The organism is Limibacillus halophilus (assembly GCF_014191775.1).
Lineage (GTDB): Bacteria > Pseudomonadota > Alphaproteobacteria > Kiloniellales > CECT-8803 > Limibacillus > Limibacillus halophilus.
This window is the reverse complement of record NZ_JACHXA010000011.1, coordinates 57,672-113,649: the sequence shown is the minus strand read 5'-3', so window position 1 is coordinate 113,649 and position 55,978 is coordinate 57,672. Positions and strand designations below refer to the sequence as shown.

Annotated in this window: 55 protein-coding genes and 3 tRNA genes (2 of these 58 only partly in view); 40 read left to right on the top strand and 18 right to left on the bottom strand. The window is 59.7% G+C overall.

Annotation, left to right across the window (positions count from 1 at the left end; genetic code table 11):
* Positions 1-274, top strand: partial view of an adenine phosphoribosyltransferase gene (locus FHR98_RS16015; protein ID WP_183417743.1) — the 3' portion only. Its footprint begins 242 nt before the window's first position; the window shows 274 of its 516 coding nt (coding positions 243-516); the start codon falls outside the window, past its left edge; it ends in the stop codon at positions 272-274.
* 153 nt (positions 275-427) lie between these two features.
* On the opposite strand, the gene FHR98_RS16010 is transcribed toward FHR98_RS16015, so the two are convergent.
* The 4 genes from FHR98_RS16010 to hflK form a co-directional block, all read right to left on the bottom strand.
* A complete protein-coding gene (locus FHR98_RS16010) occupies positions 428-1,891 on the bottom strand; it encodes a DegQ family serine endoprotease (protein ID WP_183417742.1) in 1,464 nt (487 codons plus the stop codon).
* 173 nt (positions 1,892-2,064) lie between these two features.
* On the bottom strand, positions 2,065-2,253 hold the full coding sequence (locus FHR98_RS16005; RefSeq protein ID WP_183417741.1) for a DUF2065 domain-containing protein: 189 nt from the start codon (positions 2,251-2,253) through the stop codon (positions 2,065-2,067).
* Positions 2,254-2,296: 43 nt separating this feature from the next.
* A complete protein-coding gene (hflC, locus tag FHR98_RS16000) occupies positions 2,297-3,184 on the bottom strand; it encodes a protease modulator HflC (RefSeq protein ID WP_183417740.1) in 888 nt (295 codons plus the stop codon).
* Between the two features lie 19 nt (positions 3,185-3,203).
* Positions 3,204-4,343 carry an FtsH protease activity modulator HflK gene (gene hflK, locus FHR98_RS15995; protein ID WP_183417739.1) on the bottom strand — a complete coding sequence of 380 codons (1,140 nt, stop codon included), beginning with the start codon at positions 4,341-4,343 and terminating at the stop codon, positions 3,204-3,206.
* 161 nt (positions 4,344-4,504) lie between these two features.
* Here hflK and apbC point away from each other — a divergent pair, with 161 nt between their 5' ends.
* Positions 4,505-5,680 carry an iron-sulfur cluster carrier protein ApbC gene (gene apbC / locus FHR98_RS15990; protein WP_183417759.1) on the top strand — a complete coding sequence of 392 codons (1,176 nt, stop codon included), beginning with the start codon at positions 4,505-4,507 and terminating at the stop codon, positions 5,678-5,680.
* Between the two features lie 27 nt (positions 5,681-5,707).
* Here the strand turns inward: apbC and FHR98_RS15985 are convergent, their stop codons facing one another.
* The gene (locus tag FHR98_RS15985; RefSeq protein ID WP_437126642.1) at positions 5,708-6,727 is read right to left on the bottom strand and encodes a polyprenyl synthetase family protein; all 1,020 of its coding nucleotides are present in this window, start codon (positions 6,725-6,727) and stop codon (positions 5,708-5,710) included.
* 138 nt (positions 6,728-6,865) lie between these two features.
* Here FHR98_RS15985 and FHR98_RS15980 point away from each other — a divergent pair, with 138 nt between their 5' ends.
* The 7 genes from FHR98_RS15980 (at position 6,866) to FHR98_RS15950 (ending at position 14,702) form a co-directional block, all read left to right on the top strand.
* A complete protein-coding gene (locus FHR98_RS15980; protein ID WP_183417738.1) occupies positions 6,866-7,084 on the top strand; it encodes a putative signal transducing protein in 219 nt (72 codons plus the stop codon).
* On the top strand, positions 7,081-7,857 hold the full coding sequence (locus FHR98_RS15975) for a tRNA1(Val) (adenine(37)-N6)-methyltransferase (protein ID WP_183417737.1): 777 nt from the start codon (positions 7,081-7,083) through the stop codon (positions 7,855-7,857). The genes FHR98_RS15980 and FHR98_RS15975 overlap by 4 nt, the downstream gene beginning before the upstream one ends.
* Positions 7,858-7,891: 34 nt before the next feature.
* Entirely contained in the window at positions 7,892-8,266 is a 375-nt protein-coding gene (locus FHR98_RS15970) for a hypothetical protein (protein ID WP_183417736.1), read from the top strand.
* Between the two features lie 84 nt (positions 8,267-8,350).
* A complete protein-coding gene (locus FHR98_RS15965) occupies positions 8,351-9,292 on the top strand; it encodes a glycine--tRNA ligase subunit alpha (RefSeq protein WP_183417735.1) in 942 nt (313 codons plus the stop codon).
* The gene (gene glyS, locus FHR98_RS15960) at positions 9,285-11,369 is read left to right on the top strand and encodes a glycine--tRNA ligase subunit beta (protein WP_183417734.1); all 2,085 of its coding nucleotides are present in this window, start codon (positions 9,285-9,287) and stop codon (positions 11,367-11,369) included. The genes FHR98_RS15965 and glyS overlap by 8 nt, the downstream gene beginning before the upstream one ends.
* A gap of 10 nt (positions 11,370-11,379) precedes the next feature.
* Positions 11,380-14,055: a pyruvate, phosphate dikinase gene (gene ppdK / locus FHR98_RS15955; RefSeq protein ID WP_183417733.1), complete on the top strand. Its 2,676-nt coding sequence runs from the start codon at positions 11,380-11,382 to the stop codon at positions 14,053-14,055.
* A gap of 26 nt (positions 14,056-14,081) precedes the next feature.
* The gene (locus FHR98_RS15950) at positions 14,082-14,702 is read left to right on the top strand and encodes a flavin reductase family protein (protein ID WP_183417732.1); all 621 of its coding nucleotides are present in this window, start codon (positions 14,082-14,084) and stop codon (positions 14,700-14,702) included.
* Positions 14,703-14,728: 26 nt separating this feature from the next.
* Here FHR98_RS15950 and FHR98_RS15945 read toward each other — a convergent pair whose 3' ends face one another.
* Positions 14,729-15,088 carry a hypothetical protein gene (locus FHR98_RS15945; protein ID WP_183417731.1) on the bottom strand — a complete coding sequence of 120 codons (360 nt, stop codon included), beginning with the start codon at positions 15,086-15,088 and terminating at the stop codon, positions 14,729-14,731.
* Between the two features lie 106 nt (positions 15,089-15,194).
* Positions 15,195-15,270, bottom strand: a tRNA-Thr gene (locus FHR98_RS15940).
* A 170-nt stretch (positions 15,271-15,440) separates the two neighbouring features.
* Here FHR98_RS15940 and meaB point away from each other — a divergent pair.
* Positions 15,441-16,367 carry a methylmalonyl Co-A mutase-associated GTPase MeaB gene (gene meaB, locus FHR98_RS15935; RefSeq protein ID WP_183417730.1) on the top strand — a complete coding sequence of 309 codons (927 nt, stop codon included), beginning with the start codon at positions 15,441-15,443 and terminating at the stop codon, positions 16,365-16,367.
* Positions 16,368-16,383: 16 nt separating this feature from the next.
* On the opposite strand, the gene FHR98_RS15930 is transcribed toward meaB, so the two are convergent.
* From FHR98_RS15930 to ccmI, 3 genes are all read right to left on the bottom strand, one after another.
* Entirely contained in the window at positions 16,384-16,719 is a 336-nt protein-coding gene (locus FHR98_RS15930) for a hypothetical protein (RefSeq protein WP_183417729.1), read from the bottom strand.
* Between the two features lie 67 nt (positions 16,720-16,786).
* The gene (ygfZ, locus tag FHR98_RS15925) at positions 16,787-17,689 is read right to left on the bottom strand and encodes a CAF17-like 4Fe-4S cluster assembly/insertion protein YgfZ (protein ID WP_183417728.1); all 903 of its coding nucleotides are present in this window, start codon (positions 17,687-17,689) and stop codon (positions 16,787-16,789) included.
* A gap of 46 nt (positions 17,690-17,735) precedes the next feature.
* Positions 17,736-19,106, bottom strand: coding sequence for a c-type cytochrome biogenesis protein CcmI (ccmI, locus tag FHR98_RS15920; protein ID WP_183417727.1), 1,371 nt, complete (start codon positions 19,104-19,106; stop codon positions 17,736-17,738).
* A 166-nt stretch (positions 19,107-19,272) separates the two neighbouring features.
* Here ccmI and FHR98_RS15915 point away from each other — a divergent pair, with 166 nt between their 5' ends.
* From FHR98_RS15915 to FHR98_RS15880, 8 genes are all read left to right on the top strand, one after another.
* On the top strand, positions 19,273-20,601 hold the full coding sequence (locus tag FHR98_RS15915; protein ID WP_183417726.1) for a dihydroorotase: 1,329 nt from the start codon (positions 19,273-19,275) through the stop codon (positions 20,599-20,601).
* 16 nt (positions 20,602-20,617) lie between these two features.
* Positions 20,618-20,968: a DUF6614 family protein gene (locus tag FHR98_RS15910; RefSeq protein ID WP_183417725.1), complete on the top strand. Its 351-nt coding sequence runs from the start codon at positions 20,618-20,620 to the stop codon at positions 20,966-20,968.
* 121 nt (positions 20,969-21,089) lie between these two features.
* Complete coding sequence (locus FHR98_RS15905) at positions 21,090-22,256, top strand: acetyl-CoA acetyltransferase (protein ID WP_183417724.1); 1,167 nt, start codon at positions 21,090-21,092, stop codon at positions 22,254-22,256.
* 154 nt (positions 22,257-22,410) lie between these two features.
* Positions 22,411-23,097, top strand: coding sequence for a PAQR family membrane homeostasis protein TrhA (gene trhA, locus FHR98_RS15900; RefSeq protein ID WP_183417723.1), 687 nt, complete (start codon positions 22,411-22,413; stop codon positions 23,095-23,097).
* A 98-nt stretch (positions 23,098-23,195) separates the two neighbouring features.
* Positions 23,196-23,678, top strand: a complete 483-nt coding sequence (locus FHR98_RS15895; RefSeq protein WP_183417722.1) for an SxtJ family membrane protein — start codon at positions 23,196-23,198, stop codon at positions 23,676-23,678.
* Between the two features lie 15 nt (positions 23,679-23,693).
* The gene (locus FHR98_RS15890; protein ID WP_183417721.1) at positions 23,694-23,843 is read left to right on the top strand and encodes a DUF5989 family protein; all 150 of its coding nucleotides are present in this window, start codon (positions 23,694-23,696) and stop codon (positions 23,841-23,843) included.
* Positions 23,844-23,848: 5 nt separating this feature from the next.
* Positions 23,849-25,684, top strand: a complete 1,836-nt coding sequence (locus tag FHR98_RS15885) for a carbamoyltransferase family protein (RefSeq protein ID WP_183417720.1) — start codon at positions 23,849-23,851, stop codon at positions 25,682-25,684.
* Positions 25,685-25,704: 20 nt separating this feature from the next.
* Positions 25,705-26,460 carry a hypothetical protein gene (locus FHR98_RS15880; RefSeq protein WP_183417719.1) on the top strand — a complete coding sequence of 252 codons (756 nt, stop codon included), beginning with the start codon at positions 25,705-25,707 and terminating at the stop codon, positions 26,458-26,460.
* Between the two features lie 23 nt (positions 26,461-26,483).
* Here FHR98_RS15880 and FHR98_RS15875 read toward each other — a convergent pair whose 3' ends face one another.
* Together FHR98_RS15875 and FHR98_RS15870 are read right to left on the bottom strand one after the other, a co-directional pair.
* Positions 26,484-27,581 carry an SGNH/GDSL hydrolase family protein gene (locus FHR98_RS15875; RefSeq protein WP_183417718.1) on the bottom strand — a complete coding sequence of 366 codons (1,098 nt, stop codon included), beginning with the start codon at positions 27,579-27,581 and terminating at the stop codon, positions 26,484-26,486.
* Positions 27,582-27,704: 123 nt separating this feature from the next.
* Complete coding sequence (locus FHR98_RS15870; RefSeq protein WP_183417717.1) at positions 27,705-28,289, bottom strand: DUF4410 domain-containing protein; 585 nt, start codon at positions 28,287-28,289, stop codon at positions 27,705-27,707.
* A 175-nt stretch (positions 28,290-28,464) separates the two neighbouring features.
* Between FHR98_RS15870 and FHR98_RS15865 the strand changes: the two genes are divergently transcribed.
* Positions 28,465-28,989, top strand: coding sequence for a YtoQ family protein (locus FHR98_RS15865; RefSeq protein ID WP_246377938.1), 525 nt, complete (start codon positions 28,465-28,467; stop codon positions 28,987-28,989).
* A gap of 86 nt (positions 28,990-29,075) precedes the next feature.
* Here FHR98_RS15865 and FHR98_RS15860 read toward each other — a convergent pair.
* Positions 29,076-29,150, bottom strand: a tRNA-Thr gene (locus tag FHR98_RS15860).
* A 117-nt stretch (positions 29,151-29,267) separates the two neighbouring features.
* On the opposite strand from FHR98_RS15860, the gene FHR98_RS15855 reads away from it, so the two are divergent.
* From FHR98_RS15855 to FHR98_RS15790, 14 genes are all read left to right on the top strand, one after another.
* A complete protein-coding gene (locus FHR98_RS15855; protein ID WP_183417716.1) occupies positions 29,268-29,465 on the top strand; it encodes a hypothetical protein in 198 nt (65 codons plus the stop codon).
* Between the two features lie 372 nt (positions 29,466-29,837).
* Positions 29,838-30,392: a dCTP deaminase gene (gene dcd, locus FHR98_RS15850; RefSeq protein WP_183417715.1), complete on the top strand. Its 555-nt coding sequence runs from the start codon at positions 29,838-29,840 to the stop codon at positions 30,390-30,392.
* Between the two features lie 84 nt (positions 30,393-30,476).
* Positions 30,477-31,769: a UDP-N-acetylglucosamine 1-carboxyvinyltransferase gene (gene murA / locus FHR98_RS15845; RefSeq protein WP_183417714.1), complete on the top strand. Its 1,293-nt coding sequence runs from the start codon at positions 30,477-30,479 to the stop codon at positions 31,767-31,769.
* A 24-nt stretch (positions 31,770-31,793) separates the two neighbouring features.
* Positions 31,794-32,366 carry a DUF2948 family protein gene (locus tag FHR98_RS15840; protein WP_183417713.1) on the top strand — a complete coding sequence of 191 codons (573 nt, stop codon included), beginning with the start codon at positions 31,794-31,796 and terminating at the stop codon, positions 32,364-32,366.
* 49 nt (positions 32,367-32,415) lie between these two features.
* Positions 32,416-33,087 (top strand): ATP phosphoribosyltransferase, encoded by a 672-nt coding sequence (gene hisG, locus FHR98_RS15835; RefSeq protein ID WP_183417712.1) that lies wholly within the window; start codon positions 32,416-32,418, stop codon positions 33,085-33,087.
* Positions 33,077-34,384, top strand: a complete 1,308-nt coding sequence (gene hisD, locus FHR98_RS15830) for a histidinol dehydrogenase (protein ID WP_183417711.1) — start codon at positions 33,077-33,079, stop codon at positions 34,382-34,384. Before hisG ends, hisD begins: the two co-directional genes overlap by 11 nt.
* Before the next feature lie 9 nt (positions 34,385-34,393).
* On the top strand, positions 34,394-34,870 hold the full coding sequence (locus FHR98_RS15825; protein WP_183417710.1) for a UPF0262 family protein: 477 nt from the start codon (positions 34,394-34,396) through the stop codon (positions 34,868-34,870).
* Positions 34,871-34,874: 4 nt separating this feature from the next.
* Positions 34,875-35,321 (top strand): arsenate reductase ArsC, encoded by a 447-nt coding sequence (locus FHR98_RS15820; RefSeq protein WP_183417709.1) that lies wholly within the window; start codon positions 34,875-34,877, stop codon positions 35,319-35,321.
* 160 nt (positions 35,322-35,481) lie between these two features.
* Positions 35,482-35,700, top strand: coding sequence for a translation initiation factor IF-1 (infA, locus tag FHR98_RS15815; RefSeq protein WP_183417708.1), 219 nt, complete (start codon positions 35,482-35,484; stop codon positions 35,698-35,700).
* A 15-nt stretch (positions 35,701-35,715) separates the two neighbouring features.
* Complete coding sequence (locus FHR98_RS15810) at positions 35,716-36,306, top strand: Maf family protein (protein ID WP_183417707.1); 591 nt, start codon at positions 35,716-35,718, stop codon at positions 36,304-36,306.
* Positions 36,303-37,469, top strand: coding sequence for a ribonuclease E/G (locus FHR98_RS15805; RefSeq protein ID WP_183417706.1), 1,167 nt, complete (start codon positions 36,303-36,305; stop codon positions 37,467-37,469). The genes FHR98_RS15810 and FHR98_RS15805 overlap by 4 nt, the downstream gene beginning before the upstream one ends.
* On the top strand, positions 37,466-37,711 hold the full coding sequence (locus tag FHR98_RS15800) for a DNA gyrase inhibitor YacG (protein ID WP_183417705.1): 246 nt from the start codon (positions 37,466-37,468) through the stop codon (positions 37,709-37,711). Before FHR98_RS15805 ends, FHR98_RS15800 begins: the two co-directional genes overlap by 4 nt.
* Positions 37,708-38,646 (top strand): S1C family serine protease, encoded by a 939-nt coding sequence (locus tag FHR98_RS15795; protein WP_183417704.1) that lies wholly within the window; start codon positions 37,708-37,710, stop codon positions 38,644-38,646. Before FHR98_RS15800 ends, FHR98_RS15795 begins: the two co-directional genes overlap by 4 nt.
* A 128-nt stretch (positions 38,647-38,774) precedes the next feature.
* Positions 38,775-38,850: transfer RNA gene (locus tag FHR98_RS15790), tRNA-Phe, on the top strand.
* Between the two features lie 84 nt (positions 38,851-38,934).
* Here FHR98_RS15790 and FHR98_RS15785 read toward each other — a convergent pair.
* Positions 38,935-39,921: an ornithine cyclodeaminase family protein gene (locus FHR98_RS15785; RefSeq protein WP_183417703.1), complete on the bottom strand. Its 987-nt coding sequence runs from the start codon at positions 39,919-39,921 to the stop codon at positions 38,935-38,937.
* A 514-nt stretch (positions 39,922-40,435) separates the two neighbouring features.
* On the opposite strand from FHR98_RS15785, the gene FHR98_RS15780 reads away from it, so the two are divergent.
* The 3 genes from FHR98_RS15780 to FHR98_RS15770 are packed head-to-tail and all read left to right on the top strand — an operon-like array spanning position 40,436 to position 43,645.
* Positions 40,436-41,359, top strand: coding sequence for a GGDEF domain-containing protein (locus FHR98_RS15780; protein WP_183417702.1), 924 nt, complete (start codon positions 40,436-40,438; stop codon positions 41,357-41,359).
* Complete coding sequence (locus FHR98_RS15775; RefSeq protein ID WP_183417701.1) at positions 41,356-43,218, top strand: ATP-binding protein; 1,863 nt, start codon at positions 41,356-41,358, stop codon at positions 43,216-43,218. Before FHR98_RS15780 ends, FHR98_RS15775 begins: the two co-directional genes overlap by 4 nt.
* Positions 43,211-43,645 carry a response regulator gene (locus FHR98_RS15770; RefSeq protein WP_183417700.1) on the top strand — a complete coding sequence of 145 codons (435 nt, stop codon included), beginning with the start codon at positions 43,211-43,213 and terminating at the stop codon, positions 43,643-43,645. The genes FHR98_RS15775 and FHR98_RS15770 overlap by 8 nt, the downstream gene beginning before the upstream one ends.
* Before the next feature lie 7 nt (positions 43,646-43,652).
* On the opposite strand, the gene FHR98_RS15765 is transcribed toward FHR98_RS15770, so the two are convergent.
* Both FHR98_RS15765 and FHR98_RS15760 read right to left on the bottom strand, forming a co-directional pair.
* Positions 43,653-45,218, bottom strand: a complete 1,566-nt coding sequence (locus FHR98_RS15765; RefSeq protein WP_183417699.1) for a phospholipid carrier-dependent glycosyltransferase — start codon at positions 45,216-45,218, stop codon at positions 43,653-43,655.
* Entirely contained in the window at positions 45,215-46,306 is a 1,092-nt protein-coding gene (locus FHR98_RS15760; RefSeq protein ID WP_183417698.1) for a lysylphosphatidylglycerol synthase transmembrane domain-containing protein, read from the bottom strand. Before FHR98_RS15760 ends, FHR98_RS15765 begins: the two co-directional genes overlap by 4 nt.
* Positions 46,307-46,488: 182 nt before the next feature.
* On the opposite strand from FHR98_RS15760, the gene FHR98_RS15755 reads away from it, so the two are divergent.
* Positions 46,489-48,099 (top strand): bifunctional glycosyltransferase/class I SAM-dependent methyltransferase, encoded by a 1,611-nt coding sequence (locus FHR98_RS15755; RefSeq protein ID WP_183417697.1) that lies wholly within the window; start codon positions 46,489-46,491, stop codon positions 48,097-48,099.
* A gap of 18 nt (positions 48,100-48,117) precedes the next feature.
* On the opposite strand, the gene FHR98_RS15750 is transcribed toward FHR98_RS15755, so the two are convergent.
* Positions 48,118-51,897, bottom strand: a complete 3,780-nt coding sequence (locus FHR98_RS15750) for a cadherin-like domain-containing protein (protein WP_183417696.1) — start codon at positions 51,895-51,897, stop codon at positions 48,118-48,120.
* Positions 51,898-52,103: 206 nt separating this feature from the next.
* Here FHR98_RS15750 and FHR98_RS15745 point away from each other — a divergent pair, with 206 nt between their 5' ends.
* From FHR98_RS15745 to FHR98_RS15740, 3 genes are all read left to right on the top strand, one after another.
* Positions 52,104-52,862, top strand: a complete 759-nt coding sequence (locus FHR98_RS15745) for a potassium channel family protein (RefSeq protein WP_183417695.1) — start codon at positions 52,104-52,106, stop codon at positions 52,860-52,862.
* Between the two features lie 340 nt (positions 52,863-53,202).
* On the top strand, positions 53,203-53,328 hold the full coding sequence (locus FHR98_RS16760; RefSeq protein WP_281369966.1) for a hypothetical protein: 126 nt from the start codon (positions 53,203-53,205) through the stop codon (positions 53,326-53,328).
* A gap of 454 nt (positions 53,329-53,782) precedes the next feature.
* Positions 53,783-55,396, top strand: a complete 1,614-nt coding sequence (locus FHR98_RS15740; RefSeq protein WP_183417694.1) for a BCCT family transporter — start codon at positions 53,783-53,785, stop codon at positions 55,394-55,396.
* Positions 55,397-55,495: 99 nt separating this feature from the next.
* Here the strand turns inward: FHR98_RS15740 and FHR98_RS15735 are convergent, their stop codons facing one another.
* Positions 55,496-55,978 carry the 3' portion of a branched-chain amino acid aminotransferase gene (locus FHR98_RS15735; protein WP_183417693.1) on the bottom strand. 417 nt of this gene lie beyond the right edge of the window, so 483 of the gene's 900 nt are visible here — the last part of the coding sequence; the start codon falls outside the window, past its right edge; it ends in the stop codon at positions 55,496-55,498.

The window sequence follows — 55,978 nt, the reverse complement described above, 5'->3', positions numbered from 1 at the left end:
CAAGTTGCCTGGCCCAACCCAGCCTTACACCTATGACCTGGAATATGGCAGCGATACCATCGAAATACAGAAAGGCGCCATCCAGCCGGGTCAAAGGGTCGTTCTGCTGGACGATCTTCTGGCAACCGGCGGCACGTTAGCGGCCGCGACGGAGCTGCTGCGCGATGTCGGTGCCGATGTGCGCGGCGCGGCGTGCATCATCGAACTGGCCTTCCTCAAGGGGCGGGATCGCCTGTCCATCCCGATCGACAGCGCAATCTCCTACGATTCCTAATTCGAAAGAATGGGCTGTGGTCGGGCAACCGCCCGCGCCTCCAAAGCCGCGCCGAACTGCCGCCGGTTCTTGACGCCCCCCAATGCAAAAACCCCCTGTGCCGAGCATTCGGGACAGGGGGCTTTGAAAGGCAGTTGAATTAGCCGGTGGCGGTTATTCCTCCAAGCGAAGAGCCACCCAGCTTGGATCACCGTCGCGCAGCACCAACAAGGTGACGACACGGTAACCTTCTTCCTTGGATTGGGTTATGCGCTTTGCCACTTCATCGGGTGTGGCGATGGGGTCCTGGTCGACTTCAAGGATCACGTCGCCGGGCTTCAAGCCCTTCTCGGCGGCGTTGCCCGAGGGATCGACATCGGTAATCACCACGCCTTCGATGTCATCGGGCAAACCGAACTGCGCCCGTAGTTCGCCGTTGATGCCGGAGAGCGTCAGACCCAGCGCTTCGACCTTGCCGCCATCACTTCCTTCGCCCATGGGGGTGGGTTCCAGCGACGCCAGTTCGTCATCGCTTGGTAACTCGCCCAGCATCACCTGCACGGTCACCTTTTCCTTCTTGTCGCGCCAGACGACCACGTCCACGGACTTGCCGATCTGCGTTTCGGCCACCATGCGCGGAAGACGGCGCATATCCTCGACCTTCCTGTCGTTGAAACGCAGGATTACGTCGCCTTGGCGGATACCGGCCTCGGCGGCGGGGCCCTCCGGCGTGACCGAGGCCACCAGCGCACCCGTGGTCTCATCCAGTCCGAGACCTTCCGCAAGCTCGTCGGTGACGGTTTGAATGCGCACGCCCAACCAGCCGCGCTTGACCTCGCCGTTGTCGCGCAGCTGCAGAATGACATTCCGCGCAAGCTGCGAGGGAATGGCAAAACCGATGCCGACCGAACCGCCGGACGGAGAGAAAATCGCCGTATTCACACCGACAACTTCGCCGTCCATGTTGAACATTGGGCCGCCGGAGTTGCCTCGGTTGATTGCCGCATCCGACTGAATGAAATCGTCATAAGGGCCAGCGTTAATGTCGCGGGCGCGCGCCGAAACAATACCGGCCGTCACAGTACCGCCCAGGCCAAAGGGATTGCCGATGGCAATGATCCAGTCGCCAATCCGCAGTTCATCGGAATCGCCCCAATCAACCGAGGGCAGCGGTTCCTTCGGCTCGATCTTCAGCAACGCCAGATCAGTTTTCTCGTCCCGCCCGATTAGCGTCGCGTCATAGGTGCGATCATCCTGCAGGATAACCTTTATCTCCTCGGCGTCTTCGATCACGTGGTTATTGGTTACAACATAACCGCTGGCATCGATAATGAAGCCGGATCCAAGAGCCGAGGGCGCGCGGCGCGGGCGCTCGGGCGCTGGTCTGCCGCGGCGCTCGAAGAACTCCTTGAAGAACTCCTCAAAATTCTGCGCCTGTCCTTCAGGCACCGCTTGCGTAGTTGAAATGTTGACCACCGAAGGCAAAAGCTTTTCTGCCAGATCGGCGAAACTTTCCGGCGTGCCTCGGGCATGGACCGAGGTCGCGCTGAGCAGAGGCACCAGCAGCAGCGCCAGCGCCAGGAACAATGCTCCCGGGCCGGTAACGGATGCGCGCGAGGATGCGTGAGCTATGGTCATGACTTGCTTGCTCCTTCGAATTGGTATCTCAACGAAAGCCGCGTTCTTTCGGTTGTCTCTGGTTCGGTGACCTTTGAGCGCTGCGGGAAAGTATCTCGGCATCGATTCCCATACTGCAGCCGCATCTGGGCAAGAATGTGGCTGTGGAACAGCAAAACGACAAGGTATGGCGCTCAGCCACGTACGAACCAGACTAAGAGCACGCCTGTCGCCAAGGCGAAGATTCCACCAACACGTCTAACTTCGACCGGCAGAGTAGAAAGGTGCAAGGCTGCTCTTTCCACGAGACGCGGAAAGGCGGCCAGCATCAGGCCCTCAATAACCATTACCAGTCCAAGTGCAACGAGCAATTCTTGCCACATGATGAGCTAAGGGGCGAACCGGTGGCTCGCCCCCATTTACCTCTTACTGCCCCGCCGGGACACCTTCTTCGCTGGTGCCGAAGAAGTTGAAGAACTCCATCTGCTTCGGGTCTAGAACCAGATAGCTGTTCGTGCCCTGCAACGACTGTTTGTAGGCTTCCATGGTACGGAAAAAGCGGAAAAATTCCGGGTCGGTGCTGTAGGCATTGGCCAGGGTCGTTGTTCGCAGTGCGTCGCCTTGGCCGCGTAGAATATCGGATTCCCGTTTAGCCTCGGCCCGGATGACGGTCGCCTCACGGTCGGCCGTGGCGCGGATGCGTTGGGCCTGTTCGAAGCCCTCTGCGCGAAACTCGGCCGCCTCGCGTTCGCGTTCTGACTGCATGCGGGCGAAGACGGACTTGCTGGTTTCGTCCGGCAAGTCGGCGCGGCCGATTCGAACGTCGACCACGTCGATCCCGAAACGTCCGGCCTGAGTGTTCACCTTGGTTCGGATCTCGGCCATGATTTTGGTGCGCTCTTCGGAAAGTACGCTGGCCAAGTTGACATTACCAAGCACGCTTCGAACCGAGGAGTTGATGATCTGGCCGAGCTGGCGCGACAATCCCTGCTCGGTCGTCACCGTCTGGTAGAAGCGCAGCGGGTTGGAAATCCGATAGCGCGCATAGGAGTTGACGTTGAGAGGCTTCTGGTCGGCCAGGATCACGCGCTCGACCGGCGGGTCGAAATTCAGCACCCGCTTTTCGTAGTAGATCACGTTCTGTATGAAGGGAACCTTCACGTTCAGCCCTGGCTCGGAAATCGTACGTTTCGGATCACCGAACTGCAGCACGATCACCTGCTTGGTTTCATCGACCACGAAGAGGGCGCTGGAGCCAAGGATGCCCAGAAGGACCACGATGACGCCCAGAATGAGAGGTAGCTTGCCTTTCATATCACTTTACCCTTTTCGCTCAGTTAGCCTGCCGCGGAGCGCCTGGGGCACCCTTACGCAGCTGGTCCAACGGCAGATATTGAATTGCGCCCCCTGCGCCTTCACCCAGAATGACCTTCTCGGTCGAGCCGAGGATGTCCTGCATGGTCTCTAGATACATGCGCTGGCGGGTGATCGCCGGTGCGGCCTTGTAAGCGTCGTACACCTCGACGAAGCGCTGGGCTTCACCCTGCGCCTCGTTGATGACCTGCTCACGGTAACCTTGGGCTTCCTGCAGCATTTGCTGCGCATCGCCACGGGCGCGTGGCAACAGATCATTGCGATAGGCCTCGGCTTCGTTGCGTTGCCTGTCGCGGTCCTGTAGGGCGCGCTGCACGTCGTTGAAGGCATCGATGACCTGTGCGGGAGGCTGCACGTTCTGCAACTTCACTTCGGTGATCTCGATACCGGCTTGATAATCGTCCAGCAACTGCTGCAGAAGGTTTTTGGTGCGCTGCTCAATGTCGCCGCGCGCTTCGGTCAATGCAGGCTGAATGTCGGTTTGGCCGATGACTTCGCGCATGGCGCTTTCAGCCACGACCTTCACCGTCGCTTCAGGGTCGCGAATCTTGAACAGGAACTCACCGGCGTTGGAGATTTTCCATTGCACCGAAAAATCAATGTCGATGATGTTCTGGTCGCCTGTAAGCATCAGGCTTTCTTCCTCGACATCTCTCTTGGCGCCGCCGCCGTCACGTCCCGCAACGGCGCGGAAACCTATATCAATGGCCTCGATACGCTCTACCGAAGGCGTGAAGACCTGACCCAGAGGATAGGGGAAGTTCCAATGCAGGCCCGGCTGGGTAATCTGATTGTCCCAGCGCCCGAACTTCAACTCCACGCCCTGCTGTTCCGGAAGGACGCGATAGAGGCCCGAAAGCGCCCAGAGAATAGCACCGATGACCAGAATTCCCATCAAGGCGGTGCCACCGCCGAAACCACCTGGAATCAGGCTACGGACTCGATCCTGTCCTTTACGGATCAATTCTTCGATATCGGGTGGTTGTTGGCCGCCGCGTCCGCCGCCGCCCCAGGGATTGTTGCCCCGATTTCCACCACCATTTCCAGAACCCGATCCCCAGGGTCCTCCGCTTCCGCCGCCTTGTGACTGCCAGGGCATTAAGTCGCACTCCGCCATTCTGCTTTATCCATCGTTGTGCATGCTACACAACTTCGCACCGGAACCCTATATAGGGCATGCGCGGCAAACAACCCATCACATCCGTGATGTTCGTTGACCGGGCCAGGGTGCATATCGGCAGGAAGATGGAGATTTCAAGGATGGCGGGGATTACCGAGCAACAAATCATGGAAACGCTGAAAGGCGTTAAAGGCCCCGAAGGTGGCGTCGACATCGTTTCAGCCGGGATGATCTCAGGGCTGGTGATCAAGGATGGGAACGTCGGGTTCGCCATAGAGGTCGACCCGAAGCAGGGTCCAAAGCTTGAACCTTTGCGCAAGGAAGCCGAGCAGGCAGTTGCCAAGCTCGACGGCGTGCTCTCCGTAACCGCTGTCTTGACGGCCCATCGCGAGAGCCCTTCCGGCAATTCCGCGCCGGCCCAGGCAAATGCCGGTCACGCCCACGCGGGACATGCTCCTAAAGCACCGGGCGCGGCGCAGGCCTCGGGGCCGGGTGCGGCACGCGCCTTGGTTCCGGGCGTCCGCTCCATAATCGCGGTAGCGTCCGGAAAGGGTGGCGTAGGCAAATCCACCACGACGACCAATATCGCGCTGGCGCTATCCAGGATGGGTCTGAGCGTCGGTATTTTGGACGCCGATATTTATGGCCCCTCGCAACCGCGCATGCTGGGCATTAGCGGCCGGCCCAATTCGCCCGACGGCAAAATTCTGACGCCGATGGAAAATTATGGCGTCAAATGCATGTCGATGGGTTTTTTGGTGGCCGAGGACACGCCGATGATCTGGCGCGGCCCGATGGTGCAGTCCGCCTTGCAGCAGATGTTGCGCGATGTCGCCTGGGGCGAGCTGGATGTTTTGGTCGTCGACATGCCGCCGGGCACCGGCGACGCGCAGTTGACGATGGCTCAGCAGGTTCCCCTAACCGGCGCTGTCATTGTGTCGACGCCCCAGGATATTGCTCTGATCGACGCCAAGAAGGGGTTGAACATGTTCCGAAAGGTCGATGTGCCGGTGCTGGGCATCGTGGAGAACATGAGTGTTTTCGTTTGCCCGAACTGTGGCCATGAATCACATATCTTCAGTCATGGCGGCGCGAAGCGAGAAGCCGAGCGCCTGGGCATGGAGTTCCTTGGCGAAATGCCGCTTGATATTCTGATTCGGGAGACCTCGGATAGTGGCCGCCCGGTCGTGGTGTCCGACCCGGATGGCGCGCAAGCCAAGGCCTACATGGCCATCGCCGAGCGGATTTGGGCAAAAGCCAAGCCGATAATAGAAGCAGGCGGCGGTCGCCAGGCTCCCAAGATCGTTATGCAGTAAAAAACGGGACGACGGGTGGCGCGCTGATTAGAAGCGGCGCGCCACGGTGAATTCGGCCAAATCCAAAAGGGCTGTCTTCTCCGGCCGGTCGGGGAAGGGTGCCAGTGCTTGGCGAGCCTTATCCGCATAGCTCCGCGCTCGATCCATCGCCTCGTCCAACGCACGGTATTTGCGCATCAGCCGTATGGCCTCGGTAATATCCTGGTCGGTCTGTTCCAGATCTTCCAGACAGCGCCGCCAGAAAGCTTTCTCAGCCTCGTCGCCCTGCGCGAAAGCCAGGACGATTGGCAGGGTGATTTTTCCCTCACGGAAATCATCGCCGACGGTCTTGCCCAAGGCAGCCTGTTCGGCAGAGTAATCGAGCACGTCATCGACGAGCTGGAAGGCAATACCCAGGTTCATGCCGAAGCTGCGCAACGCAAGCTCTCGCTCCTCCGGCTCATCCGCAACGACCCCGCCGACCTGTGCCGCGGCGGCAAAAAGTACGGCGGTCTTGGCGCAAATGACATCCATATAGGCGGTCTCGTCGGTCGCGGTGTTGTTGGCAGTCAGTAACTGACCGACCTCACCTTCAGCAATTTCGGCCGAGGCGTCCGATAGAATTTTCAGAACCTTGAGCGATCCGTCCGCCACCATGATTTGAAAGGCGCGCGAGAAGAGAAAATCTCCGACGAGGACGCTGGCCTTGTTTCCCCATACCGCATTGGCGGTCTCCAGCCCGCGACGCAGATGGCTGTCGTCCACGACGTCGTCATGCAGCAGTGTGGCGGTGTGTATGAACTCCACGCAGGCGGCAAGTCCAATGTGCCTTTCACCTTCGTAGCCGCAAAGTCTGGCGGCGGCCAGCGTAAGAATAGGCCGCAAACGCTTACCTCCGGCCGCGATGATGTGTCCGGCAAGCTGCGGGATAAGGGCGACAGGCGACTGCATCCGCTCCAAAATCGTGGCATTGACCTTCTTGAGGTCTGGCTCGACAAGGCGACGCAGATCGCCCAACGGCTCACCGTTGGCAGTCTGTCCAGTCTTTTCAGTGGCATCGGCAACCAGTGGCAAAGCCGATTTCTCCCTCTCGAATGACGTCAGATCATCGCGCCCCTTGGCGCAACGGCATGAATGCTGGCAGCATAGGCCGAGACGCTTAGGCGTCAAGCTTATCCACGGCCAGCAGTTGGGGGCACTTCCTACATGAAGGAACTCGTTCGGAGCAACGATCCTGTCAAGCTATCATGGTTGCAGGCTTTGCTCGCCGACGCGGACATCGAGGCTATCATTCTGGATCAGCACATGAGCACGCTGGAGGGAACGCTGCCGATGCTTCAGCGCCGTTTGATGGTTCTGGATGAAGACTATCTGCGGGCGCGGCGAATTCTGGAAGAGGCGGGCGAGGAGTTGCCGACGCGATGACCGACGCCGTCACTGCGGACCGTCTTCTCGGCGGTCGTGTATTGCTGCAGCAGCCCGCGGAAGGCTACCGCGTGGCGATAGACCCGGTGTTCCTAGCCGCGGCCGTACCGGCCCTGGACGGTCAGTCCGTGGTCGATTTGGGCTGCGGAGTCGGGGCTGCATCCCTATGTTTGCTGCAGCGGGTGCCGGGCGCGCGGGTCGTTGGTCTGGAGATTCAGCGGGCGCTCTTCAGGTTGGCATCGGCAAACGCCCGCGCCAATAACATGGCGGGGCGATTCACACCGGTCGTCGGCGACATCTTGTCGCTACCGCCGCGATTTGCACCGGGCAGTTTTGATCATGTGATGGTCAATCCGCCCTACCTGGAAGCGGGCAAGGCGACGGCCTCGCCGAAAGGGACGCGCGCGATCGCCGATCAGGAAGGAGAAGCCCAGCTTTCGGACTGGGTACGCGTGGCCCTGCTGCTGGTGCGCGACAAAGGCAGCGTCACTTTCATTCAACGGGCCGATCGCTTGGAAAAGCTGCTGGCGGCATTTGACGGCAAAGCCGGCGAGCTTCTTGTCTATCCACTTTGGCCAAAGCCCGGCCGGCCAGCGCGCCGGGTGCTCGTTCGGGCCCGCAAGAACGTGCTGACGCCAACGCGATTGTTGGCCGGACTGCCTTTGCACAAGACCGACGGAAGCTATACGGACACGGCGGAAGCGGTCCTTCGTGACGCCGCCCGTCTCGATCTGACAGCCGCAGATCCGCCCGACGGCCAAGCCGATGCTTGACCAGTCGTCCGGCTAGCCTCATAAACCTTGACCCATGTTGTTCAGTTTTTCTTTCCAGAAACTCATCGTCCTGGCCGGGATCATCGCTGCGGTCTGGTACGGGTTCCGTGTGGCCAACCGGATCAAGACGGAGCGTGATCGCCAAGGCGCATTCGATCAACGCAAGGAAGCCAGGAAAGCGGCCGCTGGCAGCCCTTCCTGGCGCGACCGTGCCAAGGCTGCCGGCCGGCAGGCATGGGGTGGTTCCCGACGGTCCGCGAAAGCCAAGCCGGGTGCCGACTCCGCTGGGCGGGCCGAGGCGATTGAGGCTGAGGAAATGGTCGAATGTTCAACCTGTGGCGCCTACGTTCCGGCGCACGGTTACAAGGGGGTAAGCAGGAACTGTGGACGCGGCGATTGCCCCTATTGATTCGGCTTGTTGATTCCCCACGGTTCGCTGGCTAAGGTGCAGCGCATTTCGGCAGTGCAACAAGATTGAGCGACAGGCCTTTTCATGACCGCCAGGGACCCAGAACCCAAAACGAAGAAGATTGTGGATCCGCAGCGTTGCTTCCAACGCCTCATCCTCAAGCTCCAGAATTATTGGGCCGATCGCGGTTGCGTCATCTTGCAGCCCTACGACATGGAGGTTGGCGCGGGAACCTTTCATCCCGCGACGACTCTGCGCAGCCTGGGCCCGGATCGTTTCTGGAACTGTGCTTATGTCCAGCCGTCCCGCAGGCCGACCGACGGCCGCTATGGAGAAAACCCCAATCGCCTGCAGCATTACTATCAGTTTCAGGTTCTATTGAAGCCCTCGCCGTCGGACTGCCAGGAACTCTATCTCGGTAGTCTTCGCGAGCTTGGTATCGATCCGCTGGAGCATGATATCCGCTTCGTCGAGGACGACTGGGAAAGCCCGACGCTGGGGGCCTGGGGTCTGGGTTGGGAGGTCTGGTGCGACGGCATGGAGGTGACGCAATTCACCTATTTCCAACAGGTGGGCGGCATTGATTGCGATCCGGTTCCGGTCGAGTTGACCTATGGACTGGAGCGTCTGGCCATGTACGTGCAGGGCGTGGAGAACGTCTACGACCTCGATTGGGACGGCCTTCCGGCGGATAAGGGCGGCAAAACCTATGGCGATGTCTTCCTGCGCGCCGAGCAGGAATTCTCCGCCTTTAACTTCGAGCACGCGACCACCGAAGCGTTGTTTCGCCACTTCACGGACGCCGAGGCGGAATGCGCTAATTTGCTCTCGGCCAAGCTGGCGCTGCCTGCTTATGACCAATGCATGAAGGCCAGCCATCTTTTTAATTTGTTGGATGCGCGGGGCGTCATCTCGGTCACGGAACGCCAGGCCTACATCGGCCGGGTGCGGGCCTTGGCAAAAGGGTGTTGCGAGGCATGGGTGGGGGTCGCCGGCAACGAGCCAGCGGAGGCAGCCAATGTCTGATTTGCTGCTGGAGCTGCTGTCCGAGGAAATACCGGCGCGCATGCAGGGGCGTGCCGCCGACGACCTGAAGCGCCTTTTCGAAGAGTCGCTGAAGAAGGCTGGGCTGTCCCATAGCGGTATCGCCAGTTATTCGACACCGCGCCGCTTGACGCTGGCAGTGTTTGGTCTTCCGGATCGCCAACCGGATGTAACCGAGGAGCGGCGCGGCCCGCGCGAAGGCGCGCCCGAGAAGGCGATCGAGGGGTTCCTTAAGGGCAATGGCCTGACCTCTCTCGACGAGGCGGAGCTGCGCGAAACCGAGAAAGGCAAATTCTGGTTCGCCATTCGAAAGATCAAAGGCCGCGATACAGCCGACGTGCTGACCGAAATTCTGGAGTCGACTCTGCGCGCTTTGCCCTGGCCGAAATCCATGCGTTGGGGCGAAAATCAGTTCCGCTGGGTTCGGCCTCTGCATGGAGTCCTGGCAATATTTGGTGGTGAGCCCTTGAAGGGCGCGCTTGATCTGGGCGATAGCAAGTTGGACTTCTCCGCCAGCACGAGCGGCCACCGCTTCCTGGCGCCCGAACCTTTCACCGTGTCCTCCTTCGAGGACTATGTGGAGAAACTGGCCAATGCCAAGGTAGTCCTTGATCCGGCGGTGCGCCGCAAGGTGATTGCCGATCAGGCAGCCGAGATCGCGACTGCAGAGGGGCTAAGGGTCCGGCAGGACGAAGCGCTGCTTGATGAGGTGGCTGGCTTGGTCGAGTGGCCCAATACGCTGATGGGCAAAATTGATGAAGCCTTCATGGACCTGCCGCCCGAAGTGTTGACGACGTCAATGCGCGCGCACCAGAAATACTTCGCGCTGGAAAACGCCGACGGCAGCCTTGCGCCGCGATTCCTGCTGGTCTCCGACATGGAAGCCTTCGCGGGAACGACGCGCCGTGCCAACATCATCGCCGGCAACGAACGGGTACTACGCCCGCGCCTGTCGGACGCCCGCTTCTTCTGGGATCAGGACCGCAGGCGGACGCTGGAATCCCGTGAGGGCGATCTCAAGCAGGTGGTGTTCCATGCCAAACTCGGCACGGTGGAAGACAAGGTTGATCGGGTAACGGCGCTGGGTGTCTCGCTGGCCAGGTTGGTCCCGGACGCCGATGTGGACCGGGTGCGCTCGGCCGCCCGTCTGGCCAAGGCCGATCTCACGACCGGCATGGTGGGCGAGTTTCCCGAACTGCAGGGCACCATTGGCCGCTATTACGCGCTGGCGGACGGTGAGCACGCCGACGTGGCCGACGCCATCGCCGAGCATTATGCGCCGCTGGGGCCCGGCGACCGTTGCCCCAGCGCGCCGACCTCGGTCTGCGTGGCCCTGGCCGACAAGATCGATACCCTGGTCGGGTTCTGGGCCATCGACGAGAAGCCCACGGGCTCGAAAGACCCCTATGCGCTGCGCCGCGCCGCGCTGGGCGTCATCCGCCTGATCCTCGAGAACAGACTTCGTCTGGGTCTGTTGCAAGTCTTCGAGACGGCGCATCGAGGCATTGGGAGCAATAGTGATTCGGCACAGATCAGACAGGACCTGCTGACCTTCTTCGCCGACCGGCTGAAGGTCGCCTTGCGCGACCAGGGGGTTCGTCATGACCTTATTGCCGCGGTCTTTGCTCTGGGTGAGGACGACTTCGTGCGTCTGGTGGACCGGGTGCGGGCGCTCAGTGCCTTCATCGAGAGCGATGCCGGCAGCAATCTGCTGATCGCCTATCGTCGCGCCGCCAACATCGTCCGTATCGAGGAAAAGAAGGACGACATCCAGTTCAGTGATGCGCCTGCCAAATCGAAGCTGGTCGAGCTTGAGGAAAAGGCGCTCTACGAGGCTATTCGCGAGGCGGGTTCGGCGGCGGACAAAGCGCTGGCGGCGGAAGACTTTGGCGGCGCGATGGACGCTCTGGCTGCCTTGCGCGGCCCGGTCGATGCGTTTTTCGAGAAAGTGACAGTGAATGCCGAGGATGGCGACCTGCGCGCCAATCGCCTGCGCTTGCTGACTTCCATCAAGGCCATTCTGGATCGGGTGGCTGATTTTTCGATGATCGAGGGATAGGGAAAGATCAATGACCAAGTGGGTCTACAGCTTCGGCGGCGGTACGGCCGACGGCAAAGCGGATTTGCGTAATCTTCTGGGCGGCAAGGGCGCCAACCTGGCCGAGATGTCGGCTCTGGGGCTGCCGGTGCCGCCGGGTTTTACCATCACCACCGAGGTTTGCACCTACTTCAATCAGCACGGTCACAGCTATCCGGACAGCCTGGCGGACGAGTTGGCCCAGGCCTTGGCAAAGGTGGAAGCGGAAGTCGGCGCCTTGTTCGGCGATGCGAAGAACCCGTTGCTGGTATCGGTTCGCTCCGGTGCCCGCGTTTCCATGCCCGGCATGATGGATACGGTACTCAACCTGGGCCTCAACGATGCGACCGTCGAGGGCTTGGCAAGCCGTTCCGGCGACCCGCGGTTCGCCTATGACAGCTATCGCCGGTTCATTCAGATGTACTCGAACGTTGTGCTGGGCGTGGATCACCACAATTTCGAAGAGATACTGGAGCTCGAGAAAGAGGAAAAAGGCGTTTCGCTGGATACCGAGCTGAACGCCGAGGACTGGCAGCGCATCATCGTCCAGTACAAGGAGAGGGTTGAAGAAGAGCACGGCAAGGCCTTCCCGCAAGACCCGAAGGAACAGCTGTGGGGTGCCATTGAAGCGGTCTTTGGCTCTTGGATGAACCAACGCGCTATCACCTATCGCCGGCTGCATGGGGTGCCCGAGGACTGGGGCACTGCGGTCAATGTCCAGGCCATGGTTTTCGGTAACATGGGCGATGATTGCGCGACCGGTGTGGCCTTTACCCGCGATCCCTCCACGGGCCGGAATTACTTTTACGGCGAGTATCTGGTCAACGCCCAGGGCGAGGACGTGGTGGCCGGTATTCGCACGCCGCAGTCGTTGACCAAGGCCGCGCGCGAGGAAAGCGGCGGCGACCTGCCGTCGATGGAAGAAGTCATGCCGGAGGTCTTCGGCCAGTTGCTAGCAGTGCGCGAACGCCTGGAACGGCACTACCGTGATATGCAGGATATCGAGTTCACCGTTCAATCCGGCAAGCTCTACATGCTGCAGACCCGCGGCGGGAAACGCACGACGCCGGCGGCGCTCAAGATCGCGGTGGATATGGTTGCCGACGGCTTGATCACGCGCGAAGAAGCGGTGCAGCGCATCGATCCTCTGCAGCTCGATCAACTATTGCATCCGACGCTGGACCCAAATGCTGAGCGGGTGATCGTGGCGCGCGGGCTTCCCGCATCGCCGGGTGCGGCCTCCGGGATCATCGTTTTCTCTGCCGATGAAGCCGAAAAGCGCGCCCAGGCGGGCGAAGCCGTCATCCTCTGCCGGGTGGAAACCAGCCCGGAAGACATTCACGGGATGCATGCGGCCAAAGGCATTCTGACGACGCGCGGCGGCATGACCAGTCACGCGGCCGTGGTGGCACGCGGCATGGGCCGGGCGTGTGTTGCCGGCGCGGGCGAACTGCGGGTCGATTATCGCAACGGCACGATCCGCGTGCGCGATATCGAACTAAAGGCGGGCGATATCATCACGATTGATGGCAGTTCCGGTGAGATTTACCAGGGTGCTGTGCAGACGATCCAACCGGAACTGTCCGGTGATTTCGCAACGCTGATGACCTGGGCCGATGGCATCCGCACCCTGAAGGTCAGGACTAATGCCGAGACGCCAACGGACTGCCGCACGGCGATTGGTTTCGGTGCGGAGGGGATCGGCCTTTGCCGGACTGAGCACATGTTCTTCGATGCCACGCGCATCGTCGCGGTTCGGGAAATGATTCTGGCAGAGCAGACCGAGGGTCGCCGCAAGGCACTGGCGAAGTTGCTCCCCATGCAGCGACAGGACTTCGTTGAGATATTCAAGATCATGCGTGGCCTGCCGGTCACTATCCGGTTGCTCGACCCACCCTTGCACGAGTTCTTGCCGCGCGAAGAGTCGGAGTTCTCGGAAGTGGCCGAAGCAGCGGGCGTTTCCGTAGAGTTGTTGCGCGACCGTGTCATCAAACTGGCCGAGATGAACCCTATGCTGGGCCATCGGGGTTGCCGGCTGGCCATCACGTACCCCGAAATCTACGAGATGCAGGCCCGCGCCATCTTCGAGGCCGCAGTCGCGGTGCAGAAGGAATCCGGCGAGGCACCGTTGGTCGAAGTCATGATCCCGCTGGTGTCCATGGAGGCCGAGCTGACTCGCCTTACGGCATTGGTGCGAGACGTGGCGGAAGCTGTCTTCAATGAAACCGGCGAGCGGCTGGAGTATTTGGTGGGCACCATGATCGAATTGCCGCGCGCCTGTCTCCTCGCGGACCGGATCGCCAAGGATGCTGAGTTCTTTTCATTCGGCACCAACGATTTGACGCAAACTACTTTTGGCCTGTCGCGAGACGATGCCGGAAACTTCCTGCCCGCCTACGAGGCGCGCGGTATCCTGGAGCAAGATCCTTTCGTTTCGCTCGATCAGGACGGCGTCGGCCAGTTGGTGGCCATGGCCGCCGAGCGAGGCCGCCGGACGCGCGAAACCATCAAACTGGGAATCTGCGGTGAACACGGCGGCGACCCCGCCTCGGTTCGCTTCTGTCATGGGGTTGGGCTGGACTATGTTTCTTGCTCGCCATTCCGCGTGCCGATCGCCCGCTTGGCCGCGGCACAGGCGGCGCTGCAGAAAGCCGAGCGCGACGTTTGACAGGAATGCTGGAGTAAGTTCGGCCCATGTACTACGAGGCAGGTCAGCATAAAGCCGCAGGGTTACCCTACAATCCCTTCAAGGCGATTGTCGCGCCGCGCCCGATCGGTTGGATCACCACATTGGATGGTCAGGGGCGCATCAATCTAGCGCCCTACAGTTTCTTCAATGCCGTGTCGGATTCTCCGCCGACCGTGTTCTTCGCATCCAGCGGGCGTTCACGCGAGGTTGGCGTCAAGGACAGTCAGGCCAACGCCGAGGAAACCGGCGAGTTCGTCTGCAATATGGCGACCTGGGATTTGCGCGATGCAATGAACAAGACCTCCGCGTCCTTACCGGCCGGCGAAGACGAGGCAGCCTTCGCCGGCTTGGAGATGGTGCCGTCGCGGCTGGTAAAGCCACCTCGGGTCAAGGCTTCGCCGGTGCATTTGGAATGCCGGTATCTGCAAACCCTGGAGTTGCCCTCAAACGATCCGGACAATGGGAACTTCGTTGTGTTCGGAGAGGTCGTGGCGGTCCACATCGACGACGCGATGATTGACGAGAAAGGGTTGCTGGACGTGACTCGCTATAAGCCGATCGCGCGACTGGGCTACATGGATTATGCCGTGGTCGAGCAAGTTTTCTCTATGGATCGACCGAGCTGATCCCTTTGGTCCGCTGAGGTTTGCCGTCAGTCGGTGTCGAATTCAAACTGGCCGTTCTGGCCGCCCAGACCTTCCTCACCGCCGTCTTGACCGCTTCCTGGCGTGCTTGATGAATCTCCGGGAGACGAGCCTGCCGCGCCACCTGGACTTCCACTACCGGGGGTGCCGCCGCCCACACTGGCACCGCTGTCGCCGTCGGAAGGATTGGACGCGGCCGCGTGGCTAGGCGAGGCCTTCAAAGAATCATGAGCTTCGCGCCAGGTCGCGGCGGTGAAACTTGCGATGGACGTGAGAATGATGGTGGCGGCAATGGCCATCAAGCCGATGACCAAAGATTCCTCGACAAGGCTGGCACCCTCGTCTTTCCGCAGGAAAGACTTCCACATTTGAACCCCCCAGTAGATATCCGTAGTGCCCAGCGGAATTGTTTTTTGTCCGTCAGGGCTTGCCGCTAATTAGGCGGTAAATGGTTAACAAAAGGTTAATGGGAGGTGGTGCCGACGGCAGGACTTGAACCTGCAACCTACCGCTTACAAGGCGGTTGCTCTACCATTTGAGCTACGTCGGCGTCATGCGGAGCCCGGCCGAACCGTCCGCTTGAGTTTGCTCGCCGCTGGTTTGCCTCAGCAGCGCGGGCGGTGCAAGCGTTTTGAGTAAATTTGCGACTCCTAGAGTCTTCACAGCGCGTTCTACTGCGTGCAATCTGTTATCGGCCGAAGAGGAGCAAAGAGGTTTACCTTGACCCTAGAAGAGATCAGAAAAGAAGGAAAAGCGGGCCTTGCACGGGCTTTGGCTCTGCTTGAGCGCAAGCCCGAGGACGCGAAGAATGTCGCACTGCTCGATGAGGCCTACCGCGCATCCCAGGCGCGGGTTATTGGTCTCACGGGGCCGCCAGGCGTCGGTAAATCCACGCTGGCGGGTGCGCTCATCGGCCGACTTCGTGCCGCGGGCCAGAGCGTGGCTGTCATCGCCGTTGACCCTTCTTCGCGCCGTTCCGGCGGCGCTTTGCTCGGCGATCGAACGCGTGTTGCGACCGATCCGACCGACGATCAAGTTTTCGTGCGCTCCATGGCGGCGCGCGACCGCCTGGGAGGATTGGCGGAACTAACCCTCGCGGCCATGGTGTTGATGCGAGCGCTCTATGATGTCGTGCTGGTCGAGACCGTCGGGGTCGGGCAATCGGAAACCGATGTCGCCGAGGTCGCCGATAGCGTGGTGTTTTGCGTGCAGCCGGGTTCGGGAGATGCTTTGCAGTTCATGAAAGCGGGAATCATGGAGATTCCTGACGTAGCCGTGGTCACCAAGTCCGACAGCGGCCCCAACGCCCGCAAGGCGCTCGCCGATCTGAAGGGCGCGCTCAGTTTGGCGGACGATGGCGTGGAAGACGCGTGGCCCGTGGAAGTGCTGGGCGTTTCTGCCCAAAGCGGCGACGGCGTGGATAGCTTACTGGCCGTGCTGGTAAAGCACTGGGAATGGCTAAATGAATCAAGCCGTCTGACCCGTCGGCGCGAATCGCAAGCGCGCCAGTGGCTGGTGGAAGCGTTGCGGGAACGTTTCGGTCGCGAAGGCTTGCGTCGCCTTGGACTGCCCGACTTGCCGGTCGGGGCCTCGCCCTTCGGACGTCTTGCGGAGCTTTCGGCCAAGGTGCGTAGCGCACCGGTTTAGCGGCTTACTTTACCCGCTATCGCCCACGACAAAAGGTTGCGGTCATCTCCGCCGAGCTCTGATCTTCCGCCAGATGGGTTAGGTTCGTCGTTTGACAACGATAGACCCGCCGCACCGCGGTTCGCATGTCTTCGGCGACGCCTTTTCCCTGATCCCGGCTGCTGACGTAAAAGCGGTTATCCTGGCGCCTGTCCCGCCCGACACCATAGGTCACGCCGCCGACCGTCTCGTAGGTCAAAAACGAGATGCCCTCGACATCGCGGTACTGCCGCGATCCGCTGCAAGCCGAAGCCAGAAGGCCTAAGCCGAACAACGCCAGTACAGCCTTGCTGTTGAATCCCGTACCTGTCATCGGAGGAGATTAACCCGGTCAAGGCGGTCGCCTCAAGACGGGCTTTCGGCGTGCGCCACTCCGGCCATCAGACCTTGGGCAGCCGCATCCAGCTTGGCACGGATGGAATGATGGTCGTCGACCCTGATTGCAGTGGCGTGCTTGGGTGCGGCGTCTCGTCGAGTGCTTCCAGCCGCAGCAGAGCAATAGCCCCCAAATTGTCCTGTGAACGCAGTTCGCCGACAACCTTGTCACCTTGGGTAATTTCGCTTCCCGGTTGGGGGGGCGGGCCTTTGAAAACCACGGGTACAAGCCGTCGCTTTACGAGGCCACGGTAACGCATCCGAGCGGTTAGTTCCTGGCCGATGAAGCAACCCTTTTTCCAGTCGATACCGCCCAGCTCATCGAAACCGGCCTCCATCAGCGTCGTCTTCTCTATCTCCAGATCCCGCGACCCGTCGGGTATGCCCAAGCCGATTCGAAGCCGTTCGTAGGCTCCGGGCTGCTCGGGCTCAAAGCCTGCAGATTCGAGCGTTGCTGCGAAGGAATTCCGAGGGAGAAGGGCGCGCAGCCCCAGGTCCGGCAGGCGCGGGTCCGCAAAGGCGATGCCGTCGAAAACCGGTTTGGCGGCGCCGGCTATTTTCGGTAAGGCGGCCTTCTCATTGGCGTCCGCTCCGAATAGGGCAACCACGGCGAGCTCGGGCGCCGGTGTAAGGGTGACTTTCGATCGCAGTTTGTAGAGCGTAAGTCTTCTGGTCAGGTCGGGCAGGCGCTCAGCTTCACCTTCCAGGAATAGTGTTTCTCCTTGTTCCACCAGGCAAAATTCGTGAAGAAACTTACCCTGGGGGGTCAATAGCGCGGCCCAAACCGCGCGGTCGCGGCCGAGAGTCAGAGCATCGTTGCTAATCAGACCTTGCAGCAGATTCTTGCGATCCTCGCCTTCTATCTTGAGGGCGGCGCGATTCTCCAGGTGACGGTAGCAAGGTGCCATTCACACAATCTCCTATCGGTCATCGTAACAGGACTTGGTATCAGGATCAGGGGGATAAAAGGTCCAATTGCGCCGTCACGAAGGCGCGAACTTCCGAATCCGGCGGCAACAATGGCAACAATCTGGTCCAGTAGGTGCGCGCTGCAACGCCGTCGTCGCGCTGGCGTGCCACTTCGCCCAGGAAGAACAACGCATCGATCGAATCTGGGTCCAGTGCCAGGGCGCGCTCAAAATAGGTCTGTACGCTGTGCGGTAAATTCTGGCCGCGACCAGTAGCCTTGACCCATGCCATGGCGGCCTGACTCTGTGCCCCGACGTCGTCGGACAACAGGTCCGCAGCCCGTGAATAGGCTTGCGCGGAATTGACCGGTTTACCGAGGACGGTATAGGCCTGTCCCAACCGTTGCCAGCCCTCCGCGTCATCCGGTTGCGCCTCCAAACGAGCCGCCAAACCCTCGACCATGTCATTGATCATTTGGCGCTGATCTTCATCCAATCCGGCAAGGCCGTCTTCTGGCTGCCCTTGGGGCGTGGCCATCAGGGCACTCGGCAGCTCGCGATCCAACTCGGCCGCTAGTTCCTGCGCAGCGGCAAGCACGCCGGGTCGCCAGGCAGCGTCCGCCGGTGCTTCGTTCAGCAAGCTCATCAGTTCCGTTAGTGCAGCCTCACCCTGACCCTCTCGCGAGAGAAGTATGGCGAAAAAGAATCTGGCCCGATGGTCGTTGGGGTCGATTTCAAGGGCCTTCTCCAAAGCCCGCTTGGCTCCGGGAACAATGGTGCCTTCGTTGGCCAGGATCAGCGCTTCAGCCATACCTGCATGGTAGCGCGCCTGGCTTTGATCGAGTTGCAGGGCGCGGCGCAAGGCGTCACTGGCGTCGCTGTAGCGGCCCAGTTGGACCCGCGTTTGTCCCAGGTTATACCAAGCCTCCGCATCACCCGGCGTTTCTTCCACCTGGGCGGTGAGGCGGGTCTCCAGGTCGATGACCGGTTGCAGCGACTTCTGTTGCTCGGCAATGGCCAACAGTTCCTTTTGCCGTTCGGCATAGGGGCGACCCGGGACGCTCGGATTCCCGATCAGCAAATAGAGCGCGAGACTCGCCATAGGGATGGCAAGCCCCAGCGCAACCAGACCCCAGATCGGTACCAAATTAGGGTCTCGTTTGTGCGCCTGCTTCTTGTTTTGCTCTTCGGTCTTCAAAATCTTCCTACTAATTTCCGTAGTCGCTGCGGTGAACTCCTGCCGATCGATCAGGCCACGTTCGAAGTCTCGCTCCAGTTCACGAAGCTGTGCCCGGTGGACTTCCAGCTCATGGGTCGCGCGGTCAGAATCGGTTGCGGCACGTCGACGCAATCCCGTCAGTATAAACAAGCCAGCGACAAACGCGCTTAATAAGGCTATCGCAAGCCAGATATTCATCGATATGTTTCCGGTCCTTCTTGCACGGCTACGCGCGATTAACGCCATTTAGGGAGTTGAGCGTTCGGATGCGAGGCCATTTAATTCAATGCTTCAGCTATCTTCCTGGTTTGGTCCGCTCGGATCAGCTAAAACCGAGAGGCCAACGGTTACCGGGAGATGCAGTATGTCGCAAGTGTTCGATCTCGTTTTAAAAGGGGCGGAAGTCGCTACGCCGAACGGATTGGAGAAGATATCCGTCGGAGTCAGCAACGGACGAATCGCAGGCCTCGGCAAGATCGACGCCGATGGCGCCGAATGCCTGGACCTTGGAGGGTTGACCGTACTTCCGGGTGTGATCGATAGCCAGGTACACTTTCGTGAGCCGGGACTCGAGCATAAGGAAGACTTGGAAAGCGGTACCCGGGCCGCCGCTCTGGGCGGGGTGACCGGCGTCTTCGAAATGCCGAACACGAACCCCTCGACCCTGACGGCGGACGACCTTGCGAACAAGCTGGCGCGCGCCAAGGGACGGACCTGGGTGGATCATGCCTTTTTCATGGGGTCATCGGAGGAAAATGCTCACGCCCTGGCCGAGCTTGAACTCCTACCGGGCTGTTGCGGCATCAAGATTTTCATGGGGTCATCGACGGGAAGCCTGTTGGTGGAAGATGACGAGGCGTTGCTGAAGGTGCTCAAGTCCGGGCGTCGCCGGGTCTCGATCCATGCCGAGGACGAAGCGCGGTTGCGCGAGCGCATGGCGCTTGTACGCGACGGCGGACCGGTATCGTTGCACCCCGAGTGGCGCGATGTTGAAGCGGCGCGTTTGGCGACGGACCGGATTTTACGCCTCGCGCGTAAGGCGGGGCGCAAAATTCACGTGCTCCATATTTCGACGGCTGAAGAGATTCCGCTGCTGGCCGCCAACAAGGACCTGGCGACCATGGAGGCGACACCTCAACACCTCACCTTGGCGGCGCCGGAATGCTACGAAGAATGGGGCAGCCTTGCCCAAATGAACCCCCCCATCCGGGAAGCGCGTCATCGCGAGGCGCTTTGGCAGGCGGTGCGGGACGGGGTCGTGGATGTGATCGGGTCGGATCACGCGCCGCATACGCTGGAGGAGAAACAACGCGACTATCCGCGTTCGCCATCGGGGATGCCCGGCGTGCAAACGCTCTTGCCGCTCTTACTGGATCATTTCAATGCCGGGCGCCTGACCTTGCAACGCCTGATCGATCTTACCAGCGCGGGAGCAAACAGGATTTTCAATATTGCGGGAAAAGGCCGTATCGCCCTGGGTTACGATGCCGACTTCACAGTGGTCGATCTCAAGGCGAATCGAACCATTGAACCGGATTGGTTGGCCAGCAAATGCGGCTGGTCCCCGTTTGAAGGCAAGGCGATCAAAGGTTGGCCTGTCATGACCATCGTGCGCGGCCATGTCGTGATGCGCGAAGGCTCGCTGCTTGGCGCGCCGATTGGCGAACCGATAAGGTTTCAGGAGACTCTGTAGCGGGAGGGCGGGATCCATGAACATCTACAACGGATGGTTCGATCTGAAGGAAGGCGTATCCGATCTGGACTTCGTCGAAGCGCTGGATGCCTATCTGGGAGCCTTGGAGGAAGATGGGCTGATCGTCGGTTGGCGTTTGATGCGTCGCAAGCTGGGCCTGGGCCCCTCACACCTGGGCGAGTTCCATCTGATGATGGAGGTGGCCGGGTTGGCGCAGTTGGACGAAGCCTTCAACGAAGTGGCTTCCAGACGCGACCCGGTCGAGGGGCTGCACTTCGAGGTCAACCGCTTGGTGAAAAATGTAACCTTCGCTCTATATCGCGACTTTCCGGACCCGGTACGCGAGCATGGGCAGGAACGTTTTTAGGATTCCTCCGCGTCACCTTCGCACTTGCGGTATCGACTTTGTTGGACCATCTTCGACTCCAAGACGTCGAAGCGAAGTTTGATCGCACCGCCGTTCGAGGACGGCAGCGCAAGGAGGAAGCATGACTGCCTGCATCGTAGGTTGGAGCCATACGCCGTTTGGAAAACACGACGGCCTGGATGTCGAGGACCTGATCGGAAAAGTGGCGCTGGCCGCCCTTGACGATGCCGGTATCTCGCCCGATGACGTTGACGAAATCGTCGTTGGCAATTTCAACGAAGGTTTTTCACCGCAAGGGTTTCCTTCCTCTTTGGTCCTTCAGTTCGATGACCGCTTTCGGTTCAAGCCTGCAACGCGGGTTGAAAACGCCTGTGCGACGGGCTCGGCCGCCATTCACCAGGGTATGAAGTCGATTGGCGCCAAAAAAGCGCGTTTCGTACTGGTGGTCGGTGTTGAAAAGATGACTGGCATATCCGGTCCGGAGATCGGCAACACCTTGCTCAAAGCCTCCTACCTCAAGGAGGAAGCCGATATCGAAGGCGGTTTCGCGGGTGTTTTCGGGCGCATCGCACAGCAGTATTTTCAGCGGCACGGCGATCAAAGCGACGCGTTGGCCGCTATAGCCTCTAAGAACCACAAGAACGGTTGCGCCAACCCTTTGGCGCAGATGCGCAAGGATCTGAGCGTCGAGTTCTGTCGTGAAATTTCCGATAAGAACCCGCTGGTTGCAGGCCCCTTGAAGCGCACCGACTGCTCCCTGGTTTCCGACGGCGCGGCGGCTGTGGTGCTGACCGATGTCGACACAGCCCTGTCGATGCGCAAGGCCGTGGTGTTCAGATCAGCGGCGCAAGTCAACGACTTCCTGCCGATGAGCCGGCGCGACATCGTCAAGTTCGAAGGTTGTGAGATGGCTTGGAAAAAGGCATTGGGTGAGGCCAAGCTGACCTTGAATGATCTCAGCTTCGTGGAAACGCACGACTGTTTTACCATTGCCGAGTTGCTGGAGTATGAGGCTATGGGACTGACGCCCGAGGGACAGGGCGCCAGGGCCGTACTAGAAGGTTGGACCCAAAAAGACGGTAAATTGCCGGTGAATGTATCCGGGGGGTTGAAGTCCAAGGGTCATCCGATCGGTGCGACCGGCGTTTCCATGCACATCATGGCGTCGATGCAGTTGACCGGCACGGCGGGCGACATGCAACTTGCCAATCCCAAGCTTGCCGGAATCTTCAACATGGGTGGCGCGGCTGTCGCGAATTACTGCTCTATCCTGGAACCGCTTCGCTAATCGAACCCCGGCGCAAAAAAAGTGCCCCGCGAGCAACCGCTGGCGGGGCGTAGGCGACGTGAGATTGAGAAGCTAGATTTAACTCTATGCCGATCTCGCAGGACTGCAACAATCGCTCGGTTAAAAAACATTAACAGCTTGGGATTTTAACGGCATGGCGCGCGTAGTTGGGCCGCCAAGATGCAGGGAAACAGGCGGAGATGCCTTTGACTTTCCCAACTATTCCGTCCGTGAACGCAAGGCTGACGCTGGAGTTCACTGGATAGGCGTCGCAGCCTCGATCATCGCTTCCGCTTGGATGCTGATCAAATCGTCGCACCTCATGGACGTGACGGTGACGGCGAGTCTTACCGTTTACTGTTTCGGGCTGGTTTCAACATTTTGTGCCTCAGCGGCATATAATCTGGCGACTCCGGGGCCGCGCAAGGAATGGCTCCGGCGGATCGATCACGCGGTAATCTTCGTGATGATCGCAGGATCTTACACGCCTTACGCGGCTGCGAGCCTTGGCGGAGAGGCGGGTGTCTTGCTCTTGGGTGCCCTTTGGACGACGGCGTTTCTCGGCGTTGTGCTCAAACTGCTGTTCCCGAGACGCTTCGAACGCCTCTCGCTCCTTCTGTATCTTGCAATGGGATGGTTGGCATTGGTCGTGGTAGAGCCGCTGATCGCCGCCATCTCATCTCAGACCCTATGGCTCCTGGCAGCGGGCGGTATCGTCTATTCCCTGGGGGCGGGAGTGCACAGCCTGAGGCGGCTGCCCTTTCACAATGCCGTCTGGCACGCCATGGTTTTATTGGCTGCCGGGTTGCACTTCGTGGCGGCAAGCGTGGAGTTTCTTTAATAACCGGGTGTCGCCGTTCGATCACCGCCTGCCCGTGGCGCGCGCATAGAATCCCCCCTGGCCTCGCGATAGAATTCCGTTGTCAGTCTAGCGGCGTTATGCAAAGACATAGCGCCAACACCGATCTGCTGAGGAATGGGACCGTGGCGCGCAAAGGGCATCACGAGTATACGACTGATCGCGACGACACGAAGGCGCCCTCGGAAAAGTCCTTTGGCATAACCTTTGCGGTTGTTTTCGCGCTCCTGGGCGCGTGGCTGCTTTACAGCGGCGGTCTCGGCCCGTGGTCCATAGCGGCATTCGTTGTTTCGTCGGGTTTCTTGCTGGCAGCGTGCGTTGCGCCCCTGTGCCTGCGGACCATGAATCTGCTGTGGCTCAAGTTCGGTCTGCTTTTACACCGGATCGTCAATCCCCTGGTCATGGGCCTGCTGTTTTTTGTCGTCTTCACGCCGATGGGACTGGCGATGCGGCTATTCGGCAGCGATCTATTGCGGCTTCGCAAGCGACCGGGTGAAACCAGTTACTGGATCATCCGTGCAAAAGAAGACGTTGACCAAGGTTCCATGACAAATCAGTTCTAGGATTAGGGACACTTCATGTCTTTCATAAAAGAGCTCTGGGCATTCATGCGGGCGCGCCGCAAGTTTTGGTTGATGCCGATCATCGTCATGGCTCTTTTGCTGGGCGGTCTCGTGATCTTGGCCAAGGGCTCGGCTGTCGCACCCTTCATCTACACGATATTCTAGGCCCCATGCGTATTCTTGGGATTTCCGCCTTCTACCACGACAGCGCCGCCGCGCTGGTTGAGGATGGCCGCATCATATCGGCGGCACAGGAAGAGCGGTTTACACGCAAGAAACACGATGATGATTTTCCGCATCATGCTATTTCCTACTGCCTGACCGAAGCTGGGATCAGTGCCGCGGATATCGATCACGTGGTTTTCTACGAAAAGCCCTTCATCAAGTTCGAGCGCCTGATCGAAACCTACCTGATGTTCGCACCACGCGGGTTTACCTCCTTTCTTAAGGCCATGCCCTTATGGCTGAAGGAGAAGCTTTTCCTGAAGCGCCTGATGGTGGAAAAACTGGGCGAGATCGCCGAAGATGTGGATTGGCGTTCTAAGTTGCTGTTTGCCGAGCATCATCAAAGCCATGCGGCCAGCGCCTATTATCCGTCGCCCTTCGACGAGGCGCTGGTGTTGACCATGGATGGCGTCGGCGAGTGGGCGACCACGTCGCTGGGTGTCGGTCGGGGCGACAGCCTGACGATCGAGCGGGAGATTCGCTTCCCGCATTCCCTGGGTCTTCTTTATTCGGCCTTTACCTACTACACCGGCTTCAAGGTCAATTCCGGAGAGTACAAGGTGATGGGCTTGGCGCCTTATGGCCGCCCAACCTTCACCCAAACCATTCTCGATAACATCATCGATATCCGCGAGGATGGCTCCTTCAAGCTGGACCTCAGTTACTTTGATTTCTGCACGGGCCTCACCATGACGAACAGCCGTTTCGACAGGCTGTTCGGCGGCCCGCCACGCGGGCCCGAGGAACTGCTGACGCAACACCACATGGACCTTGCGGCGTCGATCCAAGAGGTGACTGAAATCGCCGTCATGTGCATGGCGACAGCGCTGGCCAAGGAGACCGGGATCAAAAACCTGTGCCTTGCGGGCGGGGTGGCTCTCAATTGCGTTGCCAACGGTAAGCTCCAGCGCTCCGGCCAGTTCGACCGGATCTGGGTGCAGCCGGCCGCGGGCGATGCCGGCGGCGCCCTGGGGGCTGCCTTGGCCGGTTATCACGATCATTTTGGTTTGGCGCGACCGGCGCGCGAAGGGCTGGATGCCATGGTCGGCTCCTATCTGGGGCCGTCCTTCTCGCCGGAGCAGATTGAAACCGAGCTGACGGCCGCGGGTGCGGTTTTCACCGCGCTCAGCGATTCGGAGGTGATCGCACGGACCACCGATGCCCTGACCGAGGGTAAGGCCGTGGGTTGGATGCAGGGACGCATGGAGTTTGGCCCCCGAGCGCTCGGCAATCGCTCCATACTGGGCGATCCGCGGTCACCGACCATGCAGAAGCTGCTGAACCTCAAGGTCAAGTACCGCGAATCCTTCCGGCCCTTCGCACCCTCGGTGCTGCGTGAGGATCTGGAGGACTGGTTCGAACTGGATTGCGACAGCCCTTATATGCTGATGGTGGCCGATGTGGTCGAAAAGCGTCGGCGTCAGATGACCCCCGAGGAGGAGGCGCTGTTCGGTATCGACAAGTTGAATGTGGCCCGCTCGGAGATTCCGGCTGTCACGCACGTCGATTTCTCGGCCCGCATACAGACCGTCCACCAGGAGACCAACCCGCAGTATCACGCGCTCTTGTCGGCCTTCAAGGCGGCGACGGGTTGTCCGGTGCTGGTTAATACCAGCTTCAACGTGCGGGGCGAGCCGATCGTCTGCACGCCGTCGGACGCCTTCCGTTGCTTCATGGGAACGGATATCGAGGTTCTGGTGTGCGGTAACGCGTTTTTGAGTAAGGACGACCAGGACCCGGCCTTGAAGCAGGACTACAAGGACCGGTTTGAACTGGACTAGGATACCGGGAGTCACGCGCCATGCTCAGATTTGAGAATGTTCGGATGCGCTACGAACCTTATCCGTTGGCGGTGATCCGTCCCGCGATGGAGGCGAGCCAGTATGCCGAACTGGTGGCCAACTTCCCCGACATCGCGCTTTTCGAGCCGCTGGGCAAGTATCCCTTCAAACTCAGCCTTTCCGAGAAGTTCGCGCGGCGGAACTACGAGCGTTTTCTGCGGGAAAACGCCGCCTGGGGCCGGGTTCATGCCTGGGTGAAAAGCGAAGCCTTCATCCGCAGCATCGTGGAATTTCTCCGGGCCAACCACGTTGACTTGCCTCTGGATCAGGCGTTCGAAGACTGGCCAACCCGTCTCAAGCGTCAGGGGAAATCTCTGTTGCGGGGTCGTCTGCCGCAGCCGGCAATGCGCTTGCGTAGCCGGTTCGAGTTTTCGGTGCTCAAGGCCGATGGTGGCGAAGTGGCGCCCCACACCGACGCCGAACGCAAGGTCATCACGATCGTCATGTCGATGATCGGCCCGGATGACTGGCGCGAGGAAATCGGCGGTGGCCTCGACGTCAACCGGGCAATCGACCCGCGTTATGCCTACAACTGGAAAAACCGCGTCATACCCTGGGAGAGCATAGAGGTGCTGGAAACGGTTCCTTTCGTGCCGAACCAGTGCATGGTCTTCGTTAAGACCTTCAACTCTCTGCATTCCGTTCAGCGCATGACGGAGACCGGTTCCGACTTGCTGCGCAAGACCATCACCATCGTGATTGAGCGTGACGAGTAGGGCGGTCGGAGACCCGGCCTAAGTCATTTCAACGCGGCGCTGATTTTCTCGGCCAGTAAGCTGTTGCCGAGCGGCGTGACGTGTACGTGATCGATCAACAGCATCTGATCGTTGTCGAGAGCGCCGCTGAGATCGCTGAACCAGGGATGCGCCCGGGCTGCCATCTTCTCAAGGATCAGCGGGTAAACGGCTGCGAACTGGGCCCGCTGGGCAATCTGATCGGCATCGCCTAAGTCCAGGTAGTCGCTGCGCGGGTTTGCGAAATAGGCGGAAGGCTGCAAGAAGGCGTGGAACCGGCCGCCGTTGGCACGCACCAGGACTTCGGCCATCTCCAGAGTGCGTACGAACATCTCGGCGACCGCATCGGCGCGCTGCGGGTCCTCGCTGCAGCCTGACAGGTGGCTGTCGTCGCCACCGCCGGAAATCCGCGTGACGAAGGCCAGGATCGGGACCAAAATCGTGTTGTAGAGGTAATCCTCCTTGCCGGTGCGATCGAGTGCGGCCTGGATGCGGCGCTCCTCCAGATGGCCGTTCAGGTGCTCCGTCACCGCGTAGTTGCAATGAACCCAGACATCGTTGAAACCTTCATAGAAAACAACGACTTCAGGCGCTCTCTGTTCGTTGATGAGGGTCATGAGATCGATCAGGTTTTGCAGCGTCGTGTAACCGCGCTCACCGTAATTCGTCACCTCGTACTTGTCGGTCAAGGCATCGAGCTGTGCCGGAATGGTGCCGTTGTCGTCGACGCCTGTGCCCCAGACGGTCGACCCGCCGAACACGCCCAGCGTCGCGGCCCCGGCATCATTGTCACGTCCGATGCCATGCTGGCGACGGCCACTGGCATCGATGGTCAGCGTTTCTCGGCTGACCTCGGACTGACGCCATTCAACAAAGGGGATGTAATCCTTGATGCTGCCCTTCTGGTCGCGGAAGACCTGGCGGGCATACTCAGGGTCCTCGTAGCTTGGCAGGTCGGCGCGTTTGTCGTCCTTCGGGAACAACGACTTCGCCAGATTGTAACCGTCACCCAGTAGCGCGGTGACGAAAAGGAGTCCTAAAATCAACCCGATCAGAACGGCGAAATTGATGAAAAGAGTCCGCAGCGCGGATGTGATCTGCATGGGGCCTTCCCTTGTCGTTCCTCGGCGACCGCATGCGAGGTGCCGGGTGCCGTCTGGCGGGCATCATAACGGCGCCGCTTTTCCATGAGAAGGGCAGCGCCGTCATGCCGTCGGGGATGCTTGTCAGTTCTTGGTCGGCGGCTTCAGGCCTTTACCCTGTGACCAGCGCACAGTTGCCTCGGCGGCATCGACCCCCAGCTTCTGCACAAGCTCGTTGGTGCTGATCATGTCCAGGCCACCAATTCCCGCTCCACCGGCGTAGTCGGTTTCGATATTAAAACGGGCCAAAGAGCCGCCACCATCCGCAAGCTCAAAAGTTCCGGCGGCGGTGGTGGAACCGGCCCCGAAGCCAATCAGAAACCGTAGAGCCTTGCTACCCTCGTCCATCGTAGTCAGTTGACCGGAAAGAACCAGCAGACGCTCACCTGCCGGGTCCGGCAAACTGACGTGGACCCGCTGGAACTTTCCGGATTCCTCCAGCTCCTTTGCGATGCCTTCACGCAGGTAGGGCAGGTAGTGATTCCAAATCTCACGCGTCGCCGTCAGGTCGCCGATTGCGACTTCCTGATAGAGGACCGGCGCATTTGGCACGCTCGCCTGCTGCGGGCTTTCGCTCAACGGTTCGACTTTCGCCGAAGTGCAGGCAGCAAGCGGCAAAATAATGGCCGCAAGGATTAACAATTTTCGGATAACACAGACCCGCAGCATTCAACTCTCCAAGACTAAACGTCTGATTGAACAGAACACGACCCTGAAGCCGCCATATCGCGCTGGAGCGCAGGGAAAATCAATGCTGTTTTTTGGTGTGGCGGTTGATGGTTGGGCGGGCGGGAGGGTATGGTTCGTCTCGCTTGGCCCCAAATCTGCAAAAACAGGGGTCAAAATGACAGATTTGAAGACGGAAGGATGCGGCAAGATGACTGAGCGGCGTTGGACGGTTTACCTCTCGGGCGAGATTCACTCGGACTGGCGCGAGCGCATCAGCGATGGGATCGCGGCGGCGGGTCTGCCGGTCGATGTGACGGCGCCCGTCACGGTGCATGAGGATTCCGACGACTGCGGCGTGGCCATCTTCGGCGCCGAGCCGAACAAGGTCTGGCACGACCGCAAGGGCGCGCAGTTGAACGCGATCCGCACCCAGACATTGATTCAGGATGCGGACATGGTGGTGGTGCGTTTTGGCGAGAAGTACAAGCAGTGGAACGCCGCTTTCGACGCGGGCTACGCGGCGGCCATGGGCACGCCCTACATTACACTGCACCCCAGCGAACATGACCACGCACTCAAGGAAGTCGATGCCGCCGCCCATGCGGTGGCCCGGGACCCGGAACAGGTGGTCCAGGCATTGACCTACATCCTGACCGGAAAGCTGCCCGCGCAACGCGCCGATACCAAAGCCGCAGAGTAAGGCGCGGCAGGAGACTGCGGAACAATCCTGGTGCTGACGCGCCAGGGGGCCGCGGTCTGTCCGGTTGCTTGACCACTGGGAAAAACTGGTGCCGCCGCACAGATTTGAACTGTGGACCTCTCCCTTACCAAGGGAGTGCTCTACCCCTGAGCTACGGCGGCGAAGGCGATGGGGTGCTGGACCCCGAAAGCGGGCGCAACATGCCACCGCACCTTTTCAAAGGCAAGGGGCAATCGACCGTCTTGCAAGTCGCGTCGTACGCGGGGCATAGTCGGCCCATGAGCGAACAAAAGAAAGCAGGTACTCCCAGTGTCGAGGCCGAAGGCGAGTCCGGCAAAGAGCGTCAGGCCAAGCAGAAGCTAGCCCGCGCCGAGCGTCAGGCGGCGGCTCTTCGCGCCAACCTGAAACGGCGAAAGGAACAGGCCAGGGAAAAGGCCAAGGCCCACAACCCTGATTCCGCCAAAAGCGCTTCTTAGTCAGACCCGGAACCGACGGACCGTCGGGACTTCATAAAGCGCGAATCCAGCCCTATTGACGCCATCTTTCTGCGCCACAAAAAGCCTGTGGAACGGCCGGACCGGCGCAACCCCGCCCAATACTTCGGGATTGCTGGGGCTTGAGCCGGGAGCGGCGAAGCATTAGAACCCCTCGCATACGCCGGGTAGTTGTGCGGCCAAGGCGGCGGATCAAGCGCTAGTAATTTCCCGTGGTGGGCGTTTTTTTGCGCAGAGAATCGGGCGCTTTTGCTAGGCTCGCCGAAGTTTTCTGAGCCGCGTCAGGTGTGGTGACCGCGGTGGGACGGAATTGGGGCCGCTATGGCCCCCGACTGAGGATGGAGCATTCAAGCCATGGCGATCATGCCTGATAAATGGATCCGTGAGATGGCCGAAGGCAAGGGCATGATCGAGCCTTTTGTCGAAAACCAGCGCCGCGAGGGCGTGATCTCCTACGGGCTTTCTTCCTATGGCTATGATGCCCGCGTCGCGCCGGAGTTCAAGATTTTCACCAACGTCGATAATGCCGTTGTGGACCCCAAGAATTTCTCGGACCAGAGTTTTGTCGAACGCAGCAGTGATGTCTGCATCATCCCGCCCAACTCCTTCGCACTGGCGCGCACGGTCGAATACTTCCGAATTCCGCGCGACGTTCTGGTGATCTGCCTGGGCAAGAGCACCTATGCGCGCTGTGGTATCATCGTCAACGTCACGCCGCTGGAGCCGGAATGGGAAGGGCATGTAACCTTGGAGTTTTCCAACACCACGCCGTTGCCCGCTAAGATTTACGCCAACGAGGGCGCCTGTCAGTTTCTGTTCCTCAAGGGCGAGGCGCCTTGCGAGGTTTCCTACAAGGACCGGCAGGGCAAGTACATGGGCCAGCGCGGCGTTACGCTACCGAAGCTGTGACCGGTTGAGCCGCGACCGACGGAATGAAAAAGGCGGTCCAAAAGTTCCAAGCGGCGGCTAACAGATAGAAAAGCAAAGTAACCAATGGACAAGATTATCATCGAAGGCGGCCAACCCCTGATCGGGGACATCGTGGTCAGCGGTTCGAAGAACGCCGCGCTGCCGCTCATGACCGCCAGCCTTCTGACCGAGGAGACGTTGTCGCTTTCCAACCTGCCGCAGCTCGCCGACATCACGACGCTGGCGAATCTGCTCGAGGGTCTGGGCGTGACGCTGCATATGAACGGCGATGCCCAGGAAAACGGCGCGCTCTACGGGCGGACGCTCGATTTATGCGGCGGCGGCGTCAACGATACCTGTGCTCCTTACGACCTGGTTCGGAAAATGCGCGCAAGCGTATTGGTGCTGGGGCCTTTGCTGGCCCGCTTCGGGCATGCGGAGGTTTCGCTGCCGGGCGGTTGCGCCATCGGCACGCGTCCGGTCGACTTGCATCTGAGCGGGTTGGAAGCCCTGGGTGCGCAGATCGACCTGGAGGAAGGCTACATCAAGGCCCGCGCGCCCAAGGGCTTGAAAGGCGCGGAAATCGTTCTGCCGATCATCTCCGTCGGCGCGACGGAGAACTTGTTGATGGCGGCGAGCCTCGCCGAGGGCCAGACGCGTTTGATTGGCGCGGCCAGCGAACCCGAGGTCGTGGATCTGGCCGACTGCCTGGTAAAGATGGGCGCGAAGATCGCGGGTATCGGCACCTCGGAACTGACGATTACCGGCGTTTCCCGGCTGTCCGGCGCGGCCCACAGAGTGATCCCCGATCGAATCGAAGCGGGCACTTTCCTGATGGCGGCCGGTCTGACGGATGGCGACCTGAACTTGCGCGGCGCGCGAGCCGATCACCTTAAGTCGGTCATCACCTTGTTGGAGAGCGCCGGTTTGAAGATTGAAGCCACCAACGAGGGGCTGCGTGCGCGGCGCGCCAACGGTCCCTTGCAGGGGGTCGATGTCATGACCGAGGCCTATCCCGGTTTTCCAACCGACTTGCAGGCCCAGTTTATGGCACTGATGGCCACCGCCGAGGGCGCTTCGATGGTTTCTGAAACGATTTTCGAGAATCGCTTCATGCATGTGCCGGAACTCATGCGCATGGGTGCCAACATAACGGTCCACGGCGGCACGGCACTGGTGCGTGGCCGCAGCCGCTTGAAGGGCGCGCCGGTGATGGCCACTGACTTGCGGGCGTCCGTCAGCCTTGTCATCGCGGCCCTGGGTGCGGAAGGGCAAAGCGAGGTCAACCGGGTCTATCATCTGGATCGGGGTTACGAGCGGGTTGAGCAGAAGCTGGCGGCTTGTGGTGCGCGCATTCGGCGGGTGCCTGCTGAATAGGTTGCGAGGGGGTAGGATCTGAGCATGACCGAAGGCGACAGAAATCGGGGCTTGAAGCTGCGGGTGCGTGATGCGGAGGATTTGGCCGTTGCTTCGGCGATGCTGCAAGACGCGTTGATTCCGGTTCAGGAGATGCGTTTCCTGGCCAAGGAGAAGCGCTTCGCGCTAGTCGCAAATCGTTTCTGTTGGGAGCGCGCGCCCGAATCCCTGGCGGCGGATGCGGCCGAACAGGATGAGTATAAGGACGGAAGCAGCGAAGACGTCGCTTTTGCAGCGGTCGGGTCGGGTGGTGAGGCGGTTTACGAACGGGTCAATTGTGGGGTTATCGTTCATTGCGTGAAGCTCGCACGCCTGCGCGGCTTTGATTTAGCCGACCGGGGCCGCATCTTGGAACTTCTGGCCATTACTTTACACGGCAAGCGGGTGATCTTGACCTTCGCTGGTGGTGCCGCTGTTGAGTTGACCGTGACTCGATTGAGTTGCCAACTCGATGATCTGGGCGAACCCTGGCCGACCCTGAGACGGCCGCAGCACGCTGACTCGCCTCCAGATGACTTGGAGAAATCGCCTTCGGGGAATCCTGATCTGGAGTCCTGACGGCCTTGGTGGTAAGCCTCTGCCCCGACATACCGAGATAAAGAGGGAGATGCGAGCGGTGAGCACGCAAGAAGGCCTTGTTGTGGCCTTGCCGAAAGGACGAATTCTCAAGGAGATACTGCCGCTGTTGAAGCGCGCGGGGATCGAGCCGGAGGCTGCCTTTCACGACGAACATGCGCGCCAGCTTCGTTTCACCACCAACCATCCGGGCTTGGACCTCGTGCGCGTGCGCAGTTTCGATGTGGCGACCTTTGTTGCCTTCGGCGGCGCACAGCTTGGCGTTGCCGGGTCCGATGTGCTGATGGAGTTCGACTACCCGGAAATCTATGCGCCGGTCGATTTGAACGTCGGACACTGCCGTCTTTCGGTCGCCGAACCCAAGGCACTGGCCGATAGCGACGATCCATCGCGTTGGAGCCACGTGCGCATCGCAACAAAGTATCCTGAGGTCACCAAGCGGCACTTCGCCGCGCGCGGTGTCCAGGCAGAGGTCATCAAGCTGTCCGGTGCGATGGAACTGGCGCCCAGTTTGGGGCTATGCCGCCGCATCGTCGACTTGGTCTCGACCGGCAGCACTCTGAAGGCAAACGATCTGGTGGAGATTGAACATATTGCCGAGATCAGCTCGCGGCTGATCGTCAACCGCGCAGCGCTCAAGACAAGGCCTGAAGCGGTCGGCCGCTGGATCGATATCTTCCAGGAGGTAGTCGATGCCGGTTAAACTCAACAGCAGTGACAGTGATTTTGCAGCAACGTTCGAAGCGTTTCTGGGGCTTAAACGCGAGATCGACGAAAATGTCGACCGAGCCGTCGCGGAGATACTGGAGGCTGTTCGAACTAAAGGTGACGCCGCTGTCATAGCCTACACGGAACAGTTTGATCGCCTGACCTTGACGCCGTCGACGCTGCAGATCGAGGAGGCCGCCTTTGACGCGGCGGCGCAGGAGGTTTCCGCGACAACGCTGGAGGCGCTCAAAGTCGCCGCGGCGCGTATTGAGGACTTTCATGCCCGCCAGCGGCCGACGGACCTCAGTTATCGCGATGCTGAGGGAAACCTCCTCGGTTACCGGTGGACGCCGGTCGATGCGGTGGGCCTTTATGTACCGGGCGGAACGGCGGCCTATCCTTCTTCGGTGCTGATGAATGCCTTGCCCGCCAAGGTGGCCGGCGTCGAGCGGCGCGTCATGGTGGTGCCGTCGCCGGACGGCAAGATCAACCCCTTGGTATTGGTGGCTGCGCGCCTGGCGGGGATCACGGAAGCTTATCGGATCGGCGGTGCCCAGGCGGTCGGGGCGCTTGCCTTTGGCACGCATACTATCGCCGCGGTCGATAAGATCGTCGGGCCGGGCAACGCTTATGTCGCTGCCGCGAAGCGTCGGGTCTTCGGCAAGGTCGGCATCGATTCCATTGCCGGGCCGTCCGAGATTCTGGTTGTCGCCGATGGCGACAACGATCCGCGCTGGATCGCCGCCGACCTGTTGAGCCAAGCCGAACACGATACCGCCGCCCAGTCCATTCTGATAACCGATGATGCCGCCTTCGCCGAGGCGGTCGAAGCGGCGGTCGTCGCTTTGCTGAAGCGCTTGCCGCGTAGCGCCATAGCGCAGCAAAGCTGGAATGATTACGGCGCGATCATTGTCGTCGGGGCCTTGACCGATGCGCCTGCGTTGGTAAACCACATCGCGCCCGAACACCTGGAACTGGCGGTGGCCGATCCGGAGGGAATGGCTGCCATGGTTCGCCATGCGGGCGCGATCTTCCTCGGACGCCATACGCCTGAGGCAATCGGCGACTATCTGGCGGGCCCCAATCACGTGCTGCCGACGTCGCGCACGGCGCGTTTTTCCTCCGGCCTTTCCGTTCTTGATTTCATGAAGCGTTCGTCGCTGATTGGCTGTACAGCGGAGGGTTTGCGCGCCATCGGTCCCGCTGCGGTTTTGCTGGCGGAAGCAGAAGGTCTCGATGCCCACGCACTCTCGGTCGCCATCCGTCTGGCGAATGCGGACGCCGCGCAGTAGGCTGGCGGGATGGGGAAAGCCTGTCACCGAATCACGGATATCAAGCTCGACGAGAAATCGGTCGTGCGCCGCACCGCCGACGTAGAGCATGAACGGGCAGTGGCCATCTATGATCTGCTGGAGGATAACCACTTCGCGCCGACCAGCGGTGTTGACGGGCCGTTCCGGCTGACGCTTCGCCTGGAGGAAGACCGGCTTATATTCGATATCGGCGACGAAGCGGATGCCTTGCTTGAAAGCATCGCCATGTCGGTGAAGCCCTTCCGCAGGGTCATCAAGGATTACTTCGACGTTTGCGAAAGCTATTTCGAGGCTATCAAGACCGCGACACCGTCGCGGATCGAGGCCATCGATATGGGGCGGCGCGGCCTGCACAACGAAGGATCGGAGGTTCTAAGAGAACGGCTCGGCGATCGTGTGGAAATCGATTTCAACACCGCGCGACGCCTCTTCACGCTGCTTTGCGTATTGCATATCAGGGGTTGAGCGCGTGACCGATCACCTGCCGGAGGCCGTCCTCTTCGCCTGCACCCGCAATTCAATCCGCTCGCCGATGGCTGAGGGTCTGCTCAAGCATCTGCTGGGGCACCGGATCTACGTCGATTCCGCCGGCGTCCACGACGGAGAAGTTGATGGCTTTGCCATCGCGGCGATGGACGAGATCGGAATTGATCTTTCCAGGCACCGCAGCAAAACCTTCGACCAACTCCAGGACAGCTCTTTCGATCTCATTATTTCCCTGTCGCCGGAGGCCCAGCACCGGGCGGTCGAAATGACGAGAACCATGGCCTGCGACGTCGAATTCTGGAACACTTTCGACCCCTCTTTGGTCGAGGGTAAAAGAGAGGAGCGCCTGGATGCCTTTCGTAAGGTCCGCGACGACCTGATGGAACGCATCAAGAAGCGCTTCACGCTGGATCTCAAACCGGTGGTGTGAAAGTCGGTTTGTCCTTGGCGCATCACTCGGTTATAGTCCGCGCCAACGAGAGAGCGTCGGGGCTCCCTTGGTATCGGCTCGATGTCGAATGGAGCCGCGTGTCGGGGATGAATCGCTTGTGAATGCTTTCCTTAATCAAGCAACCAACAATGAGATGTAGATGGCGAAGGAAGATCTGATCGAATTTCAGGGGACTGTCGTTGAGCTGCTGCCCAACGCCATGTTTCGCGTGAAGCTGGATAATGACCATGAGGTCCTGGCCCACACGGCGGGCAAAATGCGCAAGCACCGCATCCGCGTGCTGGCCGGTGACCGGGTAAATGTCGAAATGACCCCCTATGATCTGACGAAGGGGCGGATAACCTTCCGCTTCAAGTAAGGAGCCTTTGCGCTCATGACGGCGTCTACCCGCAAGGCCCAACTGGTGTTGGCATCGGCCTCGCCGCGACGCCTGGACCTCCTCCGACAAGTAGGCATCGTGCCGGATCAGGTTGATCCGGCTGAGATCGATGAGGCCGTGCTGCCGCGTGAGCTGCCGCCCGTCTATGCCCGCCGCGTCGCTTGGGCAAAGCTGGATGCGGTCTGCCAGCGGCATTCCGGCGCTTATGTTCTGGCCGCCGATACCGTGGTGGCCCTGGGTCGGCGAATTCTGCCGAAAGCGGAGACCGAAGACCAGGCGCGGCGTTGCTTGGAGATGCTGTCGGGCAGCCGACACAAGGTACTGGGCGCGGTGGTTCTTCAAGGACCGGACGGCACCCGCGTGCAGCGACTCGCCGAGACGGCCGTGCGCTTTAAACGCTTGAGCGATAGCGAGATCGCCAGTTATCTGGCCGGTGATGAGTGGCGCGGCAAGGCAGGCGGTTATGCCATTCAGGGGCGGGCTGCGGCTTTCATCCCCTGGATCAACGGTTCGTATCCCAATGTAGTCGGTCTGCCGATCCTGGAAACGCTGCTGCTGTTGAAGGGGCTCGGATACCAGCCATGAGCCGCGTCCTGATATCCAGCCTGCCGGGCGAAGTTCGCATGGCTAGGTGCGTGGATGACAGGCTGACCGATCTGCTGATCGAATATGCTTCCAATCCCTCGCGCCTCGGCAATGTTTATCGTGCACGGGTGACCAAGCGGGATCGTGGTTTGGCCGCGGCCTTTTGTGATATTGGCGAGGAAGTTTCGGCTTTCCTGCCGTTGGAGAAGGATGCAGCCCTCTCCGAAGGTGATGGCGTGATCCTCCGGATTGTAAGGGAGGCGGAAGGCGAAAAGGGGCCGAAGGCGGCGCTCTACAGCGAGGCGTTGCCGGAAGGCCTGTCAGCGCAGTCGGCGCCTTGCCTGTTGTTGCGTGCCGCAGACCCGGTCCTGGCTCTGCTCCAAAGCGCCGAGGCACCAGATGAGATCGTCGTCGATGACCCGGCATTTCACCAGCGGCTGAGACGGCTGCTAACCGACCGGCGGCCAGACTTGGTGGCGGCCTTGACGCTCTATCACGGAAACGCGGCGCTCTTCGAAGCCGAAGCGCTGGAAGAGGAGGTGGAGGCGCTTTTGCGGCCGGAAGTGCGTCTGCCTTCGGGTGCACGGCTCTGGATCGAACCGACACATGCTTGCGTCGCCATCGATTTGGATAGCGCGCGGCAAAAATCTGCCCGCGCGGCCAATCGGGAGGCGGCCTGGGAAATCGCACGACAGGTGCGTCTGCGCAATCTTTCCGGCCTGATCCTCATCGACTTTCTCGATCTTCAGCAACGCAGCGCACGTGAAGAGTTGGAGGGCGTTCTGGCGCAGGCATTTGCGGAGGATCCCGAGCCGGTGCAGTTCCATTCAGTCCGGGCGTCCGGTCTCTTCACCATGACGCGCAGGCGCAGCCGTCTGGCGTTGCATGAGCTCGTTACCGCACCTTGCGGCACGCAGGGCAGCGGCCGAGAATACACGCCCTTGAGCCAGGCTTACCGCGCTTTACGCGCCCTTCAAACTGCGGCCCTGGATCGACCGGGCGACACCGCAGGCTTGCGCGTGACACCGCAGGTGAAGCAGGCTTTGGAGGTGGAGGCTGCTGAGGCACTTCAATCGACCAACCGTCGGATCGGCTATGAAGTTATGATAACGCCGGACAAAAATTCGACCGGGTTCGACGTAACATGGGAGGCGGACCGATGAACGACAAGGCCCCGCAGGTGGTACCTTTACCACAAGCGCGGCGTAGCAAAGGTGGCTGTCCGATTTGCCGCCGCGCGCCCACGACCGAGCATCGCCCTTTCTGTTCGGCCCGTTGCGCGGAGATAGACTTGGGGCGGTGGTTTACCGGGGCCTACAGGGTGCCGACCGACGAGCCGCCCTTGTCCGGGGATGACGGCACCTATGGAGATGGAGGAGTGGACGGCGAGGGAGACGACGAATGAACCTGCGCCACCTATGCCTGCTTCTGTTACTGCTGCCCAGCGCTCTGGTTTTTGGACTTAAAACCACGGTTGCTTTTGAAGACCGTTTCTTGAATTCGGTGGTCAGTGTCCTGCCGACATGGCCGCAAAACGCGGGGCAGCAGCGCCTGGAGGAGCCCGAAGGCAGCGGGTTTGCCTATGCCAGTGGTGGCATTGTCGCCACGGCTTGGCATGTTGTCGGACAGGCGACGGCTATTCGCGTGCGGTTGGCCGACGGGCGGCAGTTTCCAGCGGAGGTGATTGCGGGCGATCCTTTGAGCGATATCGCGCTGCTGCGGGTGCCGGTCGACCTGCCGGTGCCCGAACGAGCCGCGCCGCCGCCGTTGGGAGCCAAGGTCTGCGCGGTGGGAAATGCTTTCGGTCTTGATTTGTCGGTAACCTGCGGCGTCCTGTCGGCGAGCGGTCGGACCGGGATAGGTTTCAACGTGGTGGAGGATTTTCTGCAGACCGATGCCGCCGTCAATCCGGGCGCGTCGGGCGGCGCATTGTTCGATGAACAGGGTCGATTGATCGGCCTGCTCTCGGCGATTTTCACCAAGGAATCGGATGCCAACATCGGCGTGAATTTTGCGGTTTCCGTGGCCTTGCTGGAGCGCGTGGCCGAAGAACTGTTGGGCAACGGCAAGGTGCGTTACCGGAGCCTTGGCTTAAAGGCCGAGGCGGAAATTACCGGCGATGGAATGCCGGCTTTGAGGATTGTCGGTTTGTTGCCGGACGGCCCCGCCGCGAAAGCAGGCTTGCAAGCCGGGGATCGGCTGTTGGCCGCCGCTGGCCAGCCGCTTCGCAGTGAAGCCGCGTTGTTGCGCGCGGTGCAATTGCTTTCCGGCGGCGAGGTTCTGTCATTGGTCTTTTTGCGTGATGGGGAACGCCGCGACCTGCAGGTTTCCTTCCCCTGACCTTACTTGGTAGGATTGGTCGACGCTCCGAATGCTTTCTCCACTGGACAGGGGCCGCCAGTTTTCCTATAAGCGCCCTCGCGCATACCAATGCTGGCCCAATTGCATAGATTGGGTCGATCGCAAGTGCCCAGGTAGCTCAGTTGGTAGAGCACGTGACTGAAAATCACGGTGTCGGTGGTTCGAATCCGCCCCTGGGCACCATTTCCCTCCGAGCATCTAAAATCTCAGTTATGCGGCGGGTTCGGGCCACCGGCAAAACCGTGTGAACCTCGTGATCCCTTGCGGTCAAGGAGCCGCGAACGCAAAGGGCGTCCCGATTCCGGCAGCGACGGCTTTCTCGTAAACGCGTACTGCACTGGCTACGTCCTGGATTGCCGTCCCGGTTGAGTCGAACAGGAAGACTTCCTTAGAACCCGCTCGCCCCGGTATCCGACCGGTAACAATATCCCCAAGGTCGCCATGTACTGCAGCGGCCGTCATCACGCCCGCCGCGATCGCATGGTGCAGATCGCCCATTTCCAGGCATTGATCCAGGTTGTCGACGACGACCTTAGCGCGTGCCATGAGCGATGGAGCAATCTCGCTTTTATCGGGGTTGTCGGCACCTACCGCGGCAATGAACGCACCAGGCGAGACGTCGGCCTCAGTTAAAAATGGCATCTGCGCGGTGGTGCAGGTCACGATCACATCGGCCCCGCGCGTGGCACTACGTAGATCTGGGAGCGGTTCAAACGGGATGCCGAGAACTTTGCTCATTTCCGCCGAAAATACTTCGGCCTTCCGATAATCGGCGTCCCAAGCAGCGCCGCGATGGAATCCGCAAACCGCAGCCAACGCAATGGCCTGTGCGCGGGATTGCGCGCCACAGCCGCAAACGGCGAGTGCCGACGCGTCCGCTCTAGCGAGATACTTTGCGGCAAGTGCACTCGCGGCTGCCGTTCGCTGCAATGTGATCTCAATCGAATCGATTATCGCCAGCAGCATACCGTTCCTGGCATCGCAGAGCAGAACCACGCCTTGGATCGTGGGCAATTGAAGCCGCGAATTGCCGGGAAAATTGCCGTTGAGTTTCAACGCCACAACCTGCCGTTCATTCAAGAGTGCGGCACCTTTCGCATGAAAACCGCCGTCTAAACCGGGTATGTGCATCGGCGGCGGGGACAGCGCCTTGCCGTGTTTGCTCAACCGAAAGGCAGTTTCGACTGCGCTGAGATAATCGGCAGGCCCCATCAGCCCGGCCACATCCAAACGGGTAAGGAGCAGCGCGCTCATGGCCTGCACCTAAGGTGTAACTGCTGAAGGAATGGCCCTGACAGTGCGCAAACTGTAACGCGCCAAAACCGGCGTACCTTATCGGCTTCGAATAGGCTCGATCTTTGGTGTGAATCTGGTCTCGTCATGTGCGCGCTCCTTCCCACAAGGGTTCGGAGCGGAACTTGGACGACAACCGTCTAACCGGGCGTCCGCATTGCCCGAGAGGCCGATGGTAAGCATCGCGGCATTTTGCCGTCAAGCCGGTTACGCGTGCGTCTTGAGCGCCGCGCCGATTTTCTTCCCGATAGGGCGATCTTCCCTTCAGAGTCAGCCCAGTGGTTTACAGCGTTGGCAGCGGGCGCTTTCCTGGGGTTCCCAGTGCACGCGTTGCCTCTGATGCCCATTCGTTAACCGCCTCTTAACGAACTTCTGTCACATTTTGTTAAATTTTGAGGAAATGGACAAAGACCGTTATCGCGCTTGCACTTTGGGAAGTGCGCCGGTTCGGCAAGCCATCAGAGGAATGGAACTTATGATCAGTGCGACATCCATATCCGCCGACGATTCCAAGCCGCTCCGCATTGCGTTGGTGGATGATGATATCGAAGACAAGGTGCTTGTTGAGTCGACGCTGCGTTCAATTGCCGACTTCGAGTATGAGTTGATCTGGATTTCCGATACCGAGCGCGCCGACCTTCTGTTGCTGCGTGCGGCGCCGGATGTTTGTTTGCTCGACTATTGGCTGGGCGGCAGCACCGGCCTGGATGTTATGGAGCGCTTGAAAATCAAGGAGCTTGACTTCCCGGTCTTGTTACTGACGGGGACCCATGACCGCGCGGTCGACCTGGAAGCCATGAACCGGGGTGTCTTCGACTATCTGGTAAAGGGTGAAATCACCCCGGCTTTGCTAGAGCGTTCCATTCGTTACGCCTTGCATAGGCATCAGCTTGAACAGCAGGTCCGCGATCTTTCCCTGCGGGATCCCTTGACCGGGCTATCCAATCGCCGGTTCTTCGAAGAAGCGCTTGTCTACGCGGCGAGGCGCTCGGCCAGGCGCGATCGCAGTTTCCATGTGATCGTCATAGACGTCGATCAGTTCAAGCAGATCAACGACAAGCACGGTCATGCGGCTGGCGATAAGGTTTTGATCGAGGTTGGCGAGCGCCTGCGGCGCCAGGTTCGCGCCACCGACGTGGTTGCGCGTATTGGCGGTGATGAGTTTGCCGTCATCTTGGAGGAGGGCGAGCAGCATCTGAACCTCACCGAAGCGTTGGATCGGATGCGGAACGAGATGCAGTTTTCGCTGACGCTTTCCGACGGCGGCCAGCCCCTTGCGATAAACGTCAGCATCGGTCTCGCAAGCAGCCTTCAGGCCGAGGAAAGCCCCAGCGGGGTCGTTGCCCGTGCGGACCGTGCCATGTATGAAGCCAAGCGCTTGCGAAAGATCGCTTCGTGACCAGCCTGGCCCAAGCGGCGGATCAAAGTGGCGCCAAGCGCGTCGAGGTCGGGCGTCGAACACAGAAGCTTTGGTCATTGCGCGGTTTCGCGGCCGCCCTGTCGTTAACCCTGGTCCTGCCGGGTGCCTTGATCGCATATCTGGCGATCGACAGTTATCGAAACCGTGAAATACAGCGCGCCTTCGACCAGGTTGACCGCATTCAAACTCTGATCGCCGAGGCGCATCAGCAATGGGCCACATCGGGACGCGATACGCTGGCATTGATACGCAACCGGGTGGCGGGCACGGATGTTGAGACCTGCTCATCGATCCTCAGCGATTCCGCATCGGTCATCTTGGGATTCGGCACCATCATCCGTGCCGACCGGGACGGAATATTCGAGTGCGGATCGGACGGACCCGTAAAGCCAGTCGATATTTCCGACCGTGATTACTTCAAGGAAGCGGTAAGCACGGGCAAGTTTGCGGTTGGGCGGTACATTTTCGGTCGCATCAGCCAGAAACCATTTCTTCCTATGGCCCTGCCGATCTTTGACGAGCAGAACCAGATATCCGGTCTGCTGATTACCGGAAAGGAGCCGACCTGGATCGAACAACGTCTGTCCGATCGCAACCTGCCGGAGGGCACGAGGGTCTCCATCGTCGACAGAAGCGGGAAGGTGTTCGTCCGTGCGGGATCGATAACCAACGCCGAAGCGGATATGTCGGACGATCAGATGATCGTCGAAATGGTCGAAACGCTCGATCCCGTTCATATGCACCAACGTGCCGATGGCACCCAGTGGATCATGGCCCACGCCGCTATCAGTAGCGTGGCACCGGATGTCTTCATTGTCGTTGAAGTCCCGGCTTCATCGCTTCTGTCATCGATCCGCGGCGATTTTCTGCGCTGGACCGGGTTGATCCTGGTTATAGCCGTGCTTGCGGCGGTGACGGTGTTTTACCTCATTGATCATTTGCTGTCGCAGCCGCTGCGCGATCTTGGCCGGAGCTTGACCGCTGTGGCCAAAGGCAAGTTGGCAGCGCCGGTTGCTCTTAAATCGTCATTTCTCGAGATCGACGTTTTGTCCCGTCAAGTCAGCCTGATGATTAAATCGTTGCTGAAGCGAAATAAACAGAACGCGGAGATGACGGATGTCCTGGTGCGCTCGAACAGCGAACTCGAGCAATTCGCTCAGATCGCTTCCCACGACCTGCAAGAGCCGTTGCGGAAAATCTCGGCCTTCGGTTCCTTGATCGAAAAACGCTATGCTTCGGCGCTGGACGAAGAGGGCAAGCAGTACCTTTCCTTTATGATCGGCGGTGCGATCCGATCCCAGGCGTTGATACAAGAGCTGCTCGCTTACTCCCGTATCGGCCGTGAATTGGCGCCTTTCGATGCAATTGACCTGAACGAAGTGCTAAAGGCGGCTCTCGCCGATGTCGAAATGGCTGCGAACGAAGCGCGCGCCAAGATTGAGGTCTGCGAATTGCCTACAATTATCGGCAATGCGAACCTGTTGGGACGCCTGTTTCAGAATCTCCTCATGAACAGCTTAAAGTATCGTTCTAAAACCCGTGATCTGGAAATTAGGATTACCCAGGAAACCCGGGACGGAGAGGTAACCATAGCGGTGTCGGACAACGGAATAGGGTTTGCCCAGGATCAGGCAGATAACGCGTTCCTGCCGTTCAGGCGGCTCGTCGGCAAGTCTCAAGCAGACGGCACCGGCATGGGACTGGCGATCTGCCGCAAGATCGTCGAGCGCCATGGCGGGCGCATATCGGCCACGGCCGCGCTTGAACAGGGTGCGACCTTCCAAATCGTCCTGCCTTTGTCGCAGCCCTATGGAGTTGGGGAGGAGGCAAATGCTTGAGCCAGGCAACCTCTTGACCATAATCATGGTTGATGACGATGCCGAGGATGCGATGCTTACCAAGGCCGCGATCGAGGCGTCGGGGCAGAAGGTCGACTTTCATCACATAGGGTCCGGGATTGATCTGTTCGAGAAGCTGACGGCTCGATTGGAGGAATCGGCGGTCTGCGGTGCGCTGATCCTGCTTGATCTCAATATGCCGGTCATGGACGGTCGGGAAGTACTGCAAAAATTGCGCGGTCATGAACGCTTCAGTAAGGTGCCGGTCATTGTCGTCAGCACATCTTCGGCAAAGAGCGACATCGATAGCTGTTACGCAGCGGGTGCCAACGCCTTCGTCACCAAGCCGGTCTCCTTTGACCGGATGGTGGAAGCCATGGAATCGATAAGCCGTTTCTGGGGCGATACCGCGCGTATCCCGGAGTGACATTAAGCTAACGCAAAAACAGCCGCAAACCCGGTCCCGGACTGTTCACTTCCTTATATCCTTGCTCTTGCGCCCAGCCGATCATCGGCCGGGACAGATCTTCTATCTCGTGGCCAATCAGGACGGCGGCAGGCGGGTTCGAACCGAGAACGGTGTCGAGCAGTCCTGGTGCAATCCCCTTTACCTGCAAGATGAGAGCGGGATCATCCTGGTCGGCAGTGCGATAGAGAAAAATGCTGGAGGCGAACGCCGGCATCAAGGGTAAGCCGGCCTCGATAACGTAGAGTGGGTTCAAGGTAGCGATCGGTCCGATAGCCTTCCGGTCCGCCAGTTCCCGGCGGATCGCCAAGGCCGCGTTGCGAACCATCGATGGAACCCACTGTTCGCTGTTACGTACCGTTGCTACTTCCTGCGCCAAGGTCCGTACCTGCGGCGAAAGCGTCAGGCCGATGGCCAGGCACACGGCACCAGCAAGGGCGATGATGCGAAAATGTGTCAGCCGGTCCTGATAGCGATCCACCAGCCAATTCACAAACACCGCACCCGATAACAAAAGGTAAGGACCAACGGGCATGAAGTAGTGCACGAGATGAGGAACCGGCTGCGCCGACAGAATGAACCCGGCGGCCAAGAGGGCCAGGACCAAGTAACCATCACGCGCGTCCAAAGCTCTGTGCAGGTCGTGCCACAGTCGGCCTGCGAGCGCGGTCGCCAGACCCAAAAGGGTGACAGCGAATGCCGCCAGCATGGTTGGATCCTGGAAAAGAACCGACAGGACAATATGCAGGACCATCCCGGGTTCCAAAGTTTCCGGCCGCCCGAGAAAGCGGTACCAGCGGGTCGGCGCGTCGGATAGGTGAAACAGGAACACGTCGTAGAGAAAATTGTCGGGCGCCTGGACTGCGTAGTAGAGAATCGGCAGAGCCCCCAGCATCCCGCCGAGCACCAACGGCAAGACGCGCGTTCTGATGTGCTCGTTCCATGGCCGTCCGCTGCGCCGGGAGATCACATAGACCGTGACCACGAGCGGGATGAAGGCCGCGGAAAGCTTTGTTCCCACTGCCAGCGCCAGGGCGATCCCCGACAACAGCAGCAATCGCCCGGCCCAGCGATCGCTGGCTAGACCGTATAGGCATAACGCAACGCCCGACAGCCCGAAGAATATCGGCATGATATCGTTTCGCGCGCTTCCGAAAGACGCCATCAGAAAGGGCGACAGTGCAAACAGGGCAGCCAAGCCCAGAGCTATTGTTTGGCGCTCGGTCAACCGCAGGCCGATGAGGTACATCAGCAACGTGCAGCCAGATGCCATGGCCCAACTCGTCAGTCTGGCGAAGAGGAACAGCTGCTCAGGGGCGAGCCAGTTTCCGATCGACCCGACCAGAAGCGGATAGATCGGCGGCTGAAAATAAAGATAGTCCCGGTAGAGCAAATGGTCGCGCATCAGGTACGCGGCGGCGACGAACTGATCTTCATCCAGAACCGTCTCCTGCATCAGACTATGCGGCAGGATGACGAGCGATAGTATCGCTACGGCGAACAAAGCGAAGATGTTGACGCGCGGGCCGGTCATTCCCGATCCATCATCGTGGCGGGGCTGGCGGCGTCTTGCGACCCGACCTGCTTTTGGAGACGGGGGAGAAGGAACAGCAACGAAGCCGGTACCAGGATCAGGCTATTGACCGCCCCGACCGCAATGCTGGTCGCCAGAGCATCGGGCCCGGCAACGCCAATCAAGCCAAAGCCGCTGACGGCGGCCAACTCGCGTACCCCCCAACCGCCAACAGAGAAAGGAAGCAGTTGGGCAAGCGATATCGCAAAACCCATGGCGAGCGATGCGCCGAGGGAAAGTTGTGGCGTCAGTGTCGCCAGAGGCACAACGAACATGAGCGCGAGAGCCAAGTGTCCAACGAGGGAGAGGCCGACCACGGACATGATCTGACGGGGGTTTCTCATCAAGCGCTTGAGCGAGCTGCGAATTCCCGGCAACTCTCTGGCGACCCAATCACCGATCCAGGGCAGCGAGACGGGAGAGCGGTCGGCGAAGAGAAGCGCCGCCATGACCGCCACCGCCAGGCATCCCAATCCCGCGATGGCGACCAAAACGCTCTCCGGCGAGGCTTGCGCGCCGGTGGACCACAAGGCCCAGACAAGACCCAAAAACCCGAGGCCGGCCAGTGTTAAGACTCCTACGAACCTGTCCAGCAGCGTTGCGAAGGAGGCTGCGCTGAGCCCCATTCCGAGGCCGCGCAGGCGGAGTATCCTATAGGGGTCTCCGGCTATCGATCCAGGTAGGAAGCCGTTGAGCAGCGCGCCTTCGTAGGTCAAACGCAAAGACGTGGCGAAGCCGGGGTCTGTCGCCATGACCACCAGAAGCAAGCGCCAGCGTTGCGTAACGGCAAAGATGCGAATCGCGGCCAACAGAATGAGCAGAGCGACGATGGTGGAATCGAAACGGCCGAGAGAGTCGAGCAGGGACTTGGATTGAATCTGGATGAAGGCCAGATAGAACAACAGTGCCGACAGAAACAGGCTGAGTAACGTTTTCCAGATTCGCTTTGCCCCACGCCGTGCAGCTCCCCCGGAGGACGGCGATTGCAAATCGCTTTCCTGGTCCGTTGCGGCCCGTGCGGTCTTTTCTGCTTCTTGCAATGCCCTCATCTCACCGCTCGTTGAACCAGCTTCCGTCGACTTGTAGCGTCGATTGCATGAAAATTGTTTTAAGGTTTAACAGTTTGTAATTCATTTTTGTATTATTATACCGATCAATGACTTGTCGTGCGGGATTAAGTTCCTTCTTGACCTAACGATAGTTGAAATTTTCGGCGACGGACGAGAGTGAAATGACGGAGCGCACTTCTGAAAAGCGGGCCAAAACGCGGGCGTCCTCGACGCGCGTCACCGGTCATGGAGAATCCGGGGCGGGCGGCAATGTGGTGGCGGCGGGAAAACCGCATGCTTCCAAGCAGGGAGGCGATGCGCAGCGTCCCCGTCTATTGATCCTGATTGTCGCCTACAATGCTGAAGCCTCCATCACCTCGGTTCTTGATCGAATTCCCGAGATTCCCGATGTGGAAGTCGAAGTCCTTGTCTTGGACGATGCGAGCCAGGACGAGACCTTCTCCACTGCCGACCGCTATCAATCCTGCCGCTACCCGGTGGTGGTGATGACCAACGGCAAGAACCAGGGCTACGGCGGCAACCAGAAGATCGGATACCACTATGCGATTGAACGGGGCATGGACTTCGTGGCTTTGGTCCATGGCGACGGCCAATATGCGCCCGAGCTTTTGCCGCAACTTCTGACACCCTTGAAGGACAAGGAGTGCGATGCGGTCTTTGGCAGCCGCATGATGGTAAAAAAGGATGCGTTGAAGGGTGGCATGCCGCTCTACAAATTTATCGGCAATCAGATTCTCAGCCGGGCGCAGAACAGCATTCTCGGCAGCGGCCTGACAGAGTTCCACTCGGGCTATCGTCTCTATTCGACGGCAGTTCTGCGGAAGATTCCCTTCGGTTTGAACGCCGATGATTTTTCCTTCGACACGGAGATCATCATTCAGCTGCTTGAGAGCGGGGCCACCATTCGCGAACTGCCGATCCCGACGCACTATGGAGATGAGGTGTGCCACGTCAACGGGACGCTATACGCCCTTCAGGTGATCAAGGCGTCGATCATGGCGCGCATCCAGCGGGCGGGGCTTTTCTACAACCCGCGCTTCGATGTTCAGCGGGATCGCTCCGATCTTTACAAGCCGAAGCTCAATTTCGACAGTCCCCACACAAAGGCGGTGAATGCCGTAGCGCCGGGTGCACGGGTGTTGGACCTTGGCTGTGGCCGGGGGCATATCTCGCAGGCTCTCCGCGACAAGGGATGCCATGTAGTCGGCGTCGATTTTCAGGTTGATCCAACCCGCTGCGACGAAGCAATCGAGCACGACCTCAATAAGGGGCTACCGGCACTTGATGGCCGTAGCTTCGATTACGTTGTGATGCTGGATGTGATCGAGCACATGAACCGTCCCGAAGCTTTGGTAGACGACCTGAAAGCATTTTTGGGCCAGCACCCCGAGACAAGACTCATCGTCAGTACCGGCAATATCGCCTTTGCACCGGTACGCCTCAGCTTGCTGCTGGGGTCGTTCAACTACGGTAGCCGCGGCATCCTGGATATGACCCACACCCGGTTGTTCACAGAGAAAACGCTCAAGCGGTTGTTCCAGGATCGTGGGTTCGACATCGATTGGACCGACGGACTACCGGCGCCCTTCCCCCTAGCCGTCGGCGATACCGCGCTGGCGCGCTTCCTGCTCAAGTTCAATCGGCTGCTGATCAAGATTTGGCGCAGCGCTTTTGCTTATCAGATCATGATCCAATGCAAGCCGCGACCGAGCCTCGCCTGGTTGTTGGAGCGGGCGCGCAGCACGTCGGCGGATCGCCGCAATGCTGCCTAGCGCGGTACTTCCCGACCTCTAGCAACCATCCTTCGGGAAACTGATCGACACGGTGGCTGAATCGGTGACGGCGCCATCGGCAGTGCTAATGGTATAGCCGAAGCTGTCCCCGCCTTTCAGGCGTGTTGCCGTGTAGGTGATCGTTGTTGCATCCCAGGTAGTGAATCCCTTGCTTGAGCTATGAGTGGCGTCGGCCACCTTGCGATCGGCAGGCCCGGTGCTGTTGGCGTACCAGTCAATCGTTGCAGGGTTGTTCCCGGAATCGACGCAAACGGTGAAACTGTTGGCGACCAGTGGCTCACCGGCAGGATCTTGCAGAGTTACATTCTGGTTATCCTGGCCGCTGTCTCCGTCATCGTCGGTGACCGTCAGTACGACGGCGTAAGTGCCGTAGTCCGCGTAACTGTGGTTGGGCGCGACTCCGCTACCCAGCGGGCTGCCGTCGCCAAAGTCCCATTGATACCCGGCAATGCTGCCGTCGCCATCGCTTGAACCGGCCGCATCGAAGCTACAATCCAGATCGGTGCAATCGAAGGTAAAGCTCGCAACGGGCGGCTGATTGGGCGGTGTGCCCGGATCACCGGTGGTGCCGTCCTTATTGATCTGAATGGCCGTGCCACCACTATCGTTGTCCGGGTCGTGGTTTGCGCCGGATTGATAGGTCCAGTCCGCAAAATCAACGCCGGTGACGGTCAGGATCGTGCTTCCTTCTTTCTTTGGTATGGGCGGAGAAACCACGTTCAGGCAGGGTGACTGGCAGCTATCATTGCCGCTCGCGCCGCCAGACCAGGTAAAGAAGACGGTCGCACCGATCACCGGTTGCTCGTCGCCGTCATGCACCCGAACCACTGCCACGGCGTTCCAGTTCTTGCCCGAGCTACTGATACTTCCGTCGATATCGCTGATGTGTGTCGTCGGCGAGGTCGGTGCGGGATCAACGGTGATCAACACTTGCGCCGGGGCCGCGCCGCCGTTGCCGTCCAGGGCACGGTAACTGAAGCCGTCGTCCCCATTGAACCCGGGATCGGGGGTGTAGTCGAAACTGCCGTCCGGGTTCAGGGTCAACAGACCGTTGTCCGGCCCGGTTGCGGCAATCAGTTCGGCGGTCAAACCATCACCGTCCGGATCGCTATCGTTATCCAGCACACCTGGGGCGGCGACATTCAAGACACCGTCTTGGGGTACGTTGTAGGCGTCGTTCACAGCAACCGGGGCGTCGTTGGTTGGTGTGACCGTTATCGTCACCGTCGCCGTTGGGGATTGCAGCAGTCCATCGTCAGCTTGATAGGTGAAGCTGTCATCACCGCTGAAGTTCACGCCCGGCGTATAGGTAAAGCTGCCATCAGGGTTGAGCGCGAGGCTACCGAAGGTCGTCCCGGATACCAGTTGGGCTTGGAGCGGGTCGCCCTCGGGGTCGCTATCGTTGTCCAGGACGCCAGGAGCGGCGACGTTGAGCGGGGTTTCTTCCGGCGTTTGGTATGAATCATCCAGACTGGCTGGCGGATCGTTCACCGCGGCGATGTCGAGCGTCACGGTCGTCAGGATGGAGTCCCGACCCTCGGTGTCGCGCGCTCTATAGGTGAAGCTATCAATACCGTTCCAGTCCGGGTTCGGGTCATAGGTGAAACTTCCGTCCGCGTTGAGCAACAAACTACCCGCCGCCGGGCCGCTGCCCAAAACCGCCGTGATGGCGGATCCCTCCGGGTCGCTGTCATTGCCCAGTACGCCGGGCGCCGCGACGGCGATCTGCTGGTCCTCGAGTCCATTGTAGGAATCATCGGCCGTGGTCGGAGGCGCATTGATCGTACCGCCCGATGCGGCTTGGACGGCCTCCCAAGCGTCGATGAGACCGTAGCCGGACGAGGGGCACCAATCGTGCGTGGCCGGATCGCTGTCGCACATATCACGCGCGGTGCTACGCAAGAGGCTGTACACATCGTCGGGCAGCAGACTTGCGTTTGCCTCCAACATTAAAGCCGCCACTGCTGCCGCGTGCGGTGCGGAGGCGGAAGTGCCGAAGAAGTTGGGGTAACCGTTCTGGTCGACGTCACTGTCCACGAAGCCATCGCCATCGCTATCTCCGACAAACCCGGGGAAGAAGGTCGTGTCGGTTCCATCAACCGCGGTGATTCCGGGTTTGAGGCGATACCACTCCGCCTCCGGCTTGCTGGAGCCGTCGTAGTTGAACAGAACCGGCGTCACGCCCCAGGAGGAAAAGCTTTCCAGCAGCGCGGGGTCGACACCGTTGTAGGGCGAATTGAGGTGATAGGCCGCCCCAACCGCCTCGGCGCCTTCGGCATTCATATGGCCCACGATGGTCGGTGCACCGGGGAAATGTTCGCTCGGCGTATTTCCCCTGTAGACGATCATCTTGAATTCAAGCGGGTTGCCGTTCACGTCGGTTAGCGTAGCCCCAGCCGGAAGGTTCGTGGGACCGCGCGCAACGATCCAGATTTCAAAGGTTTCATCAAACCAGAAATCGATGTTGGGGAAGGATAGAACCTCGACCGGGTCGCCGGTCCCTGTGGGGCCGGTGTTGTTGTCCACCGCCGTGGCGGCCCCCACTGGCGAACCGAGTATTGCGTGGCTTCCCACCAAGTAGGCATCCAGGTCGATACTGGCCTCGGCGCAACCGACAGTGCCCTCCGGGCAGGCGCTTCGGTAGGGGTCCTTCCACTGTATCGCGATGGTTACCACCGTGCCGAGCGGCACCTCTATCGCCATTCCATAGTCGCTGGGTCCAGTGGGGGCGCCGGTATCGCAATTGACGGCGAAGTTATGTAGAGAGCCATCTCCGGCGCTGCCATTGAAAGGCTCTCCCGACGCAGTGAAGCGGCAGTCATATGCCTTCTGGGCGCTGTTGGCGGCTGAGGAAAAGTAAGGGATGCCCTGTGCTTTGGCCGCGTCGGCCGCTTGCGCGATGACACCGTCCTGGAACCAGGGCTCATCGAAATAGATGATATCGTCGACAATAACATCGGGGGCCGGGTTGAGTGCGGCAAGGGCTTCGATGCCGGCGGCAAATCCGGCTTGGCCGTTCCAGGCGGTATGGAAGGCGATGGCTGCGCCCGGCGCCACGTCATGCACAAGTTGGGCCATGCCGCGCCCCTCGTCGATACAATTCGCGCCGCAGAAACTGTTACCATCCAGCAGGATATTGATGTCGGCGGCGTCCGGAAGGTCCCCGGTTGCGATGTCTTGCGCCATCGAGCGCGGCGCATCCGAGTCTGCGTCGAAACTGTCGGAAAGAATGCCGACCACGGTACCGGTGCCGAGGATGCCGACGGCATGCACTTCGTCGGCGCGGAGTGCGGGGATAGCCTGCCCGACCACCTCGCCGTAATTGGCTTGCAATGCCAGTGGTTCGCGGGCGGCTTGCAGCGACCCCAGCGACCCTAGGGCCGCGGCACGGGCGATCTGGCCTATTGGCAGATAGCCGGAAACCATGCGCCCGTATCTGGCATGGTCCTTGAGGCCTAGGCCGCGCAAATCCGATTCCAGGGCTGCGCCTGTGCCGGCGGCGACGGCATTCACCAGAACGTGGCCGTTGGAGACTAGAAGGCTACGGTCACTGGCAATGAACGGCGGGGCGGGTGCTGTGGCCTGGTTAGCCTGAAACTCGCCCAGGAGCCTGCGGAGAGCGGACCCGGTTCGGGCTAAATCTGGGCCCGTCGCCATCGCCGGCCGATTGCCGTTGGGGCCACTGTAGGGGACGATTTCCGCAGCCTGCGCGATAGACGCGCTTGCAAGCACGATAATAGCGAGGACTGCCGTTCGAAGCACGGACAGGTTATTCATAGCCAACTCCCTTCCCTTAGGAAGGTTAGCAGATTGCGATAAACATGTCATTTATTACAAAAAACTATAAATTATTGCAATTTTGCGTCTGCTTTGTTTTGTGTGGCTGGCCTTGACTGGACCGGTGGGTTGGGCCGGGCAAGACAAATCCCCGGTGACAGGCACCCCGAAAAGATGCATCGATAACGCTTCTAGAGGAGGGCAGATTGCGCGCGCGGTTGAGAGAGCTCTATTACGGCACCAGCGAAACCTCGCAGCGGTTTCGGTTTGCGTTGATCGGCTTCGATATACTCACCATCGGGTTTTTCATCGTGACCACGGTCCTGCCGACCGAGGCTTCTCTCTACGGCTTGGACTACCTGATCGCAGTGTTGGTAGCCCTGGATCTTGCAGCACGAGTCGCCACGGCCCATCGCCCGGCCAGCGCGCTTGTACAACCAGGCAACATCGTGGATCTGGTGGTGGTTATTTCACTGCTTGCGCCGTTGCTCTTCGAAAACCTGGCATTTCTTCGGGTGCTGCGAATGCTGCGCCTCCTGCGATCCTATCACTTGTTGAAGGAACTGCGTGAGCATTCGCGCTGGTTTCGCCTGCACGAGGAGGTTTTGCGCTCCTCGGTCAATTTGTTCGTGTTCGTTTTTTTCGTCGCCTCCGTGGTCTACGTGCTGGAAGGGCGCCGAAATCCCGATGTCACCAATTTCCTGGATGCACTTTATTTCACGGTTACAACGCTAACGACGACCGGTTATGGCGACATCATCATGACCGACACCCTGGGCCGCCTTTTGACGATCGTAATCATGATCTTCGGCGTGGCATTATTCTTACGTCTGGCGCAGACGATTTTCAGGCCCGCAAAGGTGCAGCACGTTTGCTCGTCATGCGGCTTGGAACGCCATGAACCGGATGCCGTGCATTGTAAGCACTGTGGCGAGACAATCCATATTCGAACAGAGGGTGCATGAAGGCCAGATCGGCGGTCGCTTATATTGCGGTGCAGCATCCTGCAGAAATGACATAGCTCAGGCGCAAGAACTGCATTTGTGCAGCCGCGGATAAGCGCCTATCTCCTGAGTCAGGTTAAGGATTAATCAGACCACTAGAGGTCGTATTGCATATGGAGGTCGCCATGTCGGTGAAAGGTTTCTTTTCTGCGTTGCTTCGGGTCGCCGACAGCATTGATTTCGGTCTGGTACTCAATCCCTACGCGCCGATGGCGCGCAACGACCGTCGGGCTCGTTGAAACGTTAGGATGAATGGTCCTTTTGGGCCAGAAAAGCGGTCTTTATGGCCAAGGAGAGAAAAATGTCGATCTTGAAGCTTTTTGGGTTCTTCCGGCATAGCACAGTCGAAAAGCCGTTTTCGAAGGTTGCCTTGGCTGAGAAAATTTCCGTGAACCCGTTGATGTTGCGCGGACTCGGCCTGAGCTGATCAGGTTGAGTAACCAAAGATTGCGATTGGTTCACTAACCTTTAGCGCTACCGATTGATTAAAAAAAGGCTCGCATTGTTGCGGGCCTTTTTTGCGTCCAAAGCCATTTTCTAAGCCGCCTTTCTTTTCGAGCGACCATGGCAGAATCGGTTCGAATATGAAAATATGAGGCGCTGTTTGAAAATTAATCCGTCGAATAAGCCAATTATTATGATCATGGGCGATGATTATTCGCTCTTAGATATTAATTCGAGGTGCCGCATATAAGGAGATACTGAAATTGGCGACCGATATACCTTGTAAGTAACTTGGGTATATTTGGAATTGTCGAATTTCTAGGCACGAAATAGGCCTGGAAACTATTGGGCGGGAGGCTAAATGGCCCCCTGTGGTTCATTGAAAGTAACCGCCTCGTCGGCGGTCGGGACTCCCAGCGAACCAAAGAGAGGGAACAATGACAAATGATCTAGGCGCAGGCCCCGATGGGGCAGCGGATGTAATTGAAACCGAATATGAGATAGGCCAGGACAATATCACCGCCAGCGTTGGGCCCTTCGGGTTGGATATCCACAACCCGGTTTTTGCTATCTCAGGGCTGACAATCGTTGCCTTCGTGTTTATCACGCTGGCCTTCCAGAACAGTGTCGGGCCGATTTTCAATGATATTAGGGTTTGGCTGACTTCTTCCTTGGATTGGTTTTTTATCGGCGCGGCCAATATCTTCGTGCTGCTTTGCCTTTTCCTGATCATATCGCCGTTGGGGAAAGTTCGGCTGGGTGGCATGGATGCGACACCGGATTATTCCTACGCGAGCTGGTTTGCGATGCTTTTTGCAGCCGGCATGGGCATCGGGTTGATGTTCTATGGCGTTTCGGAGCCGATCTCGCATTTCACGTCTTCTCTTGCCGCAGATGCGGGCACGCCCGATAGCTGGGCGCCCTTGGCTGGCGCAGCGGGCAACGCCGAAGAAGCTCGGCGGCTTGGCATGGCTGCCACCATCTTTCACTGGGGTCTGCATCCCTGGGCAATTTATGCAATTGTGGCCTTGGCCTTGGCGCTTTTCAGCTTCAACAAGGGGCTGCCGCTGACCATGCGGTCGATTTTCTATCCCATTTTCGGAGAGCGGGTTTGGGGGTGGCCTGGGCACATCATCGATGTGCTGGCTGTCTTTGCGACGCTGTTTGGGCTGGCCACATCGTTGGGCTTTGGGGCAGAGCAAGCGAGTGGTGGCTTGGACTATCTGTTTGGCATAGAGGCTACAGATTTCTCGAAAGTCATTCTGATCACAGCGATCACCGCCGTTGCCCTGGCTTCCGTCGTTGCCGGTATGGACGCGGGCGTCAAGCGGTTATCGGAAATCAACATGGTGCTCGCATTCCTGTTATTGGTTTTCGTCATCTTTGTCGGCCCAACGCTCGCGATCGTCAGTGGGTTCTTCAAGAATCTTGCAGCCTATGTCGAATACCTGCCGGCACTATCCAATCCGGTGGGACGCGAGGATGGCAACTTCAGCCAGGGCTGGACGTCCTTCTATTGGGCTTGGTGGATTTCCTGGTCGCCCTTCGTCGGCATGTTCATCGCCAGGGTCAGCCGTGGCCGCACCGTGCGGGAGTTCATCATCTGCGTGTTGCTGATCCCCTCGGTGGTCAGCGTGCTTTGGATGACGGCATTTGGCGGTACGGCTATCAGCCAGATCGTCAACGACAGCTACACGGCGGTTGCGGAGGCATCACTCGAACTGAAGCTCTTTGTCATGCTTGAGCCGCTGCCATTGGCGGGAATCACCTCGTTCATTGGAATCGTCCTGGTTATCGTGTTTTTCGTCACCTCGTCGGATTCCGGCTCCCTAGTGATCGACACCATCACGGCGGGCGGTAAAGTCGACGCGCCCCTGCCGCAACGTGTGTTCTGGTGCGTGTTCGAGGGCTTGGTTGCAATCGCTCTCCTGCTCGGAGGCGGTCTTGGATCGCTTCAGGCCATGGCGGTTTCGACCGGATTGCCTTTCACTCTGGTCCTCTTGGGCGGTTGCTATGCGATCGTCAGAGGGTTGATGAGCGAGCCGCGATAACCTTTGTCGGCGGGAAAAGAAAACGGCTCCCCAGGATTAGGGGAGCCGTTTTTGTATCCGAAGGCCCAAACCACCGTCGGTGGCAGGCGCTTGCGTAAATTATGCGGCGCTGGCGGCGGCCGTTGCCGGACGTCGCACGAGTTCATCGTACCCGGTCAACAACTGCTTCGTGATCTCTCCGGGTGTGAAGCGATAGTCGTCGATTTCGGCAACCGGAGTGACTTCGACGGCCGTACCGGTGAGGAACACTTCCTGGGTCTTGGCCAATTCCTCCGGCATAATCGGGCGCTCAACGATCTCGTAGCCTTTCTCCCGTGCAAGCTGGATGACCGTGCGGCGTGTGATTCCGTCCAGGAAGCAATCAGGGGTGGGTGTATGTATGACACCGTCCTGCACCAGGAAGACGTTAGCGCCGGTGGCCTCCGCGATACGACCGCGGTAGTCCAGCATCAGAGCATCGTTGTAGCCTTTGCCCTCAGCCTGATGCTTCGACAGCGTGCAGATCATGTAAAGACCCGCGGCCTTCGATTTCGTGGGTGCGGTGTCCGGTGCCGGTCGACGCCACGGGGAGACCGTCATGCG

Excerpts from the sequence above, each read along its gene's own strand:
- FHR98_RS16010 (WP_183417742.1), bottom strand. The coding sequence starts at position 1,891 with ATGACCATAGCTCACGCATCCTCGCGCGCATCCGTTACCGGCCCGGGA.
- FHR98_RS16005 (WP_183417741.1), bottom strand. The coding sequence starts at position 2,253 with ATGTGGCAAGAATTGCTCGTTGCACTTGGACTGGTAATGGTTATTGAG.
- hflC (WP_183417740.1), bottom strand. The coding sequence starts at position 3,184 with ATGAAAGGCAAGCTACCTCTCATTCTGGGCGTCATCGTGGTCCTTCTG.
- hflK (WP_183417739.1), bottom strand. The coding sequence starts at position 4,343 with ATGCCCTGGCAGTCACAAGGCGGCGGAAGCGGAGGACCCTGGGGATCG.
- apbC (WP_183417759.1), top strand. The coding sequence starts at position 4,505 with ATGGCGGGGATTACCGAGCAACAAATCATGGAAACGCTGAAAGGCGTT.
- FHR98_RS15980 (WP_183417738.1), top strand. The coding sequence starts at position 6,866 with ATGAAGGAACTCGTTCGGAGCAACGATCCTGTCAAGCTATCATGGTTG.
- FHR98_RS15975 (WP_183417737.1), top strand. The coding sequence starts at position 7,081 with ATGACCGACGCCGTCACTGCGGACCGTCTTCTCGGCGGTCGTGTATTG.
- FHR98_RS15970 (WP_183417736.1), top strand. The coding sequence starts at position 7,892 with ATGTTGTTCAGTTTTTCTTTCCAGAAACTCATCGTCCTGGCCGGGATC.
- FHR98_RS15965 (WP_183417735.1), top strand. The coding sequence starts at position 8,351 with ATGACCGCCAGGGACCCAGAACCCAAAACGAAGAAGATTGTGGATCCG.
- glyS (WP_183417734.1), top strand. The coding sequence starts at position 9,285 with ATGTCTGATTTGCTGCTGGAGCTGCTGTCCGAGGAAATACCGGCGCGC.
- ppdK (WP_183417733.1), top strand. The coding sequence starts at position 11,380 with ATGACCAAGTGGGTCTACAGCTTCGGCGGCGGTACGGCCGACGGCAAA.
- FHR98_RS15950 (WP_183417732.1), top strand. The coding sequence starts at position 14,082 with ATGTACTACGAGGCAGGTCAGCATAAAGCCGCAGGGTTACCCTACAAT.
- FHR98_RS15945 (WP_183417731.1), bottom strand. The coding sequence starts at position 15,088 with ATGTGGAAGTCTTTCCTGCGGAAAGACGAGGGTGCCAGCCTTGTCGAG.
- FHR98_RS15930 (WP_183417729.1), bottom strand. The coding sequence starts at position 16,719 with ATGACAGGTACGGGATTCAACAGCAAGGCTGTACTGGCGTTGTTCGGC.
- ygfZ (WP_183417728.1), bottom strand. The coding sequence starts at position 17,689 with ATGGCACCTTGCTACCGTCACCTGGAGAATCGCGCCGCCCTCAAGATA.
- ccmI (WP_183417727.1), bottom strand. The coding sequence starts at position 19,106 with ATGAATATCTGGCTTGCGATAGCCTTATTAAGCGCGTTTGTCGCTGGC.
- FHR98_RS15915 (WP_183417726.1), top strand. The coding sequence starts at position 19,273 with ATGTCGCAAGTGTTCGATCTCGTTTTAAAAGGGGCGGAAGTCGCTACG.
- FHR98_RS15910 (WP_183417725.1), top strand. The coding sequence starts at position 20,618 with ATGAACATCTACAACGGATGGTTCGATCTGAAGGAAGGCGTATCCGAT.
- FHR98_RS15905 (WP_183417724.1), top strand. The coding sequence starts at position 21,090 with ATGACTGCCTGCATCGTAGGTTGGAGCCATACGCCGTTTGGAAAACAC.
- trhA (WP_183417723.1), top strand. The coding sequence starts at position 22,411 with ATGGCGCGCGTAGTTGGGCCGCCAAGATGCAGGGAAACAGGCGGAGAT.
- FHR98_RS15895 (WP_183417722.1), top strand. The coding sequence starts at position 23,196 with ATGCAAAGACATAGCGCCAACACCGATCTGCTGAGGAATGGGACCGTG.
- FHR98_RS15890 (WP_183417721.1), top strand. The coding sequence starts at position 23,694 with ATGTCTTTCATAAAAGAGCTCTGGGCATTCATGCGGGCGCGCCGCAAG.
- FHR98_RS15885 (WP_183417720.1), top strand. The coding sequence starts at position 23,849 with ATGCGTATTCTTGGGATTTCCGCCTTCTACCACGACAGCGCCGCCGCG.
- FHR98_RS15880 (WP_183417719.1), top strand. The coding sequence starts at position 25,705 with ATGCTCAGATTTGAGAATGTTCGGATGCGCTACGAACCTTATCCGTTG.
- FHR98_RS15875 (WP_183417718.1), bottom strand. The coding sequence starts at position 27,581 with ATGCAGATCACATCCGCGCTGCGGACTCTTTTCATCAATTTCGCCGTT.
- FHR98_RS15870 (WP_183417717.1), bottom strand. The coding sequence starts at position 28,289 with ATGCTGCGGGTCTGTGTTATCCGAAAATTGTTAATCCTTGCGGCCATT.
- FHR98_RS15865 (WP_246377938.1), top strand. The coding sequence starts at position 28,465 with ATGACAGATTTGAAGACGGAAGGATGCGGCAAGATGACTGAGCGGCGT.
- FHR98_RS15855 (WP_183417716.1), top strand. The coding sequence starts at position 29,268 with ATGAGCGAACAAAAGAAAGCAGGTACTCCCAGTGTCGAGGCCGAAGGC.
- dcd (WP_183417715.1), top strand. The coding sequence starts at position 29,838 with ATGGCGATCATGCCTGATAAATGGATCCGTGAGATGGCCGAAGGCAAG.
- murA (WP_183417714.1), top strand. The coding sequence starts at position 30,477 with ATGGACAAGATTATCATCGAAGGCGGCCAACCCCTGATCGGGGACATC.
- FHR98_RS15840 (WP_183417713.1), top strand. The coding sequence starts at position 31,794 with ATGACCGAAGGCGACAGAAATCGGGGCTTGAAGCTGCGGGTGCGTGAT.
- hisG (WP_183417712.1), top strand. The coding sequence starts at position 32,416 with ATGCGAGCGGTGAGCACGCAAGAAGGCCTTGTTGTGGCCTTGCCGAAA.
- hisD (WP_183417711.1), top strand. The coding sequence starts at position 33,077 with ATGCCGGTTAAACTCAACAGCAGTGACAGTGATTTTGCAGCAACGTTC.
- FHR98_RS15825 (WP_183417710.1), top strand. The coding sequence starts at position 34,394 with ATGGGGAAAGCCTGTCACCGAATCACGGATATCAAGCTCGACGAGAAA.
- infA (WP_183417708.1), top strand. The coding sequence starts at position 35,482 with ATGGCGAAGGAAGATCTGATCGAATTTCAGGGGACTGTCGTTGAGCTG.
- FHR98_RS15810 (WP_183417707.1), top strand. The coding sequence starts at position 35,716 with ATGACGGCGTCTACCCGCAAGGCCCAACTGGTGTTGGCATCGGCCTCG.
- FHR98_RS15805 (WP_183417706.1), top strand. The coding sequence starts at position 36,303 with ATGAGCCGCGTCCTGATATCCAGCCTGCCGGGCGAAGTTCGCATGGCT.
- FHR98_RS15800 (WP_183417705.1), top strand. The coding sequence starts at position 37,466 with ATGAACGACAAGGCCCCGCAGGTGGTACCTTTACCACAAGCGCGGCGT.
- FHR98_RS15795 (WP_183417704.1), top strand. The coding sequence starts at position 37,708 with ATGAACCTGCGCCACCTATGCCTGCTTCTGTTACTGCTGCCCAGCGCT.
- FHR98_RS15785 (WP_183417703.1), bottom strand. The coding sequence starts at position 39,921 with ATGAGCGCGCTGCTCCTTACCCGTTTGGATGTGGCCGGGCTGATGGGG.
- FHR98_RS15780 (WP_183417702.1), top strand. The coding sequence starts at position 40,436 with ATGATCAGTGCGACATCCATATCCGCCGACGATTCCAAGCCGCTCCGC.
- FHR98_RS15770 (WP_183417700.1), top strand. The coding sequence starts at position 43,211 with ATGCTTGAGCCAGGCAACCTCTTGACCATAATCATGGTTGATGACGAT.
- FHR98_RS15765 (WP_183417699.1), bottom strand. The coding sequence starts at position 45,218 with ATGACCGGCCCGCGCGTCAACATCTTCGCTTTGTTCGCCGTAGCGATA.
- FHR98_RS15760 (WP_183417698.1), bottom strand. The coding sequence starts at position 46,306 with ATGAGGGCATTGCAAGAAGCAGAAAAGACCGCACGGGCCGCAACGGAC.
- FHR98_RS15755 (WP_183417697.1), top strand. The coding sequence starts at position 46,489 with ATGACGGAGCGCACTTCTGAAAAGCGGGCCAAAACGCGGGCGTCCTCG.
- FHR98_RS15750 (WP_183417696.1), bottom strand. The coding sequence starts at position 51,897 with ATGAATAACCTGTCCGTGCTTCGAACGGCAGTCCTCGCTATTATCGTG.
- FHR98_RS16760 (WP_281369966.1), top strand. The coding sequence starts at position 53,203 with ATGTCGATCTTGAAGCTTTTTGGGTTCTTCCGGCATAGCACAGTCGAA.
- FHR98_RS15740 (WP_183417694.1), top strand. The coding sequence starts at position 53,783 with ATGACAAATGATCTAGGCGCAGGCCCCGATGGGGCAGCGGATGTAATT.